The following is a 55,320-nucleotide window of genomic DNA, read 5'->3' as shown; positions in this document are numbered from 1 at the left end:
GGAGAAGATCGCCGAGCAGAACGGCTACGACCTCGATCAGTGCTTCGCGTACTCCGATTCGATCACCGACGTGCCGATGCTCGCCGCGGTCGGCCACCCCACGGCGGTGAACCCGGACCGCGGCCTGCGCAAGGAGGCGTCGGAGCGCGGCTGGCCCGTGGTCTCCTTCTCGAATCCCGAGCCCCTGCGGGACCGGATCCCCACGCCGTCGCGGAACTCGCTGCTCGCGTCCGCCGGTCTGGTCGCCCTCGCGGCCGGCGCCGGCGTCGTCACTTACGTTGCGTTGCAGCGTAAGCGGGCGTAACAAGCGGACCGCGGAACCGTTACCGAAATTTCCCGCGCTACCCCTTGCTGTGACCGCCGTCACAAGGTACAAAGGAATCACGGAGCGGCGCAAAGCCAAACCCCCACCGGAAGAGAAGGTCGAGGGTTCCTGAGCGTCAAGGCTCCCAGCGCGGACACCAGGCACCCACGCGGAGCGCGCCGCATTGGCAGAAAGCGCTGTGGGCCTGCGTCACCGGGGAAATCAGTGGTCAGCACAGGTTCGCGGACAGTGAACCCTCCCGCAGGTGAACGCCGAGGCCGTCCACACAGCCCACCCAAGCACGCTTGGTAACCGGGATCCGTGCTAGCGAACGGCGATTCGGACCCGTTCTGAGGACCAGCACCATGCGGTGCACATGCCTCAGCTCAGGCCGGATCGCCGTTGCGCATGTCCGGGGTCCTTCCGCCGGGCACCGCGGTGCGGTTCACCGGTCGGCGAGGGCCAGGGATTCCCGCGCTCCGGCCTCCAGGGCCTGGCAGCACAGCACGACCCACGCGACCACGCCGTCCGTGGATCCCATACCGAAGGCGTCCGCGGCCTCGGCGTAGCTCGGGGCGAACTTCAGCCACGTGGTCTCGGGGATCCCCAGCGCGTGCGGATCGAGGCCCGAGGCCACGGTCACCAGCCGCGACGCGGCGCGCGCCACGACCCCGTCGGACACCTCGAAGGGCTTGAGCGAGAGCAGCTCGCCGTGGACGACCGCCGCGAGAACCGGCGCGGGAGCCTTCGTGCCACCTGTGACCAGGTCCGCGAGCAGACCCAGCCGCTCCCCCGCGCCGGACCGGGGCCGGCCGAGACGCTCGTCGTCCCCGTCCACCAGATCGGCCGCGGCCAGCGTGTGCAACCGCGCAAGCACCTGCAGCGGCGCCCGTCGCCACACGGCGACGGTCGCGTCGAGCGAATCCCCGTCGATCGCCTGATACACGCGCATCGCGCCGGCCAGCACCGGGTCGGTGACGAGCTGGTCCCGGCTGAGCTCGACGGCGCCACCGTCGAGCGCGGCGGACGCGCGGGCTCCGCGCAGGGAGGATTCGGTGGCGGTACCCCGCCATTCCCGGCGGTTCGCGGGGTGCCGGTGCACCTGCGCGAGGGCGTCGCGGGCGGCGTCCGCCGCCTCCGCGACGGCGGGGACGGCGACGAGCGGGCTCAGCGGGTCGGTCACGATCACCCAGCCTAACCCGCCCGTCGGCGCCGCCTCCCGCGCGTCAGCGCGCCAGTTCGATCGATCCGCCGGGGATCGCGTCGATCAGGCTGCGGGTGTAGTCCGACGACGGGTTGTCGTACACCCGATCCGTCGGCCCCGCGTCGACCACCTCACCCTTGCTCATCACCAGGGTCTGGTGCGCGATCTGCTTGACCACCGCCAGATCGTGCGTGATGAACAGGTAGGTGAGCCCCAGCTCCTTCTGGAGGTTCTCCAGCAGCGTGAGGATCTGGGCCTGCACCAGCACGTCGAGCGCGGAGACCGCCTCGTCGAGCACCACCACCTCGGGGTTGAGGGCCAGCGCCCGCGCGATCGCGACGCGCTGCCGCTGCCCGCCCGAGAGCTCGTTCGGGTAGCGATGCAGGGTGTCCACCGGCAGCGCCACCATGTCGAGCAGTTCCTTCGCCCGGTCGATCCGCGAGTTCTTGTCGCCGATGCCGTGCACCACGAGCGGCTCGGAGATCGCCCGGTACACCGAGTACATGGGATCCAAAGAACCGTAAGGGTTCTGGAACACCGGTTGCACCCGGCGACGGAAGGTCTTGGCCTCGGCGCCCGACAGCGTCGACACGTCGACCCCGTCGAATTCGACGGTGCCACTGGTGGGTTCGAGAAGGCCGAGCACCATCTGCGCGACCGTCGACTTGCCCGAACCGGATTCGCCGACCACCGCGGTGGTGGTGCCCCTCTGCATCGTGAAACTCACATCGTTCACCGCGCGGAAGTCCGTGCTCTGGAACGGTAGTGAACCCCGGATCGGGAAGTCCTTCACCAGATGCGACACGACGACCACCTCGGCGGGGCCGTCGACGGCGTCGTCGCGTCCCTCACCCACGACGGTCGCGGCCTCGGCCTTCTCCTCGCGCGCGCCCTCGCCGACTGCGGTGACCGACGGTGCCTCGTCCCGGCGGACCGCCAGCGACGGCGCCGCCGAGACCAGCCGCTTGGTGTACTCGTGCCGCGGATCCTGCAGGATGTCCAGCGCCGGACCGGATTCCACGACGCGACCCTTGTACATCACCACGAGGTGGCTGGCCCGCTCGGCGGCGAGCCCCAGGTCGTGAGTGATGAGCAGCACCGCGGTGCCCAGATCGTCGGTGAGCGTCTCCAGGTGGTCCAGGATCTGCCGCTGCACGGTCACGTCGAGCGCCGACGTGGGCTCGTCGGCGATGAGCAGCTTCGGCCGGCAGGCCAGGCCGATCGCGATGAGCGCGCGCTGCTTCATGCCGCCCGAGAACTCGTGCGGGTACTGGTTCACCCGCTTGTCCGGATCCCGCATCCCCGCCTCGGCGAGCAGTTCCACCGCCCGCTTCTTGGCGTCGCCCTGCTCGGCGTTGTTGGCCTTGAGCGCTTCCCGGACCTGGTACCCCACGCGCCACAGCGGGTTGAGGTTCGTGTTCGGGTCCTGCGGCACCAGGCCGATGCCCGAGCCTCGGATCTTCTGGAACTCCTTCTCCGAGGCCTTCGACAGGTCCTGCCCGTCGAACAGGATGCTGCCGCCCGCCACCGTGCCGGTTCCCTGCAGCAGGCCCATCACGGCCGCCGCGGTCGTCGACTTGCCGGACCCCGACTCGCCGACGATGGCCACCGTCTGCCCCGGATAGACCGTCAGGCTCGCCCCGCGGACCGCGGGGACGGGCTTGCCCTGCACCTGGAACTCCACGACGAGGTCGCGGATCTCCAGCAGCGGATCGGGGATCGTCCCGTCGCCCTTGCTCCCGTCGTGCTTGTTCGCGTCGGACATCAGCGCTTCCTCGCCTTCGGATCGAGCGCATCGCTGAGGACGTCGCCGAGCATCATGAAGGTGAGCACGGTGATCGCCAGCGCGGTGGCGGGATAGAACAGGATCGCGTTGCCCTCGCGGAGCAGCTGCTGCCCATCGGAGATGTCCAAGCCCCAGGACACCTCGCTCGAAGGCAGGCCGATGCCGAGGTACGACAGCGTGGCCTCGGTGACGATGTAGATGCCGAGCGCCACCGTCGCGACCACGATCACCGGTCCGAGGCAGTTCGGGATCACGTGCGTGAAGAGCGTCCTGACTCTCGACGCACCCAGAGACTTCGAGGCGGTGATGAACTCCTCGTTGCGGATCGAGATGGCGGCGGACCGCGCGATGCGGGCGATCTGGGGCCAGCTGAAGATCGCCAGCACGGCGGCCACCGAGAAGACGGTGCGGGTGCTGACCATCTGCATCACGACCACGGCCGCCAGCATGAGCGGGACGCCGAAGAACACGTCGGCGAGGCGCGCGATGAGCGAATCCAGCCAGCCGCCGAAGTAGCCGGCGGTGGCGCCGAGGAGGCCGCCGACCACGACGACCGCGACCGTCGTGAGCACGCCCACGATGACCGAGGCGCGGGCCCCGTAGATGGTGCGGGCGTAGATGTCGTGTCCCTGGAGGTCGGTGCCGAACCAGAACTCGCCGCTGGGCGGGAGCAGGGAACGGTCCAGCGATGCGAAATGGGGGTCCTTGCCGAAGGCGAAGACGCCGGGGAAGAGCACGACGAGCAGGATCAGCGTCAGCAGCGCGACGCAGACCCAGAACAACTTCTTGCTGCGCAGCTCGTTCCACGCGGACTTCCAGAAGCCGGCGGGCTGGACGTCCTCGTCCACGGCGTCGACGGCGCCGACGACCACGTCGTCGGCCGCCGCGACGAAGCGCTCCTGTCCGGGATAGGTGTGATTGTCAGGCATAGCGGATCCTCGGGTCGAGGGCGGCGTAGAGCAAGTCGACCACCACGTTGCAGATGAGGTAGATCACGATCAGGACGGTCACGAAGGAGACCACAGTGGTGGCCTCGCCTCGGATGATCGCCTGGTAGATGGTGCCGCCCACGCCCGGGATGTTGAAGATCCCCTCGGTGACCAGCGCGCCACCCATGAGCGCGCCGATGTCGGCGCCCAGGAAGGTGACCACGGGGATCAGGGAGTTGCGCAGCACGTGCACCAGGACCACCCGGGAGCGGGGCACGCCCTTCGCGGTGGCGGTCCGCACATAGTCCGCGGTGAGGTTCTGCGACACCTGCGAGCGGGTGAGGCGCACGACGTACGCGAACGACACCAGGCCGAGCACGATGCCCGGCAGCAGCAGGTGGTAGAAGTCCAGGTTGCCGCCGACGGTGACCGGGAACCACTCCAGCTTGACGCCGAACACGAACTGGGCGAGGAAGCCGAGCACGAAGATCGGCACCGCGATGATGATCAGCGAGACGAACAGGATCGTGGTGTCGAACCACTTGCCCTTCTTGAGGCCGGCGATCACGCCGAAGAAGATGCCGAGGATCGTCTCGACCGCGAGCGCGATGAGCGCCAGGTTCACCGTGACCGGGAAGGCCCGCTTCATCACGTCCCACACCGGCTGGCCGGAGAAGGAGGTGCCGAAGTCCAGCGAGAACACGCCCTTGATGTAGTACCAGTACTGCACCAGGAAGGGCTGGTCCAGGTGGTACTGGGCGCGCAGGCCCTCGACCACCTCGGGTGGCAGCGTGCGGTCGCCGCCGAGCGCGGCGATCGGGTCCGCCGGGACCAGGAACACGAGCGCGTAGATGAGCAGCGTGGCGCCGAAGAAGACGATCACCAACTGCCCGAGTCTGCTCAGGAGATATCTCAGCATTGCGCTACTCCTTCGTGATGTTCGGGTAGTCGGGACGCCCGTTCCAGGTGAGCTGCCCCGTGACGCCCTCGCCGACGACCGCGGCTTGGAGGTAGTCCCACATGGGAACGATCGGCAGATCGCGCAGGAGAATCTCCTGCGACTTGTTGACGAGATCCGTCGACCGCGCGGGATCGAGCGTCCGCTCCGCCTCCTCGATCAACGCATCGAACTGTGGGTTCGTGTAGTCGCCATCATTCGATCCACCACCGGTCACGTAATTCGGGACAAGAAAGTTGAGCTGCGTCGGGTAATCGCCCTGCCAGCCGTTGCGCCCCGCCGAGGTGAGGGTCTTCTTCGTCAGTTCGTCGCGGATCTGTTTGAAGGTTGCGTAGGGCTTGCCCGCCGCCTCGATCCCGAGCGTGTTCTTGACCTGATTAGTGGTCGCGTCGATCCAGGTCTTGTGTCCGCCGTCCGAGTTGTAGGCGATCGTGAATGCGCCGGACCACGGACGGATGGCGTTGGCCTGGGCCCACCGCTCCCGCGCCTTGTCCGGGTTGTACTTGAGGGTCTCGTTTCCGGGGATGTCATCGCGCCAGCCGGGAACCGCTTTCGCGGTGAAGTCGACCGACGCGTTCCTCATGCCCTGAAACACCTTCTCGATGATCTGGGGGCGATCGATCGACATCGAGATCGCTTGCCTGCGCAGTCGCCCCTCCTCGTCAGGACCGAAATGATCGAGGAACTGCGGGATAACGAACGACTGCGTCTGTGCCGTCGGCCGGATGATCGCGCGGTCACCGAACACCTTCCGGAACGATCGGAGCGCGCTGTCGGGGAGCTCGTCCTGCAGGTCGAGATTGCCTGAGAGAACGTCGGTGTACGCGGCGTCGTACGTCTCGTACATGATGAACGTGATGCCACCGTTCTTCGGCTTCGGCCCCTTGTAGTCCTCGTTCCGGACCACGTCGAGCTGCACGTTGTGCCGCCACTGCTTCAACTTGTACGGACCGTTGCCCACGGGGTTCTGGCCGAACTTCTCCTTGCCCTCGGTGAAGAAGACATCAGGCAGAGGTGAAAACACCATGTAGCCGAGTCCGAGTTTGAAGTCGATGTTCGGGGCGCTCAACCGGATCGAGAACGTGTAGTCATCGATCACCTTCAGCCCGCGCATCTCGCTCACCGGGGAATCGGTGCTCTTGACCTCGTCGAAGCCGTCGATCGCGGCGAAGAAGTCCTGCTGCTTCTGCAGGTTCTTCCCCGCGGCGCCGAAGTTCCAGGCCCGCACGTAGTTCGAGGCTTTGACGGGCGTGCCGTCGGTGAACTTCCAGTCCTTCTTGAGCTTCACCAGGAAGTTCTGGTTATCAGTGGTCTCCACGGATTCCGCGTTCGCCGGTTCCGGCTTGCCGTCAGCCGTGTACTCATACAATCCGTCGAAGAGCATCTCGAGGACCTGCCCGCCACCCTTCTCGTTGGTGTCGGTGGTGACGAGGCCGCTCTGCGGCTCGGTCGAGTTGACCCGAACCACCGCATCTGGGCCCACCGTGTTCTGGGCCTTCGCACCCTCCATACTGCAGCCCGACACCGCCAGGCTCGTGGCGATCGCCGCCGCGAGGATCGCCCGCGGCGCAGACCATCGCCTACTTCGTTTTCTCACTACTACCTCCGCCTGAGTTGGCCACTTCGGTGCTGAGCACTGTAAGGCCGCCCCACCTGTGTTGTCCTGCTAACGGGATCGTTTCGCGTACCGTCGGGCCGCCGGACGGTGCGGGGAGCAACCCCCTGCAACCCCGCCCCTGGCGCGCCGAATTCGGGTAAACCCCTCCTCAAGCCCCTTTCGCGTCCCTACGATTGGCCCATGACTGATTCCGCGACAGCCGCATACCCGCCCTCCGCAGAATTCGCAGCTCAGGCCAATACGCACGGACGTGATTTGTACGATCGTGCCGAAGCCGACCGCCTGGGTTTCTGGGCGGAGCAGGCCGGCCGCCTGCACTGGGACACGCCGTTCGGCGAGGTCCTGGACTGGTCGGGCGCGCCGTTCGCCAAGTGGTTCGTCGGCGGCAGGCTCAACGTCGCGTACAACTGCGTGGACCGGCACGTGGATGCCGGCAACGGCGACCGGGTCGCGATCCACTGGGTCGGCGAGCCGGGCGACAGCCGCGACATCACCTACGCCGATCTCAAGGCCGAGGTGAGCCGCGCCGCGAACTACCTCTCCTCGCTCGGCCTGGCGGCCGGCGACCGGGTGGCGATCTACATGCCGATGGTCCCCGAGGCGATCGTCGCGATGCTCGCGTGCGCGCGCCTGGGCCTCACCCACTCGGTGGTGTTCGGCGGATTCTCCGCGGCCGCGCTGCGTTCGCGCGTCGACGACGCCGAGGCCAAGGTCGTCATCACGACCGACGGCCAGTTCCGCCGCGGCAAGCCCGCGCCGCTCAAGGCCAACGTCGACGAGGCGCTGGACATGGACATCGACGGCAAGAAGGCCGAGTCCGTGCAGAAGGTCATCGTGGTGCAGCGCTGCAAGAACGACGTCGACTGGCACGACCGCGACGTGTGGTGGCACGAGTCGGTGGGCGCGGCGTCGCCCGAGCACACCCCGGAGGCCTTCGACTCCGAGCACCCCCTGTTCCTGCTGTACACGTCGGGCACCACCGGCAAGCCCAAGGGCATCGTGCACAGCTCGGGCGGGTACCTGACCCAGGCCGCGTACACGCACTACTACCTCTTCGACCTCAAGCCCGAGAAGGACGTGTACTGGTGCACGGCCGACATCGGGTGGGTCACGGGGCACACGTACATCGTGTACGGCCCGCTCGCGAACGGCGCCACGCAGATCGTCTACGAGGGCACGCCGAACTCCCCCACCGAGCACCGCCACTTCGAGGTCATCGAGAAGTACGGCGTCTCGATCTACTACATCGCGCCCACCCTGGTGCGCACGTTCATGAAGTGGGGCAGGGAGATCCCCGATGCCCACGACCTCAGCTCGATCCGCGTGCTCGGCTCGGTCGGCGAGCCGATCAACCCCGAGGCGTGGCGCTGGTACCGGGACGTGATCGGCGCGGGCACGGCCCCCATCGTGGACACCTGGTGGCAGACGGAGACCGGCGCCGCCATGGTCGCGCCGCTGCCCGGCACCACGACCCTCAAGCCCGGTTCGGCGATGGAGCCTGTGCCCGGGATCAGCGCCAACATCGTGGACGACGACGGGAACACCCTTCCCCGCGGCGAATCCGGCCTCCTCGTGCTCGACGAGCCGTGGCCGGCCATGCTCCGCGGCATCTGGGGCGACCCGGAGCGCTTCGTGGACACCTACTGGTCGCGGTACGCCGAGCAGGGCTGGTACTTCGCGGGCGACGGTGCGCGGTACGACGAGGACGGCGCCCTCTGGGTGCTGGGCCGCGTGGACGACGTCATGAACATCTCGGGCCACCGGATCTCGACGGCCGAGGTCGAGTCCGCGCTCGTCGGGCACCCCGCCGTCGCCGAGGCCGCCGTCGTGGGCGCCTCCGACGCGACCACCGGCCAGGCCATCGCGGCGTTCGTCATCCTGCGCCAGGGCGTCGACGACTCCGACCCGGACAAGCTCATCGCGGAGATGACGGCCCAGGTGTCCAAGGACATCTCGCCGATCGCCAAGCCGCGGGAGATCAACATCGTTCCCGAGCTGCCCAAGACCCGGTCCGGCAAGATCATGCGCCGCCTGCTCCGCGACGTGGCCGAGGGCCGCGAACTGGGCGACACGTCGACGCTGGTCGATCCCACGGTGTTCGAGAACATCCGCAAGCAGCGCAGCTGAGAGGCTTCCGAAAGCCACGGGAGGGCGGTAACGTCAGTCCACTGTGTCGTCGCGAACCGGCGCGGCCGCAGTGTCCGGGCGTGCCGCCCTCCTCCACAGAGCCCGAACCGCCGTCCTCCCCTATGCGCGCCTGACGGCCGCGGGCTTCCGCCAGCAGTCCACGTACCTGGCGGCGGCCGCCGCGGGCGTGTTCACCAACACCGTTTTCGGGTTCGTCAAGATGGCGATCCTGCTCGCGACCCTCGCGGGCGCGGGAGGCGCCGCCGGCGGGTACACGCCCGAGCTGATGGTGAGCTACATCTTCCTCTCGCAGGGGATGCTCACCGCGATCGGCGCTTTCGGGGGCGACGGTGCCCTCGGCGAGCGGATCCGCACTGGCGATGTCGCGGTCGACTTCCTGCGCCCGCTCGACGTGCAGTTCGCGGCGCTCGCCACGGTGATCGGCGGCGCCGTGTACTCGCTCATCCCCCGCGCGCTCCCGCTCGCGGTGATCGGCGCCGCGACCTCGATGATGGCGTGGGCCTCCGAGCCCGCCGCGTACCCGCTGGCCGCGGTGAGCGTCCTGCTGTCGATCGTGCTGGGACAGGGGCTCCTGTACTGCGTGCAGGTCCTGGGATTCTGGGTGGTCGACACCCGCGGGATCCTGATGTTCTACGTGGTGGTCGGCACCTTCCTCATGGGGATGTTCGTCCCCGTGGGGCTGTTCCCCGGGTGGCTGGAACGGATCGCCGAGCTCACCCCGTTCGCGTGGGTCATCATGCCGCCCTGCGACATCCTCTCCGGACGGATCGACGCCGCACACGGCGCGACGACGGTGGCGATCCAGGCGGCGTGGGTCGTCGCGGTGATCGCGTTGGGCCACATCCTGACTCGGCTCGGTCGCCGACGGCTGGAGGTGCAGGGTGGCTGACCCTCCCACCGGCACCCGCCCCGGCGCGCTCGCGCCCTACCGCGCCGTCCTCGCCTCACGGGTGCAGGCGCAGGTGAGCTACCGCGCCTCGCTGGCGATGGACCTGTTCACCGCCCTCCTCCTGGGCCTGGTCGAGCTCGCCGAGGTGTGGCTGCTCTTCCACAACGCGCCGGTCATCGGCGGACTCACCTTCTCCGCCGTCCTGCTGGTGTTCGCGCTCGCCGACCTCGGATTCTGCTCCGCCGATATCGTTCTCGGGCACCTGGACAAGCTGCCGCGGTACGTGCGGGCGGGCACGATCGACGTGTTCTACCTGCGCCCGCAGCCCATCCTGTTGCAGCTCATGACCAGCGACATCCGGATCCACCGGCTCACCCGGCCCGCCGTCAGCGTGTTCGCCCTCGTCTACGCGCTCACGCACAACGACATCGACTGGGGCCCCGGCACCGTCGGCATGCTGGCGCTCACCCTGGTGTGCGGGCCGCTGATCTACGGCTCCGTGTTCGTGATCGCCGCGGGCCTGCAGTTCGTGCTGGTGAACGGCGCCGAGTTCACCAGCTCCTTCGTGTACGGCGGCAGGTACGCCGCGACGCAGCCGGCGTCGGTGTGGCCCGGCGCGATCAAGGCGACCTTCGGGTTCGTGCTCCCGCTGGCGTTCACCGGTTACCTTCCGGCGCTGTGGATCCTGGGCCTCCCCGGGGTCGGGATGTTCCAGCCGCAACTGGCGTGGCTGCTACCGGTGGTGACACTGTGGGTGACGGCCCTCGCGGGCGCGACGTGGCGGTTCGGACTCAGGCACTACCGGGGAGCGGGCGGATGATCATCGAGACGCGCGGGCTGACGCGCACGTTCGTCAAACGCGGCTGGAACGGCCGTGCCGGTTCCGTCACCACCGCCGTCGATCACTTGGACCTGGCGATCGCGCCCGGCGAATCCGTCGGCTACATCGGGGCGAACGGCGCCGGGAAGTCGACCACCATCAAGATGCTCATGGGCATCCTGGTGCCCACATCGGGCACGGTGCGCACCGTCGGGCTCGATCCCCTGGCCCGGCGGCGCGATGTGGCCCGGCGCGTCGGTGTGGTGTTCGGGCAGCGCTCGCAGCTGTGGTGGGACCTGCCGACCGGACGGTCGCTGGAGATCCTCGCCGCTGTGCACCGCCTCCCCGATGCCGTGGCGAAGCAGCGGGCCGGCCGGCTGATCGAGCAGCTGGAACTGGGCGGGTACCTGGACCGCCCGGTACGGCAGCTCAGTCTCGGCGAGCGGATGCGCGCGGAAGTCGCCGCGGCGCTGATGCATTCACCGGAACTGCTGATCCTCGACGAGCCGACCATCGGCCTCGACGTGCTCAGCAAACAGCGGCTGCGCGAGTTCCTCATCGCGGAGCGCGCGGAACGGGGCCTCACGCTGCTGCTCACCACCCACGACATGGGCGATGTGGAACGGCTGTGCGAGCGGATCCTGGTGGTGGACCACGGCCGCACGGCCTTCGACGGAACGCTCGACGGGCTGATCGGCACGGTCGGGGCCGCGCGGGTGCTCGTGGTCGACCTCGACCGGCCCACGCCGGACCTCGAGGTCGACGGTGCGCGGCACGTCGGCAGCGAGGCGGGCGGCCTGCGACAGCGGCTGGAGCTGACCGCGCCGCTTCCCGAGATCCTCACCGCCATCGGCGGACACGCGACGGTGCGGGACCTCACCGTCGAGGAGCCCGACATCGAGGACGTGGTGCGGCGGCTCTACGAGCGGTCGCGGCCCAGCACCTGAGCGCGGAGCGCGTCGATCGGGTCTCCGCCGCCGCGGCCGGGCGCGGGGCCCGCCTCCGGCGTGCCGAGCGGTCCAGTGAGGTCACGCTCCCAGCGGGTCCAATCGCACACCGCCCAGCGCTCCGCGATCGCCCACCTGCCGTCGCGCCGCTCGAACCGGTCCACGTAGCGCAGCCCCAGGGTGAGGTACGCCTGCAACTCGGCTCCCGGCGCGGACCAGTGCGTCGCCGTCGCGTAGGTCTCGACCGCGGCCACGTCGCCGGCGATCTCGCTGAGATGGTTGCCCACCTGGTGGTGGGTGCCGCCGAGCGACTCCAGCTGGCCGCGCACCCACGGCACGTACTCCTCGACGGGGCCGTCGAATCCGGTGTGGTGGTCCACGGCGCCGGGGTGGTAGCAGGCGCGGACGGCATTGAGATCGAGCCTGTCGATGCCGCGGCAGTACCGCAGCAGCACGTCGTGGATCTCCTGGCGGGCGAGAAGGTCGTCGAGGGACATCCTGCGAGTGGACCACAACCGCCCCACCGGGTAGGCAGAGACGCATGGGATTCACGCGCGAGGAACTGCTGGCGTACGGCGACACCGAGGTCCCGGACCTCATCGGGCCCGGCTGCAGGCTCCTGTTCGCGGGGATCAACCCCGGGCTGTGGACCGCTGCCACCGGCGCCCACTTCGCGCGGCCCGGCAACCGCTTCTACCCCGCGCTGCACGCCGCCGGCATCACGCCGTACGTCATCGACGCCTCCGACGGGATGACCTTCCGCGACCGGAACACCCTCGTGGATGCGGGGATCGGCATCACCAACGTCGCTCCGCGGGCGACGGCGAAGGCGAGCGAGCTCACGACCGAGGAACTCCGCGCGGGTGGCCGCGCGCTGGTCGAGCGCGTCGAACGGGTGCGCCCCGGGGTCCTCGCAGTCCTCGGGATCACCGCCTACCGCACGGCCTTCGGCGAGCGGGCGGCGGCGCCCGGGCGCCAGCAGCGCACCGTCGGTGATGCCGAGCTGTGGGTGCTCCCCAACCCGAGCGGCCTGAACGCGCACGAGACCGTCGCGACGCTGGCGGCGGCGTACCGTCGGGCGGCGGACGCCGCAGGCGTACCCGACCTGCGTGACGGCGCCGGGGACTAGACCTGGTCGAGCTCCACGTCGCGGGTCTCCTTCATCACCAGGAGAGCGATCAACGTGGCCCCGCCGGCGATGGCGAGGTAGACGCCCACCCAGCCGACGCCGTACGAGCTCACCAGCCAGGTGGCGATGAACGGCGCGATCGCGGCGCCCAGGATGGAGGCGAAGTTGTAGGAGATTCCGCTGCCCGTGTACCGGACGTTGGTCGCGAACAGCTCCGGCAGCACCGCACTCATCGGCCCGAAGGTGAGCCCCATCAGCGTGAGCCCGGCGATGAGCACCACCAGCATGGTGGTCTCGGTCGTGCTCTCCGGGTTGAGGATCCAGTAGAACGACAGCCCGTACGCCATGATCGCCACGGTCACGATGATGAGCACCAGGCGCCGGCCGAACCGGTCGGCGAGGCGCCCGGACACCGCCACGAACACCGCGAAGAACAGCACCGCGATCAGCTGCATCTGCAGGAAGTCGATGTAGGAGATGCCGAGCTTGATCCCCGACTTGTCCACGACCTTGCCCGTTCCGTAGGACACGATCCATGTGGTCACCAGGTAGAACAGCGTGTACGTGGCCACCATGACGAAGGTGCCGATGATCAGCGGCCGCCACGCGGTGCGCAGCACCTCGCCCAGCGGCGCCTTGACCTTCTTGCCCTCCTCGACGGCCCGCGCGAAGACGGGGGTCTCGGTGAGCTTGAGCCGCACGTACAGGCCCACGATCACCATGATCGCGGACAGCAGGAACGGGATGCGCCAGCCCCACGTCATGAACGCGTGGTTCGCGTCGGCGCTCTTGGAGTCGTAGTCCATCACCTGCATGATCAGCAGGAACACGCCGTTGGCGAGGAAGAAGCCGAACGGGGCGCCCAGCTGCGGCCACATCGCGGCCCACGCGCGTTTGCCCTTCTCGGCCGTCTCGGTCGCGAGCAGCGCGGCGCCAGACCACTCGCCGCCCAGGCCCAGGCCCTGCGCGAAGCGCATCAGCGCCAGCAGCGCGGGCGCCAGGTACCCGGTGGACTCGAAGGTGGGGAGGACGCCGATGAGGAAGGTCGCGATGCCCATCGTGAGCAGCGATCCCACCAGGGTTGCCTTGCGGCCCACGCGATCGCCGAAGTGGCCGAACAGGATCGAGCCCAGCGGGCGGGCCGCGAACGCCAACCCGAAGGTGGCGAACGACGCGAGCAGCGCCGCGGTGTCGTCCCCCTTCGGGAAGAACAGCGTCGGGAAGACCAGCACTGCTGCGGTCGCGTAGATGTAGAAGTCGAAGAACTCGATGGTGGTGCCCACCATGGAGGCGACGACGATGCGCCTGCGATTCACCCGGAGGACAGTACTGCGCCGGTGATCCGTATCACCGACCGGCCCTGCGGTACGTTCGACTGATGAGTGACGCATCGTCGGACCAGGAGACGAGCGCCCTATCGCGGTTCCTTCGCACCGAGACCGTCGGCGGCACCGCCCTGCTGTTCGCCGCGTTCGTGGCGCTCGTGTGGGCCAACTCCCCGTTCGCGGACGCCTACCACGGGCTCAGTGAGTTCACCCTCGGCAGCGACGACTGGTCCGTGTTCGGCCAACCGCTGCACCTCGAGCTGACGCTGGCCGACTGGGCCAAGGACGGGCTGCTCGCCGTCTTCTTCTTCGTCGCCGGCCTCGAGCTCAAACGCGAACTGGTGGTGGGCGAGCTCTCCACCCTGCGCGGCGCGGCGCTCCCGGTGATCTGCGCGACCGGCGGCGTGATCGTGCCCGCGCTCATCGCCGCCGCGGTGGCGCACGACAATCCGCACATCGGAACCGCGTGGGCCATCCCCATCGCCACCGACATCGCGTTCGCCCTGGGCATCCTGTCGCTCATCGGATCCCGGTTGCCGTCGGGGGCGCGCGTGTTCCTGTTGGGCCTGGCCGTGGTCGACGATCTCATCGCGATCGCCGTGATCGCGGTGCTGTTCTCGCACGGCCTCAGCGCGCTGTGGCTCGGCGTCGCCGCCGCCGGCTGCGTGATCTGGGTGCTCGGCCAGCGGGCCAGGATCACCACGCCCCTGCTGTACATCCCCGTCGCGATCGTCGTGTGGATCGCGATGCTGCAGTCGGGCGTCCACGCCACTATCGCGGGGGTCGCGCTGGGGCTGCTGACCCGCGTGCGGCCGGATCCGGGTGAGGCGTCGGCGCCCGCGGAGCGGATCGAGCACCGGATCCAGCCGATCTCGGCCCTGATCTGCGTGCCGATCTTCGCGTTCTTCGCGTCCGGGGTCACGGTGAACGGGTCGGTGTTCCGCGAGTTGTTCACCAACGACCTGTCGATCGCGATCATGGCCGGCCTGTTCTTCGGCAAGATCATCGGCATCTCGGGCTCGAGCATCCTCGCGGTGCGGCTGCGGATCGCCGAGCGTCCCGCGGGGCTCTACACGCGGGACATCCTGGCGCTCAGCGTGCTCGGCGCGATCGGCTTCACCGTCAGCCTGCTCGTCGCCGAGCTCTCCCTGGGCGACGACCAGGTGGAACTCGCCAAGGCGGCGGTGCTCCTGACCTCGGTGGTGGCGTCGGTGATCGGGTCGCTCCTGCTGCTGCGGCGCGGTCGCGTGCACACCGCCCTCTAGTCCTCGGGACCCCGTCGGGACCCCGGCGGGACCCCGGCGGAACTCGGGCGGAACTCGGGCGGAATCCCCTCCGGGCGGCGCACGGAATTCGCACGGATTACGAACCCTCGGCGCGGTCGCCTACACACGGGTAGGTGACCTCTGGCACGATGACAACGAATAGAGGAGGACGACAGTGAGCTTGGACAGCACACCCACCACCGGAACGCCGAAGACCCTTTCGGCGATCCCCCTCACCGATCCGAACGTGACCTCGACCGGCGAGCCCTCCATCGGCAGCCTGGTGCGCGACGCATCGGCGCAGGTGTCCTCGCTGGTCCGGGCCGAGGTCGAACTGGCGAAGGCCGAGACCGTCCAGGACGTGAAGAAGGCGGCCACCGGGTCGGCGTTCTTCGCGATAGCCGGCGTGGTCGCGCTGTACTCGTCGTTCTTCTTCTTCTTTTTCCTCACCTGGCTGCTCAACGTGTGGCTGCCGATGTGGGCCTCCGCGCTGATCGTGTTCGTCCTGATGATCGTCGTGGCGGGCGTCGCCGCGCTGCTCGGCTACCTCAAGGTCAAGCGGATCCGCGGACCGCAGAAGACGATCGAGTCGCTCAAGCAGTCGCAGTCCCTGCTGTCGTCGGACGCGAAGGCGGCGGCCGGGGCGTCCTCGGCGCCGGCCAAGCAGTCCTGACCGGGCCCGGCCGCCCGGCCACGAGGTACCCGTGGTGACCAGTCCCGATCCGTCCAGCGTCCGGTTCCCCGGACCGTGGGAGCACCTCGACGTGCGCGCGAACGGCATCCGCCTGCACGCCGTCGAGTACCGCCCGGAGGGCCCCGTCGACGGCGCATCGAACGCCGCCGACGCGCAGGCACCGCACGACCGTCCCCTCGTGGTGTTCCTGCACGGCTTCGGCGGATTCTGGTGGAGTTGGCGCCACCTCATGCCCGTCGTCCACGACGCGGGCCACCGCGCCGTGGCCGTGGACCTGCGCGGCTACGGCGACAGCGACAAGCCGCCCCGCGGCTACGACGGCTGGACCCTGGCCGGCGACGTGAGCGGCCTCGTCCGCGCCCTGGGCCACACCTCCGCGGCGCTCGTCGGGCACGGCGAGGGCGGCCTCGGCTGCTGGGCCACGGCCACCCTCCATCCGCGGGTGGTCTCCGCGCTCACCATGATCTCCTCGCCGCACCCGATCGCGCTCAAGCGCTCCGCGATCCGCAACAAGGACCAGCGCTCGGCGATGCTCGGCCCGATCACCTTCGCGCAGCTGCCCCGCGTCGCCGAGGACCGGCTCACCCGCGACGACGGGGCCGAGATCGCGCAACTCATCGAGGCCCGCAGCGGCGCGACGTGGCGCCGCACCGCCGACTACATCGACGCCGTCGACCGGTACCGCAGCGCCATCCGGATCCCCGGCACCGCGCACTCCGCCCTGGAGTACGCGCGCTGGGCCTGGCGCAGCCAGTTCCGGCCCGACGGGAGCAGGTTCCTCAACCGGATGAACCAGCGGCTGCACATCCCCGTGCTCGCGTTCCGCGGCGAGGACGACCCGTACGTGCTGCCGCAGCCCGTGTACTCCAGCCACGACTGGGCGAACGACTACCGCGTCCGGGCCGTCGACGGCGCCGGCCATTACGCCCACGAGGAGGCGCCGCGCACCGTCGGGCCGCAGCTCGTGGACTTCCTGCGGGCCCTGCCCGGGCCCCGGCTGCTGCCCTGAACCGCCCGGCCTACCGGTTGACGCAGTCGCCCGTCTGGACCCCGGCGGTCAACCCGGGCGCCGCCTGCAGCGCCGGCTCCACCTGCTTGGCGGTGAGCGCGAACGCGGTGTCCGGATCGTCGACCGCCACGCCGAAGATCACGCCCACCACGTTGCCCTGGCGGTCGAACATGGGTCCGCCCGAGTTGCCCGGGCGCACCTGGCCGCGCAGCAGGTAGACGTCGCGACGCACCTCCGCGTCCCGGTAGATGTTGCGGCCGTCCAGGCTCTGCTGGCTGCGCACCCGCGACGACGACAGCGTGAGCGGCCCCCCGCCCGGATAGCCGAGCACGAACCCCGGATCCCCCGGGTTCGCGCCGTTGAACACGATCCGCAGCGGCTTGGCCTGCATGTTCGGGACGGCGAGCACCGCCACGTCGGTCTGCGGGTCGAAGTAGACGACCTGCGCGCTGTACTTCTTCGTGCCGTCCACGGTCACCTGCACCGTCTGCGTCCCCGCCACGACGTGGGCGTTCGTCACCACCCGGCCGGGTGTCGCGACGAAACCGGAGCCTTCGAGGGCGCGGCCGCAGCCGGGCGCCTGGCCGTCGATCCGCACGACCGAGGACCGCACCCGCTGCACCGCCGGATCGGCGAACTCGACGCGCTCGGGCACGTCCACGTTGACGACGGGGGTCTTCACGAACGGGCCCAGCGCCTGCGGCAGGCCGGAGTCGTCGATGATCGCGGCGAACTTCTGCGGGAGGTCGTCCATCCCGGCGCGCTGCGCGACCTTGTTGACGCCGGAGAGGATCGAGGAGCCGTTGACCGCCCTCGACACGGACGGGGCGGCCGCGGAGGTGAGCGGGATCGCCACCAGCCAGGCCGCGACGAGCAGCGCCCCCACCTGGACGAGGGCCCCCACGCTGGAATCCGCGGCCCGCAGACCCGGCCCGCGGATCGAGCTGCGCACCACCCGGCCGAGCACCATGCCCGAGAGCTCGCCGATGATCACCAGCCCCGCGAGCAGGCCCACACCCAGCAGCACCCGCCCGCGGGCATCGGTGACCGAGCCGAGCACGTGCGGAGCCAGCAGCACGCCGGCGGCGGCGCCCAGCACCACGCCGATGAACGCCAGCACCGACGCGGCTGCACCCTGCCGGTACCCGGACACCGCCGCCACCAGCACGAGCGCGATGACGACGAGATCGACCCACGTCGAGCCCGTCATCGCACGCCCTCCTGCCAGTTCTCGGCGCGCTCGGCGGCGGCCCGGACCTCGTCGGTCAGGGGCCGCACGTCGTCGGTGTCCCAGGGCCGCTCCCAGCCCGCCGCGGCGATGAGCGCGGTCAGCAGGCCTCCCGTGAAGCCCCACACCAGCATCGGGCCGACCGCGAACGCGGGCCCGCGGTAGAACGATTTGCGCACCATGAACCTGTTGGCGGGATCCACCAGCTCGGTCAGCGGCACGCGCCGGACCAGCGCGGTCTCCCCGGTGTCCACGACGCGCACCGTCGACGGGCGGGCGCCGAACGCGATCACGGGGACCACGTCGAACCCGGACACCGGCACCTCGATGGGGTCGAGCGCGGTGAGCACGTCCACCGAGGCCGGGTCCAGGCCCGTCTCCTCCTCGGCCTCGCGCAGCGCGGCGGCCACGTCGTCGGCGTCCTCGGGGTCGCGGGCGCCGCCGGGGAACGCGACCTGGCCCGAGTGCTGGCGCAGCGCCGACGCACGCTGCGTGAGCAGCACCGTCGCGTCCTGAGGCGGGGCGTCGCCGGCGGCCGACGGGTCACCGTCGAACACGATCAGCACGGACGCCCGGCGCGGCTTCCGGACGCGTTGCAGCGCGGCCACGGCGCCGCCGCGGCGCCGCAGCTCGTCGCTGACATCCCCCAGGTTCCCCAGCAGCGGGTCCAGCCACGCCGGGGCGGTCACAGGGCGATCCCCAGCTGATCGCGGACCACCGCGGCCACGTCGTCCGCGGAGGTGAAAGGTCGTGCGTGCACACCGGCCACAGTGCCATCGGCGCGCAACAGAACGGTCACGGGGTACGCGCGCGGGGCGCCGAGCAGTGTCGCGACCCGGGCCCGCGGGTCCTCCACCGTCGGGATCTTCACGTTCAGCTCGGTGAGCAGGTCCAGCGCGAACGCCGGGTTCGGGTCAGCATGCACCGTGAGCACGGACAGCCGATCGCCCGCGCGTCCGGCGAATTCGCCCAGGGCGGGGAGCTCGGTGCGGCAGGGGCCGCACCAGTACGCCCACACGTTCACCAGCGCGGGCTTCCCCGCGAGCGCGGCGCCCACGTCGACGGGGCGGCCGTCGCCGAGGCAGTCGAGGGTGAGCCCGGCGAGCGGGCCCGCGGCGGGGCCGGGGCCCGTCGGGCACGGAGGCAGGGCGGCCCTGCCGCGGGCGGCGCCCAGTTCCCCGGGGCTCACGCTGGCCGACGGTGCGCCGGACGGTTCCGGCGCCGGGCCCCCGTCGCCGGATTCGCGGGGCCAGATCGCGACGCCGAGGGCGAGCGCGAGGACGGCGCACACGATGAGCCAGCGGGTGGTGCCGGAGAGCCGGCCGGGCTTCTCTCCGGGCAGCAGCGGGGTGGGATCGTCGCCGGGTTCGGTGCCGCTCATCGCGGCGCTCCGGCCCGCGGTCGGCGCCGGCGCGGCGGGGCCGGTGCGATCTCCAGGAGGTGCTCCCGCTCGGGGCCCTTGACGAGCTCGGCGGCCTCCACCGGGTCGACGGGGCCGGCCCCGAACGCCGGGCAGTCCTTGGCCAGCACGCATATCCCGCACGCGGGTTTGCGGGCGTGGCAGACGCGGCGGCCGTGGAAGATCACGCGGTGCGACAGCAGCGTCCACTCCTTGCGCGGGATGAGCTCGCCGACGGCGTGCTCGATCTTCACCGGGTCCTTCTCCTCCGTCCACTCCCAGCGGTGCACGAGGCGGCTGAAGTGGGTGTCCACGGTGATGCCAGGCACGTCGAAGGCGTTGCCCAGGATCACGTTCGCCGTCTTGCGGCCGAATCCCGGCAGGGTCACGAGTTCCTTCATGGTGCGCGGGACCTCTCCGTCGAACCTGTCGACGAGGGCCTGCCCGAGGCCCATGATCGACGTGGCCTTGTTGCGGTAGAAGCCCGTCGAGCGGATGTACTCCTCGAGCTCGGCGCGCTGGGCCCCGGCGTAGTCGGCGGCCGTGCGGTACTTCGCGAACAACGCCGGTGTGACTTGATTCACGCGCACGTCGGTGCACTGCGCCGAGAGGATCGTCGCGACCGACAGTTCGAGCGGCGTGGTGAAGTCGAGTTCGCAGTACACGTGCGGAAACGCCGTCGCCAGTGTCCGATTCATCCTGCGGGCGCGACGCACCAGCGCGAGGGGGGACTCCGGCTCCTGGGGCATGGGAACCGATTCTAACGACGTTGCCGTATCCGGTCCGTTGCCGTATCGAGACCTTCGCTGTGTTTACTGTCCGGCATGCAAGGATTGCTCGGGTTGCTGTTCCCGGTGGTACTGATGCTGTTCGCGTTGTTCATGCAACGCGTCGAGTCATCGGTCACCGCCGACAGGCCCGTGCCGGCGCAGCCGGGCGACGACGAGACTCCGGACGTGGAGACCCTCGCGACCATCGGGCTGCCCAAGGCGATCGACAGCCTGAACCTCGACGGCGGCGCCGAGCGCCGCGCGAGCTGAATCTGGGCGCCCCGGGGGCGCCCCGTCGGCGATTCGTAGCCGAGCTCACGGCCGCGGGCTGGTCGGCGTGCTACACACGAGGTGACCGGGTAAGGTTCATTGAGCCGTCTGTGCGATTTCCCACATCGGAACGGACCGGTGCATAGACTCACACAGTCATCAGGAGCGGCGGGAAGCGTCGCGGAATCGGGAAGATCGAGGAAGAGGTACCCCGTGGACGAGGTCCTGGCGCGGGCCGGCATTTTTCAGGGTGTCGAGCCGAGCGCTATCGATGCGCTCACCAAGGATCTGCACGAGGTGGATTACCCCCGTGGTCATGTGATCTTCAACGAGGGCGAGCCCGGCGACCGGCTGTACATCATCCTGTCCGGCAAGGTGAAGCTCGGGCGCCGCTCGCCCGACGGCAGGGAGAACCTGCTGTCGGTGATGGGCCCGTCGGACATGTTCGGTGAGATGTCGATCTTCGACCCGGGCCCCCGTACGTCGAGCGCCACCTGCATCACCGAGGTGCGCGCGATGACGATGGACCGCGAGGCCCTGCGCTCGTGGATCCGCGACCGGCCCGAGATCGCCGAGCAGCTGCTGCGCGTGCTCGCGCGGCGCCTGCGCCGCACCAACAACAACCTGGCGGACCTCATCTTCACGGACGTCCCGGGCCGCGTCGCCAAGCAGCTGCTGCAGCTGGCGCAGCGCTTCGGCACGCACGAGAACGGCGCCCTGCGAGTCACGCACGACCTGACCCAGGAGGAGATCGCCCAGCTCGTGGGCGCCTCCCGCGAGACCGTGAACAAGGCGCTGGCCGATTTCGCGCACCGCGGCTGGCTCCGCCTCGAGGGCAAGTCCGTGGTCATCACGGACAGCGAGCGCCTCGCCCGCCGCGCGCGCTGACCCCGCCCGCGGGCCGAGCCCGAACGCACCGCAGCCCCGCCCCGCCTCCTCGGCGCGGCGGGGCTGCTGCGTTCACCCCTGCTGTTCGGCCAGGTACTCCAGTTGCACCTTGACGGACATCTTCGCCGCGGGCCACGCCTTCTTGGAGACATCGCGGTAGACGTGCTTGACCACCTTCATGGGCTTCGCGTCCTCGGCGGTGACGCCCATCTCGACCAGCGCGTCGCGGACCTGCTGCAGGCGTTCGTGCCGGTGAGTGGTGTAGCCGGCGACGACGGGCGACGCGTCGGGCAGATCGGGGCCGTGCCCCGGAAGCAGGACCCGGCCCGCGGCCACCGTCGCCAGCAGGTCGAGCGAGCCGAGGTAGTCGGCGAGCGTGCCGTCCTTCCCGTCGAGCACCGTCGTGCCGCGCCCGAGGAGGGTGTCACCGGAGACGAGCGCTCCGGGCCCGTCCTCGTCGGCGTGGTCGACCAGGAAGCTCAGCGAGTCCGCCGTGTGGCCCGGGGTGTGCAGCACCCCGATCCGCAGGCCGGCGACGGTGATCGTCTCACCGCCGCGCAGCGGCGTCGCGGTGTTCACGCAGTACTTCGGCGCGTACGCGCGAATGGGGCTGCGGGTGAGCTCCTCCCACCGCTTGAGGCCGCCGGTGTGGTCCTTGTGCCGGTGCGTCACCAGGGTCAGGGCGACGGTGCCCGCCGCCGCCGCGACGCGCTTGAGGTGCTTCTTATCGTCGGGGCCGGGGTCCACGACCACCGACTCCTCCCGCCCCGGCGCCCGCAGGATCCACGTGTTGGTGCCCTCGAGCGTCATCACCGACGGGTTGTCGCAGAGCATCACGGCCGCGTACGGCGTGACCTCGCGCAGCTCCTTCGGGGCGGGATGGCCCGTCATACCTGGACCGTGAGCTCGACCTCGACGGGCGCGCCGAGCGGGAGCTCCGCGACGCCGACGGCGGACCGGACGTGCGTGCCCGCCTCCCCGAAGACCTCCCCGAGGAACAGCGAGGCACCGTTGAGCACGACCGCCTGATCGGAGAACCCGGGCGCGGACGCCACGTAGCCGGTGACCTTGACGATCCGCTTGACCGCGTCGATCCCGACGAGCCCGTGGATGGCCGCGAGGGCGTTGAGGGCGCACTGCCGGGCCGCGAACACCGCGTCGTCCACGTGCACGAGGCCCTCGGCGTTCTCGCTGACCTTGCCGACGGCCGTCAGCTCGCCGTCGCGCAGGGGCAGCTGCCCGGAGGTGTAGACGAAGTCGCCCACCTGCGTGGCCGGCACGTACGCGGCGAGCGGCGGCACGACCTCGGGGAGCGTGACGCCGAGTTCGGCGAGGCGGGCGGACGGCGTGGTCACGACGTGGCCCGCTTCATGTACGCGACGTGCTGCTCGCCGGTGGGGCCGGGCAACACGGTGACCAGCTCCCAGCCGTCGGCGCCCCAGGTGTCGAGGATCTGCTTGGTGGCATGGGTCAGGAGGGGGATGGTGGAGTACTCCCACGTGGTCTTCTCGCTCATGGGTTCACCCTATCCACCCCGCCCCGATACGGCGCGCCCGTGCCCGATCGGGTTCGCGGGGACGGACCGCGAGGTTGCCCCTATCGCAACGTCGTGAACCGGTGGTGTGGATATGCTGCGAACGTGGTGGTGAGCGAGGTGGGCCCGGGAGGGGTCGCACGGGAGGCGGCGACGACCTGGCCCGAGGAGCTCCGCGGTGCGCGGTTGCACTTCGTCTCCGGCAAGGGCGGGACCGGCAAGTCGACGGTGGCGTCCGCCCTGGCCCTGGCCCTGGCTGCGGGCGGGAAACGGGTTCTGCTCGTCGAGGTCGAAGGCCGCGCGGGCATCGCCCCGACCTTCGAGTTGGAGGCCCTTCCGCCGACGGAGTCGAAGATCGCGACGGCGCACGGGGACGGCGAGGTGTACGCCCTGCCGATGGATGTGGAGGCCACGTTCCTCGACTACCTCAAGACGAATTACGGGATGGGCCTCGCGGCGCGGGCGCTGAAGTCGATCGGCGCGATCGAATTCGCGACGACGCTGGCGCCGGGCCTCAAGGACATCCTCATCACCGGCAAGATCATGGAGTGCACGCAGCGCCGCGGGAAGGACGGGCGCTACGCCTACGACGCGGTGGTGGTGGACGCGCCCCCCACGGGCCGGATCGGCAAGTTCCTGGACGTGACCCGCGCGATGAAGGAGATCGCCAAGGCCGGCCCCATCGCCGGCCAGGCCGACCGGGTGGTGCGCCTGCTGCACTCCCCCGACACCGCGATCCACCTGGTGACGCTGCTGGAATCGCTGCCGCTGCAGGAGACCGCGGAGGCGATGCGCGAGCTGCACGAGCTCGATCTGCGGGTGGGCGCCGTCGTGGTGAACCGGACGCTGCCGCAGCTGCTCGACGAGGGCGAGCTCGCCGCGGCCACCGACGGCACCGTCGACGGTCCGGGCGTACGGGCCGCGCTCGCGGACGCCGGGCTGCCGCTCTCGGACGGCGACTTGGCCGGATTGCTCACGGAGACGATCCAGTTCGCCCGGACGGTGCAGGGGCAGGACGAGGCACGGGAGGACCTGGACACGATCGACGCGGCGGGCCGCCTGGAACTGCCGCTGCTCACGGGCGGGGTGGACCTGGGGGGCGTCTACGATCTGGCGCAGGTGCTGGCGGAGGCGGGGGTCAAGTGATCGAACTGAAAATGGGTCCGCAGCTTGTGGATCCGGACACCCGGGTCGTCGTGTGCTGCGGCAGCGGCGGAGTGGGCAAGACCACCACGGCGGCGGCGATGGCGCTGTGGGCCGCCGAACACGGCCGCAGGGTGGTGGTGCTGACGATCGATCCCGCGCGCCGCCTGGCGCAGGCGCTGGGCGTCGCGGACCTGACGAACGAGCCTCAGGCCGTGGAGGTCTCGGGAACCGGGACGCTGCACGCGATGATGCTGGACATGAAGCGCACGTTCGACGACATGGTCACGTCGAACGCGGACGCCGACCGCGCGCGGGAGATCCTGGACAACCCCTTCTATCAGACCGTGGCCTCCTCGTTCTCCGGGACGCAGGAGTACATGGCGATGGAGAAGCTGGGCCAGCTGGTGGGCGACGAGCGCTGGGACCTGGTGGTGGTGGACACGCCGCCGTCGCGCAACGCGCTGGACTTCCTGGACGCGCCCAAGCGCTTCGGGTCCATGCTGGACTCGCGGCTGATGAAGCTGATCGCGGGCCCCACCCGGGGTGTGGGGCGGATGCTGTCCGGCGGGATGGGGCTGGCCCTGAAGCTGGTGTCGACCATCGTGGGCAGCCAGATGCTCTCGGACGCATCCGGTTTCGTATCCCAGATGGACACCCTGATCGGCGGATTCCAGGAGCGGGCGGACCGGACGTACGCGATGCTCGCGCAGCCGAGCACCCGGTTCGTCGTGGTCGCCTCGCCGGAGGAGGACACGCTGCGGGAGGCCACCTACTTCGTGCAGCGCCTCGCGGGCGAGCAGATGCCGCTCGCCGGCCTCATCGTGAACCGCACCCACCCCGGCCTCGCGACCGTGCCGGTCCAGGCAGCGCAGGAGGCCGCCGGGCGCCTGGCCGACGACGGTGCCGGCCGCACCGCCGCGGGCGTCGTGCGGGTGCACGCGTGGCGCGGTGAGATCGCCTCGGGGGAGATCCAGATGCTGGGCGGCTTCGTCGGGGCCAACCCGGAGGTTCCCGTGGTGGGCGTCCCGTCGCTGCCGTTCGAGGTGGCGAGCCTGGAGGCCCTGCAGGCCGTGGCGGAGCAGATCGTCGGGGAGTAGCTCGCCGGACGGGCAGTCGCCGGGCAGAGGAAGGGCCCCGCACCGTCGATGGATGCGAGGCCCTGATGCCCCGTGGAGGGGCGGGGTGAGCGGTCAGCCCGCGGCGACGACGCGCTTGCGCTCGCGCTGGGCTTCGAAGAAGGCGCGCCAGCTGGTGACCTCGGGGTGCTGGCGGAGGAGAGCGCGGCGCTGGCGCTCGGTCATCCCGCCCCAGACGCCGAACTCGACGCGGCTGTCGAGGGCGTCGGCTCCGCATTCGAGCTGGACAGGGCAGTGGCGGCAGATGGTCGCGACCTTGCGCTGCGCGGCCCCGCGGACGAACAACTCGTCGGGGTCCACGTCGCGGCACTTGGCCTTCGACACCCACACGAGGCGATCCTCATCGTCTACCAGTACGCGTGCATTGGTCATCTGACTCCCCTTTCGCCTGAAGCGGCCGAACCCTGGAATCACTCCCGTGCGGGGGTGTGCGGGGGGCCGATCGAGGTGCTCACCACATCGTCTGCAATAGTGTTACCTGAATCACACGGAGGACACAAGTCGAGGACCGAGGGAATTCAGAACGGTGGTCCAAGAAAATCGGCACGCTCGTACCGATCTGCTGGTCGGCGCGTCGGGACCCCGGAATCGTACGGATCGGCACGTATCCTGGTGACCGTGTCGAAACCCGGAGTGATCGCGAAGTTGGCCGGCTGCATCCTGCTCGCCGGACTACTGGTCGCCGGTCTGCTGTTCCCGTACATCGGTGGCCTGGGGTTGGTCTCGAACCGCGCCGCGGACACCGTGGACAACATCAGCTCCGAGTTGCTGGAGGGCCAGGTCCCCGAGGTCACCACGGTCACCGATGCCACGAACGCGCCGATCGCCTACCTCTACGACCAGCGTCGCGTGCAGGTCCCATTCGATCAGATCTCACCGAACATGGTCCGCTCGATCATCTCGATCGAGGACAAACGGTTCATGGATCACGACGGCGTGGACTACCAGGGCACGCTGCGCGCGTTCCTGAAGAACCAGTCCGCGGGCGAGGTGCAGCAGGGCGCGTCGACGCTCGATCAGCAGTACATCAAGAACTACCAACTGCTCGTGCTCGCCAAGACGGACGCGGACCGCCGGGCGGCCACCGAGACGACCCCCGCCCGCAAGCTCCGCGAGGTGCGCATGGCGCTCACCCTCGAGCGAACGCTGAGCGAGCGCGCCAAGGAGGAGCACGGCGTCGACGACGCGCAGGCCAAGGTGATGGCCAAGGAGCAGATCCTGGCGCGCTACCTGAACCTGGTGCCCTTCGGCAACGGCGCGTACGGCATCGAGGTGGCGGCGCAGACCTACTTCGGCAAGCGCGCCTCGCAGCTGAACATCCAGGAGTCGGCGATGCTCGCCGGCATGGTGCAGTCCAGCTCGGCGCTGAACCCGTACACCAACCCCGAGGGCGTCAAGGCGCGGCGCAACGTCGTGCTCGACACCCTGATCGCGAACTTCCCGGACAAGGCGGACGAGTACCGCGCCGCCAAGAACGCGCCGCTCGGGACGCTGCCCCGGCCCAACACGCTGCCGGGCGGCTGCATCTCCGCCGTCGGCGGCCGCGGCTACTTCTGTGACTACGTGCTGCAGTACCTCGCCCAGGCGGGTATCCCCAAGGAACAGGTCATGCGCGGCGGGTACACGATCCGCACGACCCTCGACCCGCGGGTGCAGGACTCGGTGCAGGCGGCCCTGAACTCCACGGCCAGCCCCACCACGCCCAACGTGGCGCAGGTGATGAACGTGCTCAAACCCGGCACCACGTCGCACGACATCCTCGCGATGAACTCCTCCCGCGTGTACGGCCTGGACGTGGACAAGAAGGAGACGGTCCAGCCCGAGCCGTTCGCCCAGCTGGGTGACGGCGCCGGGTCGACGTTCAAGATCTTCACCGTGGCCGCGGCCATGGAGAAGGGGATGGGCATCGACTCCAACGTCCAGGTGCCCAGCACGCTGTCCGTCAAGGGAATGGGCAACGGCGGCCTGGTCGGGTGTCCCGAGGGCTCCTACTGCGTCAAGAACGTGGGCCCCTACCCGTACAGCATGTCGCTCACCCAGGCGCTCGCCACGTCGCCCAACACGCCCTTCGTCAAGATGATGGAGCAGGTGGGGGTGTCGCCGGTCGTCGACATGGCGGTCAAGCTGGGCCTGCGCTCGTACACGCTCCCCGGCAGCTCCGGCTTCGGCACGGACAGCCTCGCCGACATGTTCAAGAAGCAGAACCTGGCCTCGTTCACCCTCGGCCCCACGCAGGTCAGCGCGCTGGAGCTGTCGAACGTCGCGACCACGCTCGCGTCGGGCGGCGTCTGGTGCCCGCCCAATCCGGTCCACGCGATGACCCAGCCCAAGCGCAACAGCGACGGCATCCAGACGGTGGGCCCCGACGGTAAGCCGGAGACCATCCCGGTGCCGTACAAGTCGGAGAAGTGCGAGCAGGTGGTCGACAAGGGCCTCGCCAACACCCTCACGAACGCGCTCAGCCAGGACGACCGGGGCTCCGGCACGTCGGCGGGATCCGCGTCGCGCGCGGGGTGGACGCTGCCGCTGGCCGGTAAGACCGGTACCACCGAGACCTTCCGCTCCTCGGCCTTCCTGGCATACACCAACCAGTACGCCGGCGCCAGCTACGTCTACAACGACGGCGACTCCCCCGGCCCCATCTGCACCAGCCCGCTGCGGTCGTGCGGTGAGGGCAACGTCTACGGCGGCAACGAACCGGCCCTGGCCTGGTACAACGGTCTCAAACCGGTCTCCACGCAGTTCGGCCCGGTGAGCCTGCCGCCCGTCGACCCGAAGTACAAGGACGGCTTCGGCCCCGGCAAGGTCCCGAACGTCACGGGCCTCAACGTCAACTCGGCCAAGTCGCGCTTGGAGAGCGCCGGGTTCAAGACCTCGGTCAACTACGTCGACAACGCGGCGGCGAAGGACACCGTCGTGTCGACGGCCCCGTCCGGGTTCACCCAACCGGGCTCGACGGTGACGATGAACGTCTCGAACGGGATCGCCCCGGCGCCGACGACCTCGTCGGGCCCGCCGGTGCAGAACGGACCGGGCGGCACGACGATCACCATCCCCGGCTTCGGCCAGTTCACCATCCCCGGCGCGGGTGGGCAGGGCGGCGGCCCCGTCCAGCCGCCTCAGCCCGGGCCCGGGAACTGACGCGGCCCGGCGATGATCCCGTGGCGGAAGGCTGCGTCGCACGGTGACGAGCTGATCGACAAACCGCGCTGAGGGAGTTACGCAATCGCATTGTGCGAGCGGCGCAGCGGTCCGTGTCTCCCTACTGTGAGGTGAGGGGCAACCCCGCGGCGCCGGCTGGCACCGCGTCCTCCGACGGAAGGATCGTCGTGCCCACCAACCCCTTCGCCGAGATCGTCGACCGGCAGCGCGCGCATTTCCACACCGACGTCACCCGCTCTCTCGAATGGCGCATGGACCAGCTGGGCCGGATGCAGCGGATGCTCTCCGAGAACCAGGACGATTGGACCGCAGCCCTGTACCAGGACTTCCGGAAGCCGCCGTTCGAGCAGCTCTTCGAGATCACCGTGCCGACCGGCGTGATCGAGTACTACCGGAACAATCTGGCCGAGCTCATGGAGCCGGAGCGAGTGGCCATTCCACCGGGTTTGGAGGCGATCGGGAACAGCGGCGTGATCCACCGCGAGCCGTACGGGGTGACGCTCGTGATCGGCCCGTTCAACGCACCGATCCTGCTGCTGCTCGATCCCGCGATCGCCGCGCTCGCAGCCGGCAACACCGTTGTCCTCAAGCCCGCCAACACCACTCCGGCCACCGCGGCACTCTTCGCGAAGCTGATCCCGCAGTACTTCGAACCGGAGGACGTGGCGGTGGTGACGGGCGGACGGCAGGAGATCAGCGCCCTGCTGGATCTGCACTTCGACTTCATCTTCTTCACCGGCAGCTCGGCCGTCGGCAAGGTGGTGATGCGCGCCGCCGCGGAGAACCTGACGCCGGTGCTGCTCGAATTGGGCGGCCAGAACCCGACTCTCGTGGACGCCACCGCGAATCTGGATCAGGCGGCGGACCGCATCGCGTGGGGGCACAACGCCATCTCCGGCCAGTGGTGCATCGCCCCCGGCTATGTGTGCGTGGAGGATGCGGTCGCCGATGAGTTCGTGGAGAAGCTGTGCGCGTCGATCACCCGGATGTACGGGACCGACCCACAGGCCAGCCCGGATCTGGCCCGAATGATCAGCGAGCACGACACCGAGCGCGTCGCCGGGTACATCCTGCCCGAGAAGACCGTCCTGGGAGGACGTTCCGACGTCCCGGATCGGTACGTGGAGCCGACGGTGCTGTACCCGTCGGACTGGGACGATCCCGCGATGCAGCAGGAGGTGTTCGGGCCGGTGCTGCCCGTGCTGCGATACTCCAGCCTCGACGAGGTGATCGGCCGGATCCGCGCGCTGCCGCGCCCGTTGGCCGCGTACATCTTCAGCACGGACGAGCCGACGATCGATCGCGTGCTGCGGTCCGTGTCGTTCGGCGGCGGCTGCATCAATCAGACGAACCTGCACTGCTGGATCGACGCCCTGCCGTTCGGCGGCGTCGGCAACAGTGGGATGGGGAAGTACTACGGCAAGGCCGGATTCGACGCGCTGAGCAACACCAAGTCGCTCCTCGTGGGCGATCCGGACCGCCCGATCGACGTGTTCCCGCCGTATCAGGGCAAGGACCTGACGGCCGCGCTGTCGCTGTTCAGCGGCTGAGCCCTCAGCCCAGGCTGTCGATGACCTTCGTCATGCGCGACTGGAGGCGGCGCAGTTGCAGCCCCTGATCGTCGAGGCGGCGGGCGATTGAGTTCACCGCGTCGCACGAGCCGGTCTCGTGCAGGCTGCGGGCGTCGATCTGGAGGTCGTCGCCGGTCCGCCCGATGGAGGCGGCGATGCGCGTGAGTTGGGCGGTGAGATCGTCGAGTTCGCTGCGGACGGTGCCTGCGGGCCCCATGGTGGTGTCCCTCTCTGCTGCGCCCCGGGTGGGCGTTCGCCTGCACAGTAGGACGTGACGCCCGTCACGACGCCGAATGGCAGGTGTCTGTCGCGTGACCGTTGCGCGACGGCTTGATGCCGCGCCGGACGTCATTCCCCGAAGGCGCCGTGTCGCCCCGCGCCGCCCGCGAATCGGGCGGCGCCGGCGATGGCACCGTCGGACAGCGAGCCGCGGCCGTAGCGGTGCTCGACCCCGAGGGCCTCCTCCTCGGTGCGCCCCTCCCCCTCGAGCATCGACAGCCGGTCGTTGCGCATGCAGGTCTGCGGGAACTGCGCGAGCCGGGTTCCGAGCTCGACGGCGGCCTCCAGGGCGGTGCCCGCGGGGACGACGCGGTTGACCAGGCCCATCGCCTCGGCCTCGGCGGCGTCCACGGGGCGGCCGGTGAGGATCAGGTCCATCGCGCGGCTCGCGCCGATCAGGCGCGGCAGCCGCACCGTTCCGCCGTCGATGAGCGGCACACCCCACCGGCGGCAGAACACGCCGAGCACGGCGTCGTCCGCCGCCACCCGCAGGTCGGCCCAGATCGCGAGTTCCAGGCCGCCGGCGACGGCGTGCCCCTCGATCGCGGCGACCACGGGCTTGCCCAGCCGGAGGCGGCTGACGCCCATGGGGGCGTCCCCGTCGGGCTCGAACCGGTTCGGCCGGCCCTCCGCGACGGCCTTGAGATCGGCTCCGGCGCAGAAGGTTCCGCCGCGTCCGTGCAGGACGGCGACCGCGGAGCCCTCGTCGGCGTCGAAGGCACGGAAGGCGGCGGCGAGGGCTTCGGCCGTGTCCCTGTCGACGGCGTTGCGCACCGCGGGGCGGTCGATCTCGATGACGGTCACGGGTCCGCGGGTGCTGACGGCGACGGTGCTCATGGCTTCTCCCTCAGTGATTCTCGGTCAGGACTTCTCCGGTCCGTGCACGGCGGATCCTGTCGCGACGCCCGTCACGCTGCAGACGCCGAACCGGCCGTGGCGGTCGAACATGCTCGCGGAGGCGGCGCTCACCCCGTCCACGAGGAGGTGCTGGTCGGCCTCGAGTCCGATCTCGTCGCCGATCGGGGCGCGCGCCAGCGCCATCGAGACGTCGCCGTTGATGGTCTGGACCCCGCCGGTGCCCATCCCGGTGACGAGGTTCGTGCAGTCCGAGACCATCGCGGCGCGGGCGAACGGCGTGGTCTCCTCCCCGTCGAGCACCCGCCACCCGACGGTCCACAGCCGCTTGCGATCCGGGGTGTTCCACCGGGCTCCGCCCTCGAAGGGCGCGTAGTCGCCGTCGCCGGCGGCCATCGACAACCGGTACTCGTTCGACGGTGCCGGCGCGGGTTCGTCCGGGTCGCTCCAGGCGTGCCCGTCGGGCTGGGGCGCGCGGTGGTAGAACGTCGCGGACGCGCGGACGACGGTGGTGTCGTTCTGCACGATCTCGGCCTCCGCCACGCGGATCCGGCGCCCGGAGCGGACCAGCCGGGTGCGCACGTCGACGTGGCCCGCGCGGACCATCCGGAACAGGTCGCAGTGCCAGCGGGCGGGCACCAGCCCCTCGCCGAACGCACCGTCGAGGACCTGCGCGAGCAGGCCGGCCACCGCCGGGCCGGCCAGTGTGCCGGGAGCCCACCGCCCCTCCGCCGCGGGCAACGAGGAGAAGCCCTCGCCGTCGCGGATGAATTGGGGGCTGACCTGCTGCGGATTCACCTCTATGGGTCTACCAGGTGCGTCCCGGGCGGCCGCGTCGCGGGTCAGCACCCGAGCTGATCGGCGAGGTCGTCCATGCCGGTGGCGTGGAACTCGTCGAGGGGTTCGCGCTGTTCCGGCTTGGCCATCGGACCCCACTCGCGGGGACGTTCGATGTACGCGGTGCGCAGTCCGCAGCCGCGGGCGGCGGCGAGGTCCGAGGCGTGGGTGGCCACCATGAGCACCTCGTCGGGTCGTACCCGCATCAGCTCGGCGAGGCCGAGATAGACCTGCGGCGCCGGCTTGTAGTGGCGCCACAGGTCGGCGCCGCCGATGAAATCCCAATCGAACCCGTTGTGCTTGGCCATCTCGGTGAGCAGGGCGACGTTGCCGTTGCTGAGCGCGGTCACCACGTAGCGGGTCTTGAGCCTGCGGATGGCGTCGGCGGCGTCGGGCCAGCCGGGGATGACGTGCCAGGCGTGGACGGCGTGGTCGAGTTGCTCCGCGCTCGCCTCGATCCCGTGCCGGTCGCGCAGGATGGCGTCCAGTTCGGTGCGGTGCAGGTCGTCGAGGAGGGCCCAGGGACGTTCGCCGGACTCCACCTCCGCGAGGGCGGGGCTGTACCGGAGTCGCCACGCCAGGGCGAGCTGCGCGGCGTCGACCCCGGGAAAGGTCTCGGCGAGGACCGCGGTGACGCCGGTGTGCCAGTCGGTGACGGTGCCGAACGTGTCGAACGCGAGGACCTTGATCCGGGACATGACGCGATCCTCGCAGACCCGTCCCGGCCGCGGGCGGTGTGCGCCGGAAACCTAGGGGAGGACGCGGATCCGCTGCATCATGTCGTGGTCCTCGTGCTCCAGGTTGTGGCAGTGCCACACGTAGCCGCGCACCGCCTCGTGCGGCGTCCCGTCCGTGTCGTGCCCTCCGCCGTGCCCGCCGCCGTGTGGTCCGGCCCCGGTCCCGTTTCCCGCTCCGTGTCCGGACATCCGGACCACTTCGGCGTCGCCGGGGACGGGAATCGGCGCGTCCGGGTCGAAGCCGAGGTCGTCCGCGCTCGGCCAGAACACCAGGATCGAGGTCACGGACTGGGCGGGGCAGGTGACGGTGTCCTTCCAGCCCGCCTCCCATGCGGGCGCGGGTTCCAGTTCGTCGGCGAATCCCTCGACGGGCGGGGCCCATCGGGTGCCGAACGGCGGGACGGGGTGGACGAGCATGTACTGCGCCGCCCGCAGCCGGCCGCGTCCGATCACCAGGAACCGCGCGAGGTGCACGTGGACGGGGTGCTCGAAGTCGGTGACGTTGGCGATGTCCCAGCGTTCGACGGTGCCCGCGCGGGCCCGGTCCACGTCGTCGGACATGAACGGCAGGTTGTTCAGCGTGAGCATGGTCGGGACGAGGGACGCGATCCTGGGGAGGTCGAATTCGTAGGTGAGGGTGACCGTTCGGGTGCGGTCGGGCCGCACGCGGGAGGGCCGCTCGATGCGCGGCAGCCGCGCGCCGTCGCGGAGCACCGGGTGCACGCGCGGAACGGGTTCCGTCGCTTCGCCGACCACCCGGAACCGGATGATCTCGCGCAGGTCCGGCGTCATGAGGATGTTGTTGCCGACGCTGTTCTCGGCGGTGTTGATCAGGTCCACGGTGTCGCCCACCCGGTAGCGGCGGAAGTCGACGAGCAGGTCGATCCGTTCTCCGGGACCGAGTTTCACGGTGTCGGCGTCCACCGGCTCGTTGAGCAGGCCCTGGTCTCCGCCGATCACGGTGAGGTCGTGTCCGGGGCTGTCGAGGCCCAGCCGGTAGGTGCGGGTGTTGGCGGCGATCACGATGCGCAGGCGGTAGACGGTGCGCCGCACGTCGAGCCGGGGCCAGGCGGTGCCGTTGACCACGGCCACGTCGCCCATGAGGCCCTGCTGGTCGTAGCCCGGCGGGAACGGGGTGACCATCTTCGGCTGCGGGCTGCCGTCCGGGTTGATCATGAGATCCTGTATCAGTAACGGGATCTCGTACTCGCCGGCGGGGAGACCGAGGGGGTTTCCCGGGCGCCCGGTGTCCAGATCGTCCCGCACGTAGTAGCCGCCGGCGAGCCCGGCCTGCACGTTGAGACGGGTGATCCCCATGGCGTGGTCGTGGTACCAGAGGGTGCCTGCCTCGTGCCGGATCCGGTAGCGGTTGCGCTGCACACCGCCGTTGCGCCAGTTGATCATCGGGTGCCCGTCGGATTCCGGTGCGGTCTCGGCGCCGTGCAGGTGCACGGTGAATCGCGGGTCCACCTTGTCCCGTTCCGTGGTGCCGCCGATGCCGACCTCCACCGATGTTGCGAGCGGGTGCACGCCGAGCGCGTTGACGAAGGTGACATCGGTGACGCGGCCGGACCGGGCCTCGAGGACGGGCCCGAGCACACCGTCGTGGAAGCCCCACAGCCGCGTGGCCGGAAGGTCCCGGTGGTAGCGGTGGCGCACGGGCCGGGCGGTGAGCCGCGCACCGTCGGCCGCGATCACGGGCGGGACGGCCAACGCGTCGACGAACTTCCGCAGGACCGGTGAGCGGTGGTAGAAGCCGGGCGGGCCGCCGGGGAACACCGGCCGCATGTCCGGCACGGGCACCGGGATCGGCGGGATCGGCGGCGCGGGGACGGGCGGCAGGGCCCGCGCCTCGGCGCCGCAGAGCGTCGCGGTGAACGCCGCCAGGGCGGAGCGGAGCACCGTGCGTCGGCTGGGCATGGGCCCCGGACGCTACCCCGGTCCGCGCACGCGACCGAGCGGTTCGGCGGGAACGGCAACCCTGGTCCACCTGTGGATTCCGGCTTCGGTGCGTTCCGCCCGTGTCGCGCGGGGCTGGCCACGGCGGGCCGGGTGGGGTACCAAGAAGGGACGAGACCCGAGGAGACCGGTGATGGGCGATTCCCTGTTCGTGAAGGTGTGGCCGGCGATCGTGCGGAACGAGCCGCCGCTGATCGGCGAGCTGCGGCGGCGCAACCTGGCAGGGCTCGCCGGCAGGGTCCTCGAGATCGGCGCCGGAACCGGCACGAACTTCCCGCTGTACCCGCCGGAGGTGACGTCCGTCGTGGCGCTGGAGCCCGCGGAGGGGCTGCGGGTCCGGGCCGAGCGCGCGGCGACGGACGGGCGGTTCGAGGTGCGGCCCGAGCGACTCGACGAGTTCACCTCCGCCGAGCCGTTCGACGCCGCCGTGTTCAGTCTCGTACTGTGCTCGCTCCCGGGCCCGGAAGCCGCCGTCGCGCAGGTCCGTTCGCTCCTGCGCCCCGACGGTGAGCTGCGCTTCCTCGAGCACGTCTCCGCCGAGGGCGGGATGCTGGAGGGCCTGCAGAAGCTGGTCGACGGGACGTTCTGGCCCAGACTGTTCGGCAACTGCCACACCCATCGGGACGCCGCCGGCATGATCCGGTCGGCGGGGTTCACGATCTCCGCCGTCGAGGACCGGATGCTCGCGCCCGCGTGGGCGCCGGTGCCGTCCTCTCCCCTCGTTCTCGGCCGCGCGACGGCCTGACCGCGGCCCCTCGGGTAACGCCGCCGGGAGCCCGGGGCGACATTCCGGTGTCGACACTTGTTCGCAGCGTTGAGCCTCACAGCGCGTATCCACGGCCATCCCTACTCGAGAAGAGGCGATCGATGACGAAGCAGTTCGTGCGCACGCTGGTTTCCGCGGCCCTCGGCCTGACGGTGCTCTCCGGGGCCGCGTGCTCGAACGACACCGGCGGCACACCGGCTCCCGAGACGGCGTCGATCACCGCGTCGAATCCGGCGTCGGTCCAGACCGGGACCGTCGAGACGCACGCCCCGGAAGCGCCCGCCACGAAACACACGCCGGCGCAGCGGCCGACGACCAAGCCGAGACAACCCGAGCCCGGCCCGACCACGCCGGCGCAGGAGGCTCGCCGCTGCACCGACCGGATCAATTACGCGGGCGACCCGCGATCCAACGCCGAGATCAACTCCATCGGCGAACGCACCGGCAAGTGCCCGCCGCCGATCGAGAAGGAGACGGCGAAGTGCACTGATCAGATCAACTACGCGGGCGATCCCCGCTCCAACGCCGAGATCAACTCCATCGGCGAACGCACCGGAAAGTGCCCGCCCCCGAAGAAGGCACCGTCGTCCAATTGACGAGAACTGCGGACCGGACCGGCCCGTGGAGTCACGGAGTGCGGGACCGGGGCCGTGCTACGCGAGGCTGTCGTCGTAAGCGGCGGTCAGAGCGCCGCCCGCGTCCCCGGTGTTCACGACTCCGGCGGGCTCGATGATCACTGCATGGACCTCACTGGAAGCGGTGGGGCGGTGCTCCACTCCGCGCGGCACGACGTACAGCTGCCCCGGGCCGACCGTCACTGTCTGGTCGCGCAGCTGGATCTCCAACTCGCCTGACAGAACCAGAAACATCTCGTCGGTGTCCTGGTGCGAGTGCCACACGAACTCGCCGTCGAGCTTGACGACCTTGATCTCGTAGTCATTCATCCGCGCGATCACCTTCGGCGACCAGTGTTCGGAGAACAGCGACAACTTGTCTTTGAGGTCTACCGCTTGAGCGGGCGAAGAGGGCATGGATCCAGAGTCGCACACTCGTCGCCGCAGGCGCGCCCTGTTCGGAACGCGTTCGTCAGTTGCTATATGCGAAAAATAGCACATACTGAACGCATGGATGTGGGAGCCGTATTCACGATCGCCTACGCCTTCGGCAGCGCCCTTATCCCCATCGCCCTGTTGGTCGTCGTCCGCCGGCGCCAGAAGCGGGGAGAGTGGTCGGGCGGGTTCACCCCACACTTCCGTAAGTGGACGCTCGGCGAGGAGGACGAATGGCGCTACGTGCCTCCGCCAGCCCATCACATCGGCAGCAGCGAACACCGCCCTCCGCCCGAAGGCTGGCGTTGACCCACACTGAGACGGGGGCGTTGTGATTCCAATGAGGCGCATCGGCGTGTGCTTTGTGGTGGCGTGTTGCGTGACCGTCGCCGGATGCGGCACCGAGCCGAAAGAGCCGTCCACAGACGAGATCCTGCAACTCTCGTCCGCAGCCGGCGTCACCGTCCCCAACACGGCGAACGCCTTGACAGCGAGACTCGAAAAGGGCGGGTGGAAGAACGACCTCACGTCGATCGACCTTGTCTTCACTCTGACCGCCGCCGCGGCAGACGAGTTCGTCGTTAAGACCGTCCCCGGAGCGGAGGCGGTCGACGCCCATCCTCGAGTACCGCCCTGTGTTCGCGCGGGGCAGACGACTCGCGGTTCGCAAAGCGTGAACGAGGGCGGCACACCACGCGACGTTTCAGGGCCGATCGTCGACTACTTCGTCACCACCGGAGTCTTCGAGGGCTGCACTGGATTCGAAACGCGAACCATGACTACCGGCCAGTGCCGTGTGACGATGGTCACCAAGCAGGAGGATGGCCTGTCGAAGATCGGGATCGCATCACGGGACCCATGCGCGATTCCCAAGACGCACAGTGGTGCACCGGGTCGACGTGACCTCTGTGGACAACCCCGCAGTTCTGGACTGGTCTAATCTGGGCCCGATCCAGCTGGGCCTGCGTGCTGCTATCTGCCTGGCCCCGGCCCCGCGGCGTCGCCGATACTTGCCATACGTGAACAATGACACATGCTGAACACATGGATGTGGGAGCCGCATTGTCGACCGCCAGCGCCTTCGGCGACGACGTTCGAAATCAACCGCGCCTCGGCATACCGCATCACGAAGGACGCCGCGCTCGCACCGTCGAGATGAGTGTCGCCCTCGTTGAACGGACCCTAACCGCGCGAAGCACAGCGGACCGAAGCGTGATGTTATGGTCCGGAAAGTCCGGACAACTCCCACGTCAGAGCGTCAGCCTTATAGAACAACGATATCGTCCGCTCTTCTCGATCATAAGGCGTTGTGGCATCTCGGCAGTGTTGGATCACCTTCACATCGACCCGTCGTGAAGGCATCGGACGAACGGCACCCGGTACCTTCTTTCCTCCTGTTTCACCGACGTCGACAACGTCCTCAACGGAGTATCCGCAACCGGGTGGTGGCATCGCCGCCGTGATCAACTCGAGCACCTCTGGTGAGAAGGGTCTACTCTCAGGTGTTGTCACTCCTGGGAGATTTCCTCGGATACCGACCATCATCGGGTCCCTCGTGTTCAGGCCGGCGACGACGCGTCCAGCGTCTTCCCCCATCTGCAGATCCGTAAGTGCGGACACTTCAGGAACACCGGTCCACCAGTAGCGCCAGGCGGTTCTCGAGTCCTCGCTCGCAGACAGCCAAGCAATCCGAGCTGCCATAGCGGCGAAGATCGCAAACAGGGCGAGCGCGAACAGCACCCGGACGATTCGCCTCCGTGAACGGACTCGACTCATGATCCCCTCACTCGCCCGGGTACTTGAGCTTAACGAACTCCGCCTGCGCGACTCCGCCGCGGCAGTAGCCGCGCATTCGCGCCGCGGGTGCCGCTCGAATCTCGTCATCGGGAGACATGCGCCCGCGGAGCAGACGACCTACGGTTTCGTAACCTCGACCGCGGCGACAATCCGAACTGGGCCGCCTGACGTGCCTTCGTCTTGCGAGAAGATGCTTACGCGTACGTCTTGCCCGTCCTCGTTCCATTCTTTTGAAGCGAACCTTGTCGGCATATCGCAGCTCAGCAGTGAGGCGTTCACCAGTTTCAACGCCAGGTTCTCTGGCTCTGAAAGCGCCCTCTGGACGTTCCCGGGATTCTTGACACAACCATCAGCCGGTAGTTCCTCAAGAGCAATGGACAAGAACTGCGATTCGGCGACTGCGGTGTTTCGGGTCTGGAACCTCAGCCCCTTCACCGGATCGGCGTTGTTAACAGCCACGCTCGACAAGGCGTACGAGTCCAACCAGGCGTCGTCACTCTGATAAGAGTGGTACTCGTCGGACCCCAGGCTCGTGAGTGGGATCGTGAGGTACCGCTCGACGGTGTCGAAGGTGTGGCGCTCCTGGTCTCTCTCCCGATGCTCCAGGTACAAGGTCGCCGACACCAGAGCAATAGCGGAAACAACAAGAACCGCCACTCCCAACCAGACCGCTTTACGTCGGGTCATATTCCTAGATCGTCCCTGCGAGACTCTGCACAGTGCCCGACCCTGTGACCAGGAACTCGTTTGCGTAGCCCAGTTCGTACAGCTTCACCATGTTCGATGACGTCTGGTGCTGGATGTCGCCCCAGTCGCCCTGCGGGGAGAAGTTGTAGTAGTCGGACACATCGGGGCGCCATGCCATGGAGAAGTTGCCATCGGGATCCATCGTGACGGAGTAAGCAACCGATACGGCATAGCGCCCCAACGTGGTTACAGAATCTTCGGAGTTTCCGGAGACACCGGCGATCCATCGCGTATTGCCGGAGGTTGTGACGGTTTGCCCAGCGTCCTTCGCCTGCTGCAGCGCTGCTTGGAGCGCTTCGTTTCTCAGGGTGTCCACAGCGCCCTTAACAGGAGTCTGGTAGGCGGTCGTCGCTTCCGACGTCCAAGCGTCAACCGTCGACGCGGGCAGAGTCATCGGCGTGCCGCTATTACCAAGGTAGTGCGATAGGAAACTTGCCGCGGTCGGCTTCCCCGAACCTTTGAAGTACGCCACCACGGCCCAGCCGTTAGCCCGAAGGTCAGTTGCCCCCTCGAGCCTGTTTGCGATGCCGCTCTCAGATCCGTACACAGCCTGGTTGTCACTTCCCACGGGAGGCGCCGGAGCAGGAACGCTCGAAGCGGACGGCTTGCTGACAACAGTCGCATCGCGCGTCACCTCGGTTATCGTGTTGTCCGCGACGGCTCGACCGTCCCGCAGCGCTCTGTTCGCCCACGCAGTCCGTCGCCGGTAGGTGCCGGCCACCGCTGCGAGCTCCGCGACGGCGTACGGCCAGCCGGGGCGGTCCTCATCCCTGTTCTCGTCGCGGTCGTTGTTGTCGCGGTCACTGACCGTGCGGTTGCGGGTGGTCGACGTCGTGGTCTCCGGTACCGGGGTGCGCAGCTTCGGGGTCGAGGTCGGCACGCGCGGGGTGTTCGGAGCGGTCGTGACGGGGTTCTGCTGCGCGGGGTTCTGCGATTGGCCGGCGGTCGGCGCGGTGGCCTCGTTGCCGGGGATCCTCGGGGGCTGCGCCGGTGTGGCGTCGCATCCGACGATGCACGACCCGGGCTCCGGGGTGCCGAAGTCCGGGGTCTGGACGTGGAAGTTGCCCCCGTCGTTCGGTGTGCCCTGCGTCGGAGCGGCAGGGGTGTTCGGCGGGGTGTAACCGGGGATCGTGGTCTGCGGCGCCTGCGGGGCGGTGGTGTTGCCGCCCTGAGTGGGGCCGGGGTCGAAGGTGGGGGCCGTGGGGCCGCAGGTGTTGCTCCCGTCCGGGCAGGGCAGCGCGTTCGCCGGCGCGTCCGTCAGGCCCACCGGGAGGAGCACGAGTGCGGAGGCGACACCGACGGCACCGGCCGCGGCGGCGGCCCGCGTCGCCAGGGGTGCGGGTTCGTGGGTGTTCAGCTCCGGAGCACGGATTTCACTTACGCCCGTCCAGAACACCAGGCTGATCGCGCCGGAGACGAAGAAGTACGCGAGGAACACCACGGGCACCGGCGTCCAATAGCGCACAGGGCCGAACACGGCGTGCACGACACCCATAACGAGGAGCATTCCGGCGGTGATGGTGATGACCCACCAGCCGGCGCGGCCGACGCCCGGGGCGTCGGAGCCGACGGCGTGCTGTGGCCGGGTTTGATGAACCGGAGGGGAGCCCTCAGCGAACTGCTCGGTCTCGTCGGACAGAGACGCCATGATGCCTCGATTCTTCAGCAGGATGGGTTGCCGTCTCCGTGTCGCTGGATGCGATTCGAGATCGGCGATCGATGTGTTCACCAGAGCACGGAAACCTCCGCCGGTTCAACAATCCGGCGCGGTCCGGCGCCAACCGGCGGACGTCACCGCAGGTCAACGAGAGTATCCGTGATCCAACTGTTACCTTCGCAAACCCCGCCGGAGTGGATGAATCAGATAGCGCGGCGGCGTTGCACCCGATCGGGCGCGCGATCAGTGTCGGAAAAACACTGGATCCGTTGCAGTGATTCACTTCTGCAGTATCGTCACTACCATGGTTGAAAAGCCCCCAGGAGGCGGCGAGCAGACTCGCGGCGACGCGCTGACGGCCACCCTCAGCGTCTTCGTCGGAGCCGTTCTGATCGTCGCCTGTGCCCTGACGCTGCCGCGGCTCCCGGCCGCCGCCGAGGTCATCGGCACGTGGACCGTGTGGGGAGCGTTCACCGTCATCACGGTCATCGCGGGCTGGTTGCTCTGGCAGAACCTGATCAAGCTCTACGGGCTACTCACGTCATGACCACGGGGAACACCACACTCGCCTCCGCGCTGCAACGCGCGTTCGCGGAGGCCGGCGATCCAAGCGTGACGGAGGTGGCCGACTCCGGCGTCGGAGTCAGTCGGCAACGGATCAGCGATTGGCGTGCCGGCCGGCACGTACCGAGCAGGTTCGGCGATCTCGAACCGGTGATCACCTACCTCCAGATCTCGGCCGCACGCCGCGACGAGGTCAGCGCGTCCACTTCCGACAGGGTCACGGCCTGGCCGAAGGACCGGTGGCGCGAGGTGTGGCGCGAGGCCGTCGGAGCCCCGGAGGAACCCGAACCGCCGACTCCGGGTACCGCCGAGGCAGAAGCGTCGATGCCAGCACACGTCGATCGGCGACCGATCGCACTCGCGGTGGTCGCGCTTCTCGTCGTCCTGGTTGCAGCCCTCGCTGTCGCGGCCTATCTGCTCAGCGCCGCCACGATGTAGACGCGCAACAAGTAAGGCCCCTGGCCAGTGTCTCCACTGATCAGGGGCCCTGCTGTCGTCTCAACCAACGAGTCGGGGTGGCGGGATTCGAACCCACGACCTCTTCGTCCCGAACGAAGCGCGCTACCAAGCTGCGCCACACCCCGTTTTGAGAACCTCGACAAGGTTACTACAGCCACCGTCGGGCATGAAATCCGCAGGTGAGCGACGCTACGCGCGCACCGCCTCCGGGGTGACCGCCGGGCCGATCTCGATCTCGTGGTCCCGGACCGGAGCGCTGACGAGGGTGAGGAGCGAAGCCTCGGGACGGCAGAACGTGCGGAAGGGCGCCCACGGCGAGGTTCCCAGTCCGGCGCTGACGTGCAGCTTCATGTGCGCCCCCCAGGCGGAGGCGCCCTTGACCCGCGACCGGTCGAGGCCGCAGTTGGTCACCAGCGCGCCCACCACCGGCAGGCACAGCTGTCCGCCGTGGGTGTGGCCGGCCAGCGCCAGGTCGTACCCGTCGCTGGCGAACCGGTCCAGCACCCGCGGTTCGGGTGAGTGGGTGAGCGCGAGCCGCAGGTCGACGGCCTCGTCGGCCCGGCCGGCGATGGTCTCGTACCGGTCCCGCTCGATGTGCGGATCGTCGACGCCCGCCACGGCGATGGTCACGCCGCCCACCTCGAGCCGGTGCTTGGCGTGCGTGGCGTCCAGCCAGCCGCGCTCGGAGAACGCGGCCCGCAGGTCCTGCCAGGGCAGCGGCTCGCCGTACTGCCGCTCGTGGTTCTTGTCGAAGTACTTCGCCGGATTCTTGGGCGTCGGTCCGAAGTAGTCGTTGGAGCCGAACACGAACAGGCCCGGGCGGCCGAGCAGCGGGCCGAGAGTCTGCACGACGGACGGCACCGCGCGGGGGTGCGAGAGGTTGTCACCCGTGTTCACGACGAGGTCGGGCTCCAGGCCGGCGAGCTCGCGCACCCAGGCCTGCTTGAGGCGCTGCCCGGGCGTCATGTGCAGATCCGAGATGTGCAGGATCTTCAGCGTGGGCGTCCCCGGCGGCAGGATCGGCAGCGTGTGCTCACGCAGCGTGAACGCGTTGCGCTCGAGGACGGTGGCGTACGCGGCACCGGCGATACCGGCGCCCACCAGCGACGCTCCCGCACGGACCAGGGACGGTTTCACTGCCATTGCGCCAGGATACTTCCGTGCCCCCTCCGCGCGCACCGCGTAACTTGGTTGGCATGTCTGAAGTGAAGGCCGCTATCCGCGACGACCTCAAGACCGCGATGAAGGCCAAGGACACCCTGGTCACCGGCACGCTGCGCATGCTGCTGTCGGCGATCCAGGCCGAGGAGACGTCCGGCACCGCCCACGCCCTCACCGACGAGGAGTTCCTCAAGGTGGTCGCGCGCGAGGTGAAGAAGCGCGGCGAGGCCGCCGAGATCTTCACCGAGAACGGCCGCGACGAGCTGGCCGCCAAGGAGCGCGCCGAGGCCGACGTGATGGCCCGCTACCTCCCGCAGCAGCTGGGCGACGACGAGCTGAACGCCCTCGTCGACGACGCCGTGGCGCAGGTCAAGGACGAACTGGGCGACGATCCGACGGTGCGCAACATGGGTCAGGTCATGAAGATCGCCACCGCGAAGGCGGCGGGCGCCGCCGACGGCAAGCGGCTGTCGGCCGCCGTCAAGGCGCGGCTGGCCTAGCGCGTGGCTTCGGGGGTCCGCCGGGGAGGCGCGGTATGGCTGTGGGCGCTCGTCTCGCTCGCCGCGGGCGCGGGCGCGATCGCGCTCGGCATCACGGGGATCGTGCAGTGCTCGGCCCTGTTCGGCACGCTGGGCTACCCCGGGAACTTCCCGTCGTCGCCGCTCGGCGTGCGCACCATCGCCGTGATGGTGCTGTGCATCGGCAGCCTGGTGGCCTGCGCGGCGATGGCGTTCACCGGGCTGTTCGCCCTGTTCGGTGTCCGCTGGGCGGCTCTGACCTACGCGCTGGTCACGTTCCTCGGGTTCCTGGCGATCGCCGGGGAGGTGCTGCTCGCCAACCCCGTCGGCTACACCGACCCGGTGAGTCGCTACGGCGTGGACCACAACGGGCAGCCGCTCTCCGGGCTGCCGATGTGGGGTGGCGTGATCGTGCTGGTGCTGTTCCTCGCGTCGCTCGCGCTCACGAAGCCGGTGTACCGGTACGCGCTCGCCCGCAGCGGCGCCCCCGCCTGACGCCCCGGCGACGGCCCCGGCGCACCGTCGGGCCCGCGGGGCGCACGGTCAGGCGAACGCCGCCGTGCCCAGGGCGTACCCGCCCCACACGGCGAGCACGCTCACCACGACCGTCGCGAGTCCGTATGCGATCCCGTCCCGGTACCGGCAGTCGCGCAGCAGCCCCAGGGTTTCGACGGTGGCGGTGCTGAACGTCGTGTAGCCGCCGCACAATCCGGTGCCGAAGACGGCGAGTGCGGCGCCGCCGATCCCGTTCCCGGCGGCCGCGCCGGCGAGGAGACCCAGCGCCAGGGAACCGGACGCGTTGATCACCGCGGTCGACCAGACGGTGAGCCGGGCCCGGAGCCCGGTGTCCACGAGGAACCGGAGGACGGCGCCGAGGCCGCCGCCGAGGCAGACGAGGAGCGTGGTCATGTCACCTCCGCACCGCGAGAGCGCCGGCCAGGGCCGCCACGAGGCCGCACAGGATCGTCGCCGCGGCGTACAGCGCGCCGACGGCCGGCGCCGCGTCGTGGATGTCGAGGGCGAAGGCGCTGTAGGTGGTGAGACCACCGCAGAATCCGGTGCCGATCAGCAGCCGGATACGGCGAAGCCGTTCATCCTCGGCCCGCTGGGACAGGGCCTCGGTGAGGCCGCCGAGCAGGAACGCGCCGATCATGTTGACCGTGAACGTGGCCCACGAGAAGGGCGAGTGCGGGAGCCACTCCCCCACCCCGGCGCGAACCAGGGTTCCGGCCGCGCCGCCGGCGAAGACGAGTCCGACGGCGGCGGGCCGCAGGTTGGCGTGGACGCTCAGACCTGGGTGGTGAGATCGACGTCGATGTTGCCGCGGGTCGCGTTCGAGTACGGGCACAGCTGGTGGGCCTTGGACACCAGGTCCTCGGCCACGGCCTGCTCCACGCCGGGCAGCGACGCGCTGATCGCGGCGTTGATGCCGAACCCCGAGTCGGTCTTGCCGAAGCCGACGGTCACGTCGACGCTGGTCTCGGCGGGCAGCGCGACCTTCTCGCCCCGCGCCACCGCGTGGATGGCGCCGAGGAAGCACGCGGCGTAGCCGGCGGAGAACAGCTCCTCGGGGTTGGTGCCCTCGCCGCTGCCGCCCATCTCCTTCGGCGGACGGGTGTCGAGGTCGAGGCGACCGGTCGCCGACTTCACGTGGCCGTCACGGCCGCCGCCGGTGGCGGTCGACGAGATGGTGTACAGCACTTCGAGGCTCATCAGATATCTCCTTTGCACGACACAACGAGGATTGCGCCGCGTCAACGGGCGGCGCAGTCGCGACAGTACCCCCAGAACGTGACCTCGGCCTCGTCGATGGCGAAGCCGTGGTCGTCGTCCGGAGTCAGGCAGGGGGCGGCGCCGACGATGCAGTCCACGTCGATGATCAGCCCGCAGCTGCGGCACACCAGATGGTGGTGGTTGTCCCCCACCCGCCCCTCGTACCGCACCGCGGAGCCGGCCGGTTCGATGCGCCGGAGCAGGCCCTTCTCGGAGCACACGCGGAGCACGTCGTAGACGGTCTGCGTGGCGACGGTGCCGAGCCGCTCCCGCAGGTGTTCCGCCACGTCGTCGGCGGTCGCGTGGGGGTGTCCGTCGAGGTAGCCGAGGGCGGCGACGCGGGGCGCGGTGATCCGCAGCCCCACGCCGCGCAGCCGCTCCTCGGCCGTCGGCACCACCTCAGTCATGTCGCTAGACTACGCCTGATTCTGGAATGGTTCCAGGGTTTCGGAGCGGCTGTGACGTCACGTCCGCGGCGCGTCCAGGAACTCGTCGATCACCGGGGCCAGCAGGTCGGCGCGGGTCACGAGGTCGACGTGGCCGCCGTCGTGCCGGTGCAACGTGGCGTGCGGCAGCAGCGCGTCCATGATGCGGGCGTTGATCATCGGCACGATCGGATCGTCCTCGCCGGCCACGATGAGCGTCTGCTGCCGTATCGCGGGGAGCGCGAAGATCGACGTCCACACCGCGCCCGCCATGAGCTGGTGCAGATACCCCCTCTTGCTGCCGCGGTGCAGTTGCTTGATGAACAGCTCTCCCACATCGCGCCCGTCCTCCCGGACGGAGCCGCCGTACAGTTCGCCCGCGATCGACGCGGCGTACTCCGGGTCCCGGAACCGCCTCGGGGTCACCATCTTCGAGAGAACCAGGGGATTGCCGGGCACCATGATCGCTCCAGTTCCCGTGGACACCAGCACGAGTCGCCGGCAGCGCAGCGGATTCTGGAACGCGAGCTGTTGGGCGAGCGCCCCGCCCCAGGACAGGCCGAGCACGTCGAACACTCCCACGTCGAGCTCGTCGAGCATCCGACCGACGACCCACGCGAGGTACGGGAACCCGTACGGCAGCTTGGACGTCGGCGAATCACCGGTGCCGGGCGCGTCGAACCGGATCACCGGGCGACGGGGGTCCAGCGCCGCGACGAACGGGTCCAGCACCTCGAGGCTCGCGCCGATCCCGTTGCACACCACCAGCGGTACGCCCACACCGGGCCGATACCGCACGCGCAGCCGCTGGCCGCCCGTCGCGATGAGGGTGTCGGGCAGTTCCTCGGCCACGTCGTGCGTGAGGCGGTTCTCGTCGTCGCTCACCGGTAGAGCACCACCGTCTCGGCGATGCAGGCCGGCCGGTCGCCGCCCTCCACCTCGTAGGTCAGCCGGATCACGGCCTCGATCCCGGCGGGCTTCTCCTGCGCGGAGACCAGCTCGACGGCCGCCCGGATCCGGGCCCCGACGGGCACCGGCGCGGGGAACCGCACCTTGTTGAGACCGTAATTGACCGCCGCCCGGACGTTCTCGACGACGAGCGCCTCGGCGACGAACAGCGGCGCCAGCGAGAGCGTGAGGTAGCCGTGGGCGATGGTGCGGCCGTACGGGCCGGCGGCCGCCTTCTCCGGATCGACGTGGATCCACTGATGGTCGCCGGTCGCGTCGGCGAAGAGGTTCACCCGCTCCTGATCGACGGTGAGCCACGAGGTGGTGCCGAGCGCGGTGCCCGCGAGACCGGGGAGGTCGGCGGGACTGTGGACGGTGGTGGTCATGATGCTGTCTCCCTGAGCTTCTCGGTGGTCACTTCTCGAGCACGTAGGTGCCGGGCGCGGGCACCAGGGGCTCGTAGCCCGGGGCGCCCAGCTGCGCCGGTGCGTCGACCTCGGCGCCGCTGCGCTCGGCGAGCCAGGCGAGGTGGTGCGACCACCACGAGCCGGACTGCTTCTCGGCGCTCTCGAACCACTCCTCGGGTGTCTGGTCCTGCAGCACCGGTGCGGTGCGGAAGGACGACTTGGGGTTGCCGGGCGGGTTCACCAGCGACGCGATGTGGCCGGCGGTGGACAGCACGTAGGTGTTGTCCTTGCTGCCCAGCAGGGCGGCGCTGCGCTCGGTGGCCTGCCAGGGGCAGATGTGGTCGGAGATGCCGCCCACCACGTAGGCGTCGCACTCGATGGTCGACAGGTCCACGGGGGTGCCCAGCATGACCTGCTCACCGGGCGTGACCAGTGTGTTGTCCAGACCCATGAGCACCATGTCGCGGTGCAGCGCGGCCGTCATCCGGGTGGTGTCGGCGTTCCAGAACAGCACGTCGAAGGGGGCCGGGGAGCGGCCCTGGATGTAGTTGTTCACCCAGTAGCGCCACACCAGGTCGGTCGGTCGCAGCCAGGCGAACATCTCCGCCATGGAGGCGCCGTCGAGGTATCCCTTGCTCGCCGACGAGCGGATCGCGGCGTCGGCGCCGCGCCGGCTGGCGAGCGCCGACCCGATCCCGGCGTGGCTCTGGTCGAGCACCGTAACGCCCAGCGTGAGGCCGGCGATCCGGTCGCCGTGGCCGGTGGCGAACAGGTGGGCGATCACCATCGAGGTGAGGATGCCGCCGGAGCAGGTGGCGAACACGTTGGCCGTGTCCACGCCGGTGATCACCTGCAGCGCGTCGAGCGCCTCGATGATCGCGGCGCCGTACTCGTCGAATCCCCAGTCGCGGTGGCGCGCTGAAGGATTACGCCAGGAGATGGCGAACACCTGCTGGCCGCCCTGCAGGTAGTGCTCGATCAGGCTGCGCCCCGGCGCGATGTCCATGACGTAGTACTTGTTGATCACCGGCGGCACCATGAGCAGCGGCACCTCGCGCACCTGCTTGGTCTGCGGCGCGTAGTGGATCAGCTCGAACATCCGGGTGCGCAGCACCACGGTGCCCTTGGTGGTCGCGACGGTCTCGCCCACGGTGTAGGCGTCGGGCTCGATCATCGCGGGGATCCGCGGCGAGCTCATCATGTCGCGGGCGAACGCCTTCGCACCGCGCACCGCGGACAGTCCGCCGGTGTCGATCATGGCCTTCCAGCCCAGCGGGCTGAGCACGGGGCTGTTGGTCGGGGCGAGACCCTCGATCAGGTTGTCGAGGACGAACCGCATCTTCTCGGCGTCCTTCCAGTCCAGGTCGGCGTCGTCGTACAGCTGATCGGCGGTCTCCGACGCCGCCAGGTACGCCTGCTCCACCCGGCGCAGCAGCGGGTTCCCGGTCCAGGCGGGATCGGAGAACCGGCGGTCGCCCTTCTTCGGCTCCCGTTGGCTCTTTCCGGCGGCGATGAGCCCCAGCTCCTTGGCCAGGCTCGCGGTGCGCTCGGCAACGGTCACGGGCCGGCCGGCCAGCGAGAGCGCGAACCGCGCCCACGCGGCGTTCGGCATCATCCGCGCACCGAAGGTCTTCGTGGAGTTCACCAGCAGCATATCGAGGGGTGCGCCGAATTCGTCGGCGCCGGAATCGGTCTCGTTCTTCACGGTGTCGGTCATGTCTCTACCTCTCGGGACTCGTGCGGGCGGTTCAGGCGTCGAACTCGGCGGGAACGGTGATGTCGCGCTTCTGGACCTTGCCGGTGGCGCCCTTGGGGAGCTCGGGCATCAGCCACACGTGGCGCGGGTACTTGTAGGAGGCGACGCGGTCCTTGACGTAGGCGCGGATGTCGTCCGCGGTGACGGTGGCTCCGGGCTTGAGCGCCACGGCGGCACCCACCTCCTCGCCGAGCGAGTCGTGCGGGAGCCCGATGACGGCGGCCTCGGCGATCTCGGGGTGCCCGTAGAGCACCTCCTCGATCTCGCGGGGGGTACACGTTGAAGCCGCCGCGGATGATCAGCTCCTTCTTGCGGTCGACGATGGAGAAGTAGCCCTCCTCGTCGACGATCCCGATGTCGCCGGTGGAGAACCAGCCGTCGGCGTCGATCGCGGCGGCGGTGGCCTCGGGCAGGTTCCAGTAGCCCTTCATGATGTTGTGGCCGCGCACCTGGATCTCGCCGCGCTCGCCGGTCGGGACGGGCTTACCGTCGTCACCGATCACCCGCATCTCGACGCCCTCGATGGGCGTACCGATCGTCCCGGCCTTCCGCGGCTTGTCGGGGTGGTTGAAGGACGCGACCGGCGACGTCTCGGAGAGGCCGTAGCCCTCCATGATGATCGCGTTGAACGCCTCCTCGAAGTCGGAGATCACCCGCAACGGCAGGGCCGCGCCGCCGGAGCAGCAGGCCCGCAGCGAGGAGACGTCGTCGCCGGGCTGGATCGCGGCGACCATGGCGCCGTACATGGTGGGGACGCCGAGGAACACGGTGACGTGGTCGCGGCCGATCACGTCGATGGCCTTGCGCGGGTCGAACCGCGGGATCAGGGTGAGCGCGGCGCCGAACAGCACGGCCGTGTTGAGCCCGCAGGTGAGGCCGAACACGTGGAACAGAGGCAGGCAGCCCATGACCACGTCGTCGCCGGTGAGGTGCAACAGCGTGCGTCCGGCGATCTCGCAGTTGCGGTTCAGGCCGGCGTGGGTGAGCTCGGCGCCCTTGGGCTTCCCCGTGGTGCCCGAGGTGTGCAGGATGACCGCGGTGTCGAAGTCGGCGCGCGGCTCGACCGCGGTGAGCGGCTCGAAGCGGGAGAGCAGCGCCGCGAGGGCGGCGTCGTCGCCGAAGTGGCAGGTGGCTCCGGCGGCCTTCGCGCCGGCCTCGGCGTCGGCGGCGAAGACGGGGGTGGCGAACAGGGCCTTGGCGGCGGTGTTCGCGAGGTAGTACTCGATCTCCGCGGACTTGAGCAGCGGGTTCATCGGAACGGCGACCGCGCCGCGGCGCAGGATCCCGTAGAAGACGATCGCGAAGGCGGGCGTGTTGGGCAGCATGACGCCCACCCGGTCGCCGGGGCCGATGCCCTGGTCGGCGAGGTACGCGGCGAAGCGGGCGGCGGCCTCATCGAAGGCGGCGTAGGTGTACTCCAGGTCGTCGCATTTCAGCGCGAGCGCGTCGGGGCGCGCGGCGGCTGCGGCGGTGAGGTTCTCGGCGAGGTTCGGCATCGGGTGGTGTCCTTCGCGGCGGTGGTGGTTCGGTCGTCTGCTACAACAGTGACCCCGAACACCCGCCGCCGGGAATGGTGACAGAACAACGTTCCGGGCCGTGACGTGTCACGGAGCACAATGGGGTGCGTCCGGGCAGGTCACCGACGGTGCGACGACGGTGCGCCGGCGCCGCGGTCGGGCATCACGCCGATGCGGGCGTCCACCTCGAACGCGAGGCAGAGCTCCGCGAGCTCCCGCGGGGAGCCCACCGCCTTGCCCGTCAGCTGCTCCACACGGCGCAGACGGTGCCGCACCGTGTTCGGGTGCACGTAGAGCTCCGCCGCCACGTCCTTGACGTTCCCGTCGTGGGCGACCCACGCGCGGAAGGTTTCCATCAGCGGCCCGCAGTCGTCGGCGGGCAGCCGGTAGAGCCCCTGGAGCACGCTCCGCGCGAGGTCGACGGTGGTCTCCGGCGCGGCCATCGCGGCGGTGCCGAGCACGGAACCGTCGAACACCGAGACGCCGGTGCCGGGCCCCACGAGCTCGCGCCGGGCGAAGGTCAGCCCGTGCGGGGTGTCGCGCAACTCGGAGAACGGCGCGCTCACGCCGACCCGGCCCGTGGCGACACGGCGGAACAGGTCGATGACCTGGCCTCGGGTGGCCGCGGTCGGGGCGTGCACGATCCCGATCTGCTGGTCCGGCAGGAGACGCCAGGCGGAGTACACGTCCAGCGCGCGCAGCCGGTCCGCGATACCGGGCAGCGGCTGCCGGCCGATCTCGGACGCCGCGGCCGCCACGGCGAGGTACGGCCCCGTGGTGGGGATGTGCAGCATCGCGGCGATCTCCCACAGGCTCTGGTCCGTCGGGATACGGCCCTGCAGAAGATATTCCGCGAGCGCCGCCCGCTCGGCCGCGTCGTCGAGCGCCTGCTCGGTGGTGCGCTCGCGGTGCGCGTCGGCCATCGCGTCGACGAACACGTCCTGCGCCTCCCAGATGTGTTGCGCCGACCAGAGCAACGACCGCTTGCTCAGTTCGGGATGCCGCTCCGCGATCACCGACACCTCGGACCACAGGCGGTGCATCCCGATCCGGTAGGCGTGCATCACCGAGGCGAGCGGCACGTCGAGCTCGGCACGGGTCCGCCCGGTCGTCGCGGCGGGGGCGGTGTCGAAGGCGGGCTCGGTGAGCGCGTCGACGACGAACCGGAGGTTGTCGTGGACCGTCGTGCGGAGCAGCTCGTCGGAGATCACCGCGTCGGTCGCGTAGAACGGGACGCCGGCGCGGATGCCGGCCACCGCGGCGTCGGTGATGGGGTCCAGCCGCGCGTACAGCTCGTCGCGGATGCACAGGACATCCGCGTCGACCGGTCTGCGTGCGGCGTGACTCACAGCCACGATTGTGGACGCCCCGCCGCGTTTGCGGACGCGAATTCACGGGCGCACACGATCCGTTCGCGGACGCGTGACCGGCGCGGCCGCCGTTAGACTCCGCAGCATGGACCTGATCCGCCACCTGCGGTTCTTCGTCGCGGTGGCGGAGGAGCAGCATTTCGGCCGCGCCGCGGACCGGCTGGGGATCACGCAGCCACCGGTGTCCGCGGGGCTGCGCCGCCTCGAGGAGGCGCTGGGCGTCACGCTCATCGACCGCAGCCGGCGGGGCGCCGATCTCACCCCGGCCGCGCGGGAGCTGCTGCCCCGCGCGCGGGTGATGGTGGGCGACGCGGACCGGTTCGTGGCCGAGGCCGCCCGGCTCGGTGCGGGCACGGGCGAGCGGCGGGTGGCGCTGTGCGATGCCCTCGGCTCCGCGACGTCCGCGGTGTGCGCGGCCGCGCTCGCCCGCGGGAACGGCGGCCCGCCCGTCACCCTCTCCGCGGGTGCCTCGCCCCAGCTCGCGCGCGCCGTGTCCGAGGATCTGCTCGACGCGGCCGTCGTCGAGCATCCGGTACTCGCCGACGGTGCGCCGTCGGGCCCCGTCATCGCCCTGCCCCGGGACTTCCTCGTGCCCGAGGACCTGCGGTCGACCCGGCTGCGGGACCTGTCGGCCCTCGCGGTGGCGCTGCCCCCGCGGTCGGCGAACCCGCCCGCCGCGGATCTGCTGCTGGACCGGCTGACCGAGCGCGGCATCACGTCGGCCGTCCGCCCCACCGAGACGGAGGCCGCGGCGCACGCCGCGGTGGCCGCGGGGCTCGCGTTCACCCTCGCCCCGGCGGGCGGCGAGACGCCCGCGGGCACCGCCCGGCGTCCCGCGCCCGACTTCCCGCTCCGGGTGCGGGTGCTCGGCCGCCGCGACCATCCCGATGTGGCGCGCCTGGAATCGGTGCTGTGGAAGCTGGGCCGGTGACGGGGCCCGCCGAGGAGATCGCCGCGGTCTTCGCGGACGCCGGCTGCAACGGCTGGCTGCACGCGCGGGTGGTGGGTCACCCGGCCCGGCTGTCGGTGGGCGGCGAGCAGCCGGTCGTCCCGGCCTCGGTGTACAAACTGGTGCTCCTCGTCGCCGCGGCGCGCGCGTTCGACGCGGGACGGCTCGATCCGCTGGAGCGCGTCACCGTCGACCCGCGGACCGCCACGCCCGGCCCCACCGGCATCGCCGCGCTCGACGATCCGGTGGAGATGACGCTGCGTGATCTGCTGCGCACCATGGTCGCGGTGTCCGACAACGCCGCAGCGGGAACGCTGCTGCGGCGCGTGGGCCTGGACGCCGTGCAGGCGACCGCGACGGCGCTGGGGCTCGCGGACACCCGCATCACGGGCGGCGACGCCGAGCTGTACGCCGCGCTCATGGACGAGACGGGCACGCGGACCGTCGCCGAGGCCTTCGCGGTGCTCGCGGACGACGACCTGTCCCGCCCCGTGCACGCCTACGACCCGTCGTTCGGCAGCGCGACCACCGCCGCCGACGCCACCGCCCTCCTCGCGGCGGTGTGGTCGGACGCGGCGGCGTCGCCCGAGCAGTGCGCCTTCGTGCGCTCGGCCCTGGCCGGGCAGACGTTCCGGCACCGGGTCGCCTCCGGGTTCGGCTCGGCGGCCCGGATCGCGGGGAAGACGGGCACGCTGGGCGCGCTCCGGAACGAGGCCGCCGTGATCGCGTACCCGGACGAGCATCCCGTCGCGGTCGCGGTGTTCACCCACGCGGCGCGCAGCGACCCGAGCCTGCCGCGGGTCGACTCGGCCATCGGGGAGGTGGCCGCGATCGCGGTCAACGCCCTACGCATCCCCTCTTACCAGCACTGATATCGAATCGCTATCGTCCACCCCCGTTTCGCTCTTTGCCGGGTATCACGGTGCGCGGGTCAACTGGACGTCATGCACATCCGTCCCGCGGCCGTGGCGCTCGCCCTCAGCGGCGCCCTCACGGCCTCCCTCGTCGCCTGCTCTTCCGACGACGTCGTCTCCAAGTTCGCGGCCGCGGTGTCCGAACGGGACGCGACCGGGGCCGGCGCCCTCACCTCCGACCCCGAGGGCGCTTCAGAGGCGCTGCAGGCCAACTTCGACGGGATGGGCGACGCGACCCCGAAGGTCACCGCCGGCAAGGACGGCGAGGAGCAGACCCTCACCTGGTCGTGGAACCTGCCACGGCACTCCAAGCCGATCAGCTACACCGCGCCGGTCGTCGCCGGCGGCGGGAAGCTGACGTGGAAGCCCACCGTCGTCCATCCGGACGCGACGCCGGGCTCACGACTGCTGTACTCCGACGAGAAGGCGTACGACACCCCCGTCGTGGATCGGAAGAACGCGCCCCTCATGACCTGGCAGACGGTCACCGTCGTCTCCCTCGACCCCGCTCGCGCCGATTCCGCGGACGCGCTCGCGGCGAAGCTGGCCGTGGCCGATCGTTCAGTGACCGCGGCGAGCCTGCGCGCGGCGGTCAAGGACAAACCGGCCCCGACAGCGGTCATCTCGCTGCGCGCCGCCGACGCGAAGAAGGTGGGGCCGCTCGCCGGCATCGCCGGCGTCTCGACCCGCGAGGAGGGCCGCCTGCTCACCGCGTCGCCCGCGCTCCGCTCCCCCGTCGACGGTGCGCTCGATGAGCGGTGGCGCAGCGACGTGGACGCCGCCGCGGGCGCGAACATCACGATCGTCGACGCGGCGAACAAGCCCGTCCGGCTGGTGGACACCATCGGCGGCGAGCGGCCGCAGCCGGTGCGCACCACCCTCGACGCGGGCCTGCAGCGCGCCGCGAACGCGGCGGTCGCCGGGGAGAAGCGGCCCACGATGCTCGTCGCGATCCGCCCGTCGACCGGCGGGCTCCTGGCCGTGGCCCAGAACAAGGCCGCGGACGGCCAGGGCCCCGTCGCCCTGACCGGGCTGTACGCGCCCGGTTCGACGTTCAAGACGATCACCACCGCGGCCGCGCTGCAGGCGGGTGTGACCACCCCCGACGCCGAACTGCCGTGCCCCGGGAAGGCGACCTTCGGCGACCGCAGCATCCCCAACGAGAACGAGTTCGCGCTCGGCACCGTGCCGCTGCACACCGCGTTCGCCAAGTCCTGCAACACCACGATGGCCGGGCTGGGCACCAAACTCGGGGACACCGCTTTCACGGACACGGCCCGGGCGTTCGGGCTGGGCGTGGACTTCGAGATCCCCGGCGTCACGACCGTGACGGGCAACGTGCCCGCCGCCCGCACGCCCGCAGAGCGGGTCGAGGAGTCCATCGGCCAGGGGCGGGTCACCGCCTCGCCGTTCGGGCTCGCGGTGGTCGAGGCGAGCCTCGCCGCCGGCCGGACCGCCCAGCCCTCGCTGTTCGACGGTGAGCGGGCCAAGGCCGACGCCCCGGCGCTGCCCATCGACCCCGGCGTCGCCGACGCGCTGCGCTCGGCGATGCGGGAGACCGTCACCTCGGGGACGGCCACGGCGCTGCAGGACATCGACGGACTGGGCGGCAAGACCGGCACCGCGGAGTTCGGCAACAACGAGCACGCCCACGGCTGGTTCGCGGGCATCGTCGGCGACCTGGCCTTCGCCACGTTCGTGGAGTCCGGGGACAGCTCGGGCCCGGCGGTCACCGTGAGCGGCGCGT

The 55,320-nt window shown here is 70.0% G+C and carries 58 protein-coding genes, 1 tRNA gene and 1 pseudogene (2 of these 60 cut by a window edge); 26 read left to right on the top strand and 34 right to left on the bottom strand.

The window, feature by feature from the left end:
- Positions 1-304 carry the final stretch of an HAD family phosphatase gene (locus BN39_RS08025; RefSeq protein ID WP_019201864.1) on the top strand. Its footprint begins 518 nt before the window's first position, so 304 of the gene's 822 nt are visible here — the last part of the coding sequence; the start codon falls outside the window, past its left edge; its stop codon occupies positions 302-304.
- Positions 305-749: 445 nt separating this feature from the next.
- Here the strand turns inward: BN39_RS08025 and BN39_RS08020 are convergent, their stop codons facing one another.
- Genes BN39_RS08020 through BN39_RS08000 form a run of 5 tightly spaced genes read right to left on the bottom strand, consistent with a single transcriptional unit; the run spans position 750 to position 6,691 of the window.
- Positions 750-1,487 (bottom strand): hypothetical protein, encoded by a 738-nt coding sequence (locus BN39_RS08020; protein WP_040766967.1) that lies wholly within the window; start codon positions 1,485-1,487, stop codon positions 750-752.
- Positions 1,488-1,530: 43 nt separating this feature from the next.
- Complete coding sequence (locus BN39_RS08015; RefSeq protein WP_019201862.1) at positions 1,531-3,273, bottom strand: ABC transporter ATP-binding protein; 1,743 nt, start codon at positions 3,271-3,273, stop codon at positions 1,531-1,533.
- The gene (locus tag BN39_RS08010) at positions 3,273-4,223 is read right to left on the bottom strand and encodes an ABC transporter permease (protein ID WP_019201861.1); all 951 of its coding nucleotides are present in this window, start codon (positions 4,221-4,223) and stop codon (positions 3,273-3,275) included. Before BN39_RS08010 ends, BN39_RS08015 begins: the two co-directional genes overlap by 1 nt.
- Positions 4,216-5,142, bottom strand: a complete 927-nt coding sequence (locus BN39_RS08005; protein ID WP_019201860.1) for an ABC transporter permease — start codon at positions 5,140-5,142, stop codon at positions 4,216-4,218. Before BN39_RS08005 ends, BN39_RS08010 begins: the two co-directional genes overlap by 8 nt.
- A gap of 4 nt (positions 5,143-5,146) precedes the next feature.
- On the bottom strand, positions 5,147-6,691 hold the full coding sequence (locus BN39_RS08000; protein WP_019201859.1) for an ABC transporter substrate-binding protein: 1,545 nt from the start codon (positions 6,689-6,691) through the stop codon (positions 5,147-5,149).
- Positions 6,692-6,979: 288 nt separating this feature from the next.
- Between BN39_RS08000 and acs the strand changes: the two genes are divergently transcribed.
- The 4 genes from acs to BN39_RS07980 are packed head-to-tail and all read left to right on the top strand — an operon-like array spanning position 6,980 to position 11,603.
- Complete coding sequence (gene acs, locus BN39_RS07995; RefSeq protein WP_040766027.1) at positions 6,980-8,926, top strand: acetate--CoA ligase; 1,947 nt, start codon at positions 6,980-6,982, stop codon at positions 8,924-8,926.
- A 43-nt stretch (positions 8,927-8,969) separates the two neighbouring features.
- Positions 8,970-9,836, top strand: coding sequence for an ABC-2 family transporter protein (locus tag BN39_RS07990; protein ID WP_019201857.1), 867 nt, complete (start codon positions 8,970-8,972; stop codon positions 9,834-9,836).
- A complete protein-coding gene (locus tag BN39_RS07985; protein ID WP_019201856.1) occupies positions 9,829-10,656 on the top strand; it encodes an ABC transporter permease in 828 nt (275 codons plus the stop codon). Before BN39_RS07990 ends, BN39_RS07985 begins: the two co-directional genes overlap by 8 nt.
- The gene (locus BN39_RS07980; protein WP_019201855.1) at positions 10,653-11,603 is read left to right on the top strand and encodes an ATP-binding cassette domain-containing protein; all 951 of its coding nucleotides are present in this window, start codon (positions 10,653-10,655) and stop codon (positions 11,601-11,603) included. The genes BN39_RS07985 and BN39_RS07980 overlap by 4 nt, the downstream gene beginning before the upstream one ends.
- On the opposite strand, the gene BN39_RS07975 is transcribed toward BN39_RS07980, so the two are convergent.
- Positions 11,576-12,100, bottom strand: a complete 525-nt coding sequence (locus BN39_RS07975) for a nuclear transport factor 2 family protein (protein ID WP_019201854.1) — start codon at positions 12,098-12,100, stop codon at positions 11,576-11,578. The two genes, BN39_RS07980 and BN39_RS07975, sit on opposite strands and share 28 nt — an antisense overlap.
- A 44-nt stretch (positions 12,101-12,144) precedes the next feature.
- Here BN39_RS07975 and mug point away from each other — a divergent pair, with 44 nt between their 5' ends.
- Positions 12,145-12,732 carry a G/U mismatch-specific DNA glycosylase gene (gene mug / locus BN39_RS07970; protein WP_019201853.1) on the top strand — a complete coding sequence of 196 codons (588 nt, stop codon included), beginning with the start codon at positions 12,145-12,147 and terminating at the stop codon, positions 12,730-12,732.
- Here mug and BN39_RS07965 read toward each other — a convergent pair.
- Positions 12,729-14,018, bottom strand: coding sequence for an MFS transporter (locus BN39_RS07965; protein WP_237741674.1), 1,290 nt, complete (start codon positions 14,016-14,018; stop codon positions 12,729-12,731). The two genes, mug and BN39_RS07965, sit on opposite strands and share 4 nt — an antisense overlap.
- Positions 14,019-14,110: 92 nt before the next feature.
- On the opposite strand from BN39_RS07965, the gene nhaA reads away from it, so the two are divergent.
- The 3 genes from nhaA to BN39_RS07950 all read left to right on the top strand — a co-directional run bounded on the left by nhaA (position 14,111) and on the right by BN39_RS07950 (position 17,025).
- Positions 14,111-15,322: a Na+/H+ antiporter NhaA gene (gene nhaA / locus BN39_RS07960; RefSeq protein WP_019201851.1), complete on the top strand. Its 1,212-nt coding sequence runs from the start codon at positions 14,111-14,113 to the stop codon at positions 15,320-15,322.
- 175 nt (positions 15,323-15,497) lie between these two features.
- The gene (locus tag BN39_RS07955) at positions 15,498-15,995 is read left to right on the top strand and encodes a phage holin family protein (RefSeq protein ID WP_019201850.1); all 498 of its coding nucleotides are present in this window, start codon (positions 15,498-15,500) and stop codon (positions 15,993-15,995) included.
- 34 nt (positions 15,996-16,029) lie between these two features.
- Positions 16,030-17,025: an alpha/beta fold hydrolase gene (locus BN39_RS07950; RefSeq protein ID WP_040766959.1), complete on the top strand. Its 996-nt coding sequence runs from the start codon at positions 16,030-16,032 to the stop codon at positions 17,023-17,025.
- Positions 17,026-17,035: 10 nt separating this feature from the next.
- Here BN39_RS07950 and BN39_RS07945 read toward each other — a convergent pair whose 3' ends face one another.
- The 4 genes from BN39_RS07945 to nth are packed head-to-tail and all read right to left on the bottom strand — an operon-like array spanning position 17,036 to position 20,401.
- Entirely contained in the window at positions 17,036-18,235 is a 1,200-nt protein-coding gene (locus BN39_RS07945; protein WP_019201848.1) for a MarP family serine protease, read from the bottom strand.
- A complete protein-coding gene (locus BN39_RS07940) occupies positions 18,232-18,942 on the bottom strand; it encodes a CoA pyrophosphatase (protein ID WP_019201847.1) in 711 nt (236 codons plus the stop codon). Before BN39_RS07940 ends, BN39_RS07945 begins: the two co-directional genes overlap by 4 nt.
- Positions 18,939-19,634: a TlpA disulfide reductase family protein gene (locus tag BN39_RS07935; RefSeq protein WP_019201846.1), complete on the bottom strand. Its 696-nt coding sequence runs from the start codon at positions 19,632-19,634 to the stop codon at positions 18,939-18,941. Before BN39_RS07935 ends, BN39_RS07940 begins: the two co-directional genes overlap by 4 nt.
- The gene (nth, locus tag BN39_RS07930) at positions 19,631-20,401 is read right to left on the bottom strand and encodes an endonuclease III (protein WP_081585958.1); all 771 of its coding nucleotides are present in this window, start codon (positions 20,399-20,401) and stop codon (positions 19,631-19,633) included. The genes BN39_RS07935 and nth overlap by 4 nt, the downstream gene beginning before the upstream one ends.
- A 75-nt stretch (positions 20,402-20,476) precedes the next feature.
- Between nth and BN39_RS07925 the strand changes: the two genes are divergently transcribed.
- Positions 20,477-20,692, top strand: coding sequence for a hypothetical protein (locus BN39_RS07925; RefSeq protein WP_148281440.1), 216 nt, complete (start codon positions 20,477-20,479; stop codon positions 20,690-20,692).
- Between the two features lie 213 nt (positions 20,693-20,905).
- A complete protein-coding gene (locus tag BN39_RS07920) occupies positions 20,906-21,580 on the top strand; it encodes a Crp/Fnr family transcriptional regulator (RefSeq protein ID WP_019201843.1) in 675 nt (224 codons plus the stop codon).
- Between the two features lie 72 nt (positions 21,581-21,652).
- Here the strand turns inward: BN39_RS07920 and BN39_RS07915 are convergent, their stop codons facing one another.
- The 3 genes from BN39_RS07915 to BN39_RS22975 are packed head-to-tail and all read right to left on the bottom strand — an operon-like array spanning position 21,653 to position 23,096.
- Entirely contained in the window at positions 21,653-22,471 is an 819-nt protein-coding gene (locus tag BN39_RS07915) for an MBL fold metallo-hydrolase (protein ID WP_019201842.1), read from the bottom strand.
- On the bottom strand, positions 22,468-22,935 hold the full coding sequence (locus BN39_RS07910) for a RidA family protein (RefSeq protein WP_019201841.1): 468 nt from the start codon (positions 22,933-22,935) through the stop codon (positions 22,468-22,470). Before BN39_RS07910 ends, BN39_RS07915 begins: the two co-directional genes overlap by 4 nt.
- Positions 22,932-23,096, bottom strand: a complete 165-nt coding sequence (locus BN39_RS22975) for a DUF4177 domain-containing protein (protein WP_019201840.1) — start codon at positions 23,094-23,096, stop codon at positions 22,932-22,934. Before BN39_RS22975 ends, BN39_RS07910 begins: the two co-directional genes overlap by 4 nt.
- Positions 23,097-23,219: 123 nt before the next feature.
- Here BN39_RS22975 and BN39_RS07905 point away from each other — a divergent pair, with 123 nt between their 5' ends.
- A complete protein-coding gene (locus BN39_RS07905; RefSeq protein WP_019201839.1) occupies positions 23,220-24,260 on the top strand; it encodes an ArsA-related P-loop ATPase in 1,041 nt (346 codons plus the stop codon).
- Positions 24,261-24,271: 11 nt separating this feature from the next.
- Positions 24,272-25,357, top strand: a complete 1,086-nt coding sequence (locus tag BN39_RS07900; RefSeq protein ID WP_040766023.1) for an ArsA family ATPase — start codon at positions 24,272-24,274, stop codon at positions 25,355-25,357.
- 93 nt (positions 25,358-25,450) lie between these two features.
- On the opposite strand, the gene BN39_RS07895 is transcribed toward BN39_RS07900, so the two are convergent.
- Positions 25,451-25,768, bottom strand: coding sequence for a WhiB family transcriptional regulator (locus tag BN39_RS07895; RefSeq protein ID WP_040766020.1), 318 nt, complete (start codon positions 25,766-25,768; stop codon positions 25,451-25,453).
- Between the two features lie 246 nt (positions 25,769-26,014).
- Here BN39_RS07895 and BN39_RS07890 point away from each other — a divergent pair, with 246 nt between their 5' ends.
- On the top strand, positions 26,015-28,537 hold the full coding sequence (locus BN39_RS07890; protein ID WP_040766947.1) for a transglycosylase domain-containing protein: 2,523 nt from the start codon (positions 26,015-26,017) through the stop codon (positions 28,535-28,537).
- Positions 28,538-28,725: 188 nt separating this feature from the next.
- The gene (locus tag BN39_RS07885) at positions 28,726-30,108 is read left to right on the top strand and encodes an aldehyde dehydrogenase family protein (RefSeq protein WP_019201835.1); all 1,383 of its coding nucleotides are present in this window, start codon (positions 28,726-28,728) and stop codon (positions 30,106-30,108) included.
- 4 nt (positions 30,109-30,112) lie between these two features.
- On the opposite strand, the gene BN39_RS07880 is transcribed toward BN39_RS07885, so the two are convergent.
- From BN39_RS07880 to BN39_RS07860, 5 genes are all read right to left on the bottom strand, one after another.
- Positions 30,113-30,346 (bottom strand): hypothetical protein, encoded by a 234-nt coding sequence (locus tag BN39_RS07880; protein WP_019201834.1) that lies wholly within the window; start codon positions 30,344-30,346, stop codon positions 30,113-30,115.
- A 131-nt stretch (positions 30,347-30,477) separates the two neighbouring features.
- Positions 30,478-31,245: a crotonase/enoyl-CoA hydratase family protein gene (locus BN39_RS07875; RefSeq protein WP_019201833.1), complete on the bottom strand. Its 768-nt coding sequence runs from the start codon at positions 31,243-31,245 to the stop codon at positions 30,478-30,480.
- A 24-nt stretch (positions 31,246-31,269) separates the two neighbouring features.
- Positions 31,270-32,061, bottom strand: a complete 792-nt coding sequence (locus BN39_RS07870; RefSeq protein ID WP_019201832.1) for an acyl-CoA thioesterase domain-containing protein — start codon at positions 32,059-32,061, stop codon at positions 31,270-31,272.
- Between the two features lie 44 nt (positions 32,062-32,105).
- The gene (locus BN39_RS07865; RefSeq protein ID WP_019201831.1) at positions 32,106-32,798 is read right to left on the bottom strand and encodes a haloacid dehalogenase type II; all 693 of its coding nucleotides are present in this window, start codon (positions 32,796-32,798) and stop codon (positions 32,106-32,108) included.
- A gap of 51 nt (positions 32,799-32,849) precedes the next feature.
- The gene (locus tag BN39_RS07860) at positions 32,850-34,757 is read right to left on the bottom strand and encodes a multicopper oxidase family protein (protein WP_019201830.1); all 1,908 of its coding nucleotides are present in this window, start codon (positions 34,755-34,757) and stop codon (positions 32,850-32,852) included.
- A 172-nt stretch (positions 34,758-34,929) separates the two neighbouring features.
- Between BN39_RS07860 and BN39_RS07855 the strand changes: the two genes are divergently transcribed.
- Both BN39_RS07855 and BN39_RS07850 read left to right on the top strand, forming a co-directional pair.
- A complete protein-coding gene (locus BN39_RS07855) occupies positions 34,930-35,541 on the top strand; it encodes a class I SAM-dependent methyltransferase (RefSeq protein ID WP_019201829.1) in 612 nt (203 codons plus the stop codon).
- Positions 35,542-35,663: 122 nt separating this feature from the next.
- Complete coding sequence (locus BN39_RS07850; RefSeq protein ID WP_019201828.1) at positions 35,664-36,158, top strand: hypothetical protein; 495 nt, start codon at positions 35,664-35,666, stop codon at positions 36,156-36,158.
- A 57-nt stretch (positions 36,159-36,215) separates the two neighbouring features.
- Here the strand turns inward: BN39_RS07850 and BN39_RS07845 are convergent, their stop codons facing one another.
- Positions 36,216-36,593, bottom strand: coding sequence for a cupin domain-containing protein (locus tag BN39_RS07845; protein WP_040766018.1), 378 nt, complete (start codon positions 36,591-36,593; stop codon positions 36,216-36,218).
- 93 nt (positions 36,594-36,686) lie between these two features.
- Here BN39_RS07845 and BN39_RS07840 point away from each other — a divergent pair, with 93 nt between their 5' ends.
- On the top strand, positions 36,687-36,920 hold the full coding sequence (locus BN39_RS07840; RefSeq protein WP_019201826.1) for a hypothetical protein: 234 nt from the start codon (positions 36,687-36,689) through the stop codon (positions 36,918-36,920).
- Between the two features lie 70 nt (positions 36,921-36,990).
- Positions 36,991-37,551, top strand: a complete 561-nt coding sequence (locus tag BN39_RS23160; protein WP_148281439.1) for a hypothetical protein — start codon at positions 36,991-36,993, stop codon at positions 37,549-37,551.
- Between the two features lie 974 nt (positions 37,552-38,525).
- Here BN39_RS23160 and BN39_RS07835 read toward each other — a convergent pair.
- Both BN39_RS07835 and BN39_RS22970 read right to left on the bottom strand, forming a co-directional pair.
- Positions 38,526-39,095 (bottom strand): hypothetical protein, encoded by a 570-nt coding sequence (locus BN39_RS07835; RefSeq protein ID WP_148281438.1) that lies wholly within the window; start codon positions 39,093-39,095, stop codon positions 38,526-38,528.
- Between the two features lie 4 nt (positions 39,096-39,099).
- Positions 39,100-40,884: a hypothetical protein gene (locus BN39_RS22970; protein ID WP_148281437.1), complete on the bottom strand. Its 1,785-nt coding sequence runs from the start codon at positions 40,882-40,884 to the stop codon at positions 39,100-39,102.
- A 232-nt stretch (positions 40,885-41,116) separates the two neighbouring features.
- On the opposite strand from BN39_RS22970, the gene BN39_RS07825 reads away from it, so the two are divergent.
- Together BN39_RS07825 and BN39_RS07820 are read left to right on the top strand one after the other, a co-directional pair.
- A complete protein-coding gene (locus BN39_RS07825; protein ID WP_148281436.1) occupies positions 41,117-41,359 on the top strand; it encodes a hypothetical protein in 243 nt (80 codons plus the stop codon).
- The gene (locus tag BN39_RS07820; protein ID WP_019201823.1) at positions 41,356-41,814 is read left to right on the top strand and encodes a hypothetical protein; all 459 of its coding nucleotides are present in this window, start codon (positions 41,356-41,358) and stop codon (positions 41,812-41,814) included. The genes BN39_RS07825 and BN39_RS07820 overlap by 4 nt, the downstream gene beginning before the upstream one ends.
- 72 nt (positions 41,815-41,886) lie before the next feature.
- Here BN39_RS07820 and BN39_RS07815 read toward each other — a convergent pair.
- Together BN39_RS07815 and BN39_RS07810 are read right to left on the bottom strand one after the other, a co-directional pair.
- A tRNA-Pro gene (locus BN39_RS07815) sits at positions 41,887-41,960 on the bottom strand.
- Positions 41,961-42,024: 64 nt separating this feature from the next.
- Positions 42,025-42,978, bottom strand: coding sequence for a metallophosphoesterase (locus tag BN39_RS07810; RefSeq protein ID WP_019201822.1), 954 nt, complete (start codon positions 42,976-42,978; stop codon positions 42,025-42,027).
- Positions 42,979-43,031: 53 nt separating this feature from the next.
- On the opposite strand from BN39_RS07810, the gene BN39_RS07805 reads away from it, so the two are divergent.
- Both BN39_RS07805 and BN39_RS07800 read left to right on the top strand, forming a co-directional pair.
- Positions 43,032-43,496 (top strand): GatB/YqeY domain-containing protein, encoded by a 465-nt coding sequence (locus BN39_RS07805; RefSeq protein WP_040766014.1) that lies wholly within the window; start codon positions 43,032-43,034, stop codon positions 43,494-43,496.
- A 3-nt stretch (positions 43,497-43,499) separates the two neighbouring features.
- Positions 43,500-44,009: a hypothetical protein gene (locus BN39_RS07800; RefSeq protein WP_019201820.1), complete on the top strand. Its 510-nt coding sequence runs from the start codon at positions 43,500-43,502 to the stop codon at positions 44,007-44,009.
- 48 nt (positions 44,010-44,057) lie between these two features.
- Here the strand turns inward: BN39_RS07800 and BN39_RS07795 are convergent, their stop codons facing one another.
- From BN39_RS07795 to BN39_RS07755, 9 genes and pseudogenes are all read right to left on the bottom strand, one after another.
- Positions 44,058-44,423: a CrcB family protein gene (locus BN39_RS07795; protein WP_019201819.1), complete on the bottom strand. Its 366-nt coding sequence runs from the start codon at positions 44,421-44,423 to the stop codon at positions 44,058-44,060.
- Between the two features lies 1 nt (position 44,424).
- Entirely contained in the window at positions 44,425-44,862 is a 438-nt protein-coding gene (locus tag BN39_RS07790; RefSeq protein ID WP_256378468.1) for a CrcB family protein, read from the bottom strand.
- Positions 44,802-45,227, bottom strand: a complete 426-nt coding sequence (locus BN39_RS07785) for an organic hydroperoxide resistance protein (protein WP_019201817.1) — start codon at positions 45,225-45,227, stop codon at positions 44,802-44,804. The genes BN39_RS07790 and BN39_RS07785 overlap by 61 nt, the downstream gene beginning before the upstream one ends.
- Before the next feature lie 41 nt (positions 45,228-45,268).
- Positions 45,269-45,694 (bottom strand): Fur family transcriptional regulator, encoded by a 426-nt coding sequence (locus BN39_RS07780; protein WP_019201816.1) that lies wholly within the window; start codon positions 45,692-45,694, stop codon positions 45,269-45,271.
- Positions 45,695-45,751: 57 nt separating this feature from the next.
- Positions 45,752-46,597 (bottom strand): poly(3-hydroxyalkanoate) depolymerase, encoded by an 846-nt coding sequence (gene phaZ / locus BN39_RS07775; RefSeq protein ID WP_019201815.1) that lies wholly within the window; start codon positions 46,595-46,597, stop codon positions 45,752-45,754.
- The gene (locus BN39_RS07770) at positions 46,594-47,046 is read right to left on the bottom strand and encodes a MaoC family dehydratase (RefSeq protein WP_019201814.1); all 453 of its coding nucleotides are present in this window, start codon (positions 47,044-47,046) and stop codon (positions 46,594-46,596) included. Before BN39_RS07770 ends, phaZ begins: the two co-directional genes overlap by 4 nt.
- 28 nt (positions 47,047-47,074) lie before the next feature.
- Positions 47,075-48,784, bottom strand: a complete 1,710-nt coding sequence (locus BN39_RS07765; RefSeq protein ID WP_019201813.1) for an alpha/beta hydrolase — start codon at positions 48,782-48,784, stop codon at positions 47,075-47,077.
- A gap of 31 nt (positions 48,785-48,815) precedes the next feature.
- Positions 48,816-50,319 (bottom strand): annotated as a pseudogene (locus tag BN39_RS07760) (long-chain fatty acid--CoA ligase).
- 140 nt (positions 50,320-50,459) lie between these two features.
- The gene (locus tag BN39_RS07755) at positions 50,460-51,689 is read right to left on the bottom strand and encodes a CdaR family transcriptional regulator (protein ID WP_019201812.1); all 1,230 of its coding nucleotides are present in this window, start codon (positions 51,687-51,689) and stop codon (positions 50,460-50,462) included.
- A gap of 106 nt (positions 51,690-51,795) precedes the next feature.
- On the opposite strand from BN39_RS07755, the gene BN39_RS23960 reads away from it, so the two are divergent.
- The 3 genes from BN39_RS23960 to BN39_RS07740 form a co-directional block, all read left to right on the top strand.
- The gene (locus BN39_RS23960) at positions 51,796-52,641 is read left to right on the top strand and encodes a LysR family transcriptional regulator (protein WP_019201811.1); all 846 of its coding nucleotides are present in this window, start codon (positions 51,796-51,798) and stop codon (positions 52,639-52,641) included.
- Positions 52,638-53,531, top strand: a complete 894-nt coding sequence (locus BN39_RS07745) for a serine hydrolase (RefSeq protein WP_019201810.1) — start codon at positions 52,638-52,640, stop codon at positions 53,529-53,531. Before BN39_RS23960 ends, BN39_RS07745 begins: the two co-directional genes overlap by 4 nt.
- 72 nt (positions 53,532-53,603) lie before the next feature.
- On the top strand, positions 53,604-55,320 hold the 5' portion of the coding sequence (locus tag BN39_RS07740; protein ID WP_019201809.1) for a penicillin-binding transpeptidase domain-containing protein. It continues 32 nt past the right edge of the window; only the first 1,717 of its 1,749 coding nucleotides appear in the window; the start codon lies at positions 53,604-53,606; its stop codon lies off the right edge, out of view.

Source organism: Tsukamurella sp. 1534 (assembly GCF_000312385.1).
Classification (GTDB): Bacteria; Actinomycetota; Actinomycetes; order Mycobacteriales; family Mycobacteriaceae; genus Tsukamurella.
The sequence above is the reverse complement of the archived record's forward strand: the minus strand, read 5'-3'. Positions and strand labels throughout refer to the sequence as shown.

What these genes read in the sequence shown, in the direction of transcription:
- BN39_RS07825 (WP_148281436.1), top strand. Translation starts at nt 41,117, where the DNA reads ATGGTTGAAAAGCCCCCAGGAGGCGGCGAGCAGACTCGCGGCGACGCG.
- BN39_RS07845 (WP_040766018.1), bottom strand. Translation starts at nt 36,593, where the DNA reads ATGCCCTCTTCGCCCGCTCAAGCGGTAGACCTCAAAGACAAGTTGTCG.
- BN39_RS07850 (WP_019201828.1), top strand. Translation starts at nt 35,664, where the DNA reads ATGACGAAGCAGTTCGTGCGCACGCTGGTTTCCGCGGCCCTCGGCCTG.
- BN39_RS07935 (WP_019201846.1), bottom strand. Translation starts at nt 19,634, where the DNA reads ATGAGCGGCACCGAACCCGGCGACGATCCCACCCCGCTGCTGCCCGGA.
- BN39_RS08015 (WP_019201862.1), bottom strand. Translation starts at nt 3,273, where the DNA reads ATGTCCGACGCGAACAAGCACGACGGGAGCAAGGGCGACGGGACGATC.
- nhaA (WP_019201851.1), top strand. Translation starts at nt 14,111, where the DNA reads ATGAGTGACGCATCGTCGGACCAGGAGACGAGCGCCCTATCGCGGTTC.
- BN39_RS08010 (WP_019201861.1), bottom strand. Translation starts at nt 4,223, where the DNA reads ATGCCTGACAATCACACCTATCCCGGACAGGAGCGCTTCGTCGCGGCG.
- BN39_RS07835 (WP_148281438.1), bottom strand. Translation starts at nt 39,095, where the DNA reads ATGACCCGACGTAAAGCGGTCTGGTTGGGAGTGGCGGTTCTTGTTGTT.
- nth (WP_081585958.1), bottom strand. Translation starts at nt 20,401, where the DNA reads ATGCCCCAGGAGCCGGAGTCCCCCCTCGCGCTGGTGCGTCGCGCCCGC.
- BN39_RS07965 (WP_237741674.1), bottom strand. Translation starts at nt 14,018, where the DNA reads ATGGTGGGCACCACCATCGAGTTCTTCGACTTCTACATCTACGCGACC.
- BN39_RS07925 (WP_148281440.1), top strand. Translation starts at nt 20,477, where the DNA reads ATGCAAGGATTGCTCGGGTTGCTGTTCCCGGTGGTACTGATGCTGTTC.
- BN39_RS07805 (WP_040766014.1), top strand. Translation starts at nt 43,032, where the DNA reads ATGTCTGAAGTGAAGGCCGCTATCCGCGACGACCTCAAGACCGCGATG.
- BN39_RS07945 (WP_019201848.1), bottom strand. Translation starts at nt 18,235, where the DNA reads ATGACGGGCTCGACGTGGGTCGATCTCGTCGTCATCGCGCTCGTGCTG.
- BN39_RS07865 (WP_019201831.1), bottom strand. Translation starts at nt 32,798, where the DNA reads ATGTCCCGGATCAAGGTCCTCGCGTTCGACACGTTCGGCACCGTCACC.
- BN39_RS07810 (WP_019201822.1), bottom strand. Translation starts at nt 42,978, where the DNA reads ATGGCAGTGAAACCGTCCCTGGTCCGTGCGGGAGCGTCGCTGGTGGGC.
- BN39_RS07895 (WP_040766020.1), bottom strand. Translation starts at nt 25,768, where the DNA reads ATGACCAATGCACGCGTACTGGTAGACGATGAGGATCGCCTCGTGTGG.
- BN39_RS07770 (WP_019201814.1), bottom strand. Translation starts at nt 47,046, where the DNA reads ATGACCACCACCGTCCACAGTCCCGCCGACCTCCCCGGTCTCGCGGGC.
- BN39_RS07915 (WP_019201842.1), bottom strand. Translation starts at nt 22,471, where the DNA reads ATGACGGGCCATCCCGCCCCGAAGGAGCTGCGCGAGGTCACGCCGTAC.
- BN39_RS07875 (WP_019201833.1), bottom strand. Translation starts at nt 31,245, where the DNA reads ATGAGCACCGTCGCCGTCAGCACCCGCGGACCCGTGACCGTCATCGAG.
- BN39_RS07795 (WP_019201819.1), bottom strand. Translation starts at nt 44,423, where the DNA reads ATGACCACGCTCCTCGTCTGCCTCGGCGGCGGCCTCGGCGCCGTCCTC.
- BN39_RS07900 (WP_040766023.1), top strand. Translation starts at nt 24,272, where the DNA reads ATGGGTCCGCAGCTTGTGGATCCGGACACCCGGGTCGTCGTGTGCTGC.
- BN39_RS23960 (WP_019201811.1), top strand. Translation starts at nt 51,796, where the DNA reads ATGGACCTGATCCGCCACCTGCGGTTCTTCGTCGCGGTGGCGGAGGAG.
- BN39_RS07860 (WP_019201830.1), bottom strand. Translation starts at nt 34,757, where the DNA reads ATGCCCAGCCGACGCACGGTGCTCCGCTCCGCCCTGGCGGCGTTCACC.
- BN39_RS07840 (WP_019201826.1), top strand. Translation starts at nt 36,687, where the DNA reads ATGGATGTGGGAGCCGTATTCACGATCGCCTACGCCTTCGGCAGCGCC.
- BN39_RS07820 (WP_019201823.1), top strand. Translation starts at nt 41,356, where the DNA reads ATGACCACGGGGAACACCACACTCGCCTCCGCGCTGCAACGCGCGTTC.
- BN39_RS08000 (WP_019201859.1), bottom strand. Translation starts at nt 6,691, where the DNA reads ATGGAGGGTGCGAAGGCCCAGAACACGGTGGGCCCAGATGCGGTGGTT.
- BN39_RS07975 (WP_019201854.1), bottom strand. Translation starts at nt 12,100, where the DNA reads ATGTCCCTCGACGACCTTCTCGCCCGCCAGGAGATCCACGACGTGCTG.
- BN39_RS08005 (WP_019201860.1), bottom strand. Translation starts at nt 5,142, where the DNA reads ATGCTGAGATATCTCCTGAGCAGACTCGGGCAGTTGGTGATCGTCTTC.
- BN39_RS07765 (WP_019201813.1), bottom strand. Translation starts at nt 48,784, where the DNA reads ATGACCGACACCGTGAAGAACGAGACCGATTCCGGCGCCGACGAATTC.
- BN39_RS07855 (WP_019201829.1), top strand. Translation starts at nt 34,930, where the DNA reads ATGGGCGATTCCCTGTTCGTGAAGGTGTGGCCGGCGATCGTGCGGAAC.
- BN39_RS07780 (WP_019201816.1), bottom strand. Translation starts at nt 45,694, where the DNA reads ATGACTGAGGTGGTGCCGACGGCCGAGGAGCGGCTGCGCGGCGTGGGG.
- mug (WP_019201853.1), top strand. Translation starts at nt 12,145, where the DNA reads ATGGGATTCACGCGCGAGGAACTGCTGGCGTACGGCGACACCGAGGTC.
- acs (WP_040766027.1), top strand. Translation starts at nt 6,980, where the DNA reads ATGACTGATTCCGCGACAGCCGCATACCCGCCCTCCGCAGAATTCGCA.
- BN39_RS07785 (WP_019201817.1), bottom strand. Translation starts at nt 45,227, where the DNA reads ATGAGCCTCGAAGTGCTGTACACCATCTCGTCGACCGCCACCGGCGGC.
- BN39_RS07980 (WP_019201855.1), top strand. Translation starts at nt 10,653, where the DNA reads ATGATCATCGAGACGCGCGGGCTGACGCGCACGTTCGTCAAACGCGGC.
- BN39_RS07880 (WP_019201834.1), bottom strand. Translation starts at nt 30,346, where the DNA reads ATGGGGCCCGCAGGCACCGTCCGCAGCGAACTCGACGATCTCACCGCC.
- BN39_RS22975 (WP_019201840.1), bottom strand. Translation starts at nt 23,096, where the DNA reads ATGAGCGAGAAGACCACGTGGGAGTACTCCACCATCCCCCTCCTGACC.